A 57,671-nucleotide genomic window follows, 5' to 3' on the forward strand; every position below is an offset into this window, starting at 1 on the left:
TTCACGTCGAGCCACCCCAGGGAGGGCGCCCCGGCGAGCCGCAGCAGGCCGAACCCGGCGGCGACAGCCGTGCGGTCGCGGCGTACCAGCCGGTTGTAGAGGCGGGACGACTCGCCGCCGCCGATGACCGTCAGCGCGAGGTCCGCCGCGTCGCACGCGCGCGTGCCGTCCTCCGGGAGGCGGTAGGCGGCCATCAGCGCACGCGCCGGGACCTCCTCCTCGAGGACTTCGCGCAGCTGCTCCCCGATGACCTCCGGCAGGGAGCCGTCGCGCGGCGCGGGCTTGCCGTCGTGTCCGGCGATGGAGCCGAAGTACTTCTCGATCCAGACGAGGGTCTGCTCCGGGTCGATGTCCCCGACGACCGACAGGACCGCGTTGTTGGGCGCGTAGTAGGTGCGGAAGAACGCGCGGGCGTCCTCCAGGGTGGCCGCGTCCAGATCCGCCATGGATCCGATCGGGGTGTGGTGGTACGGGTGGCCCTCCGGGTAGGCGAGGGCGGTCAGCTTCTCGAAGGCCGTGCCGTAGGGGACGTTGTCGTAGCGCTGCCTGCGCTCGTTCTTGACGACGTCCCGCTGGTTCTCCATCGACTCCTCGTCGAGCGCGGTGAGGAGCGAGCCCATGCGGTCGGCCTCCAACCAGAGCGCGAGCTCCAGCTGGTGGGTGGGCATGGTCTCGAAGTAGTTCGTGCGCTCGAAGCTGGTCGTGCCGTTCAGCGAGCCGCCGGCGCCCTGGACGAGCTCGAAGTGGCCGTTGCCCTTCACCTGGCCCGAGCCCTGGAACATCAGGTGCTCGAAGAGGTGGGCGAGTCCCGTACGCCCCTTGACCTCGTGGCGCGAGCCGACGTCGTACCAGAGGCACACCGCTGCGACCGGGGTCAGGTGGTCCTCGGAGAGCACCACGCGCAGGCCGTTGGCCAGGCGGTGCTCGGTCGCTGTCAGGCCTCCGGAGCCTGCCTCAGCTGTGGCCGTGTGACCCATGGGCATGTACGTCCCTTCGATCGCGGAAACTGCAGAATTCCTGCCGGTCCTGCCACTGTATGCAAGCGCGCAGACGGCTGGCGAAGTTCCCGCACCTCGTACGCCGAGAGCGAGACTTCCGTACGCCGGGAGCGGGACGGCCGAAAGGGCCGGGAAGGAGCCGTCGGGTGACGGGATCCGGGGGTGCGGACGCGCCGTGACGACGTGCGCACGGCCCGGCCCGGAGCGTGAACGGACGGGTCGTGGTCCGCGTTGTCAGTGGAGCGGTCCACAATGGTGCGCGTCAGATCCCGTTCATGTTGGTGAAGGAGCCGCAGCAGCGATGGCCCGCCGCAGCACGAAGACCCCGCCGCCCGACGACTTCGAGGAGCGGATCCTCGACATCGACGTCGTCGACGAGATGCAGGGCTCCTTCCTCGAGTACGCGTACTCGGTCATCTACTCCCGGGCCCTGCCGGACGCCCGCGACGGGCTCAAGCCCGTACACCGCCGCATCGTCTACCAGATGAACGAGATGGGCCTGCGCCCCGACCGCGGCTATGTGAAGTGTGCCCGCGTCGTCGGCGAGGTCATGGGCAAGCTCCACCCGCACGGCGACGCGTCGATCTACGACGCCCTGGTGCGCCTGGCGCAGCCCTTCTCGATGCGGCTGCCCCTGGTCGACGGGCACGGCAACTTCGGCTCGCTGGGCAACGACGACCCGCCCGCCGCCATGCGGTACACCGAGTGCCGGATGGCCGACGCGACGTCCCTGATGACGGAGTCGATCGAAGAGAACACGGTCGACTTCGCGCCGAACTACGACGGCCAGGAGCAGGAGCCGGGCGTCCTGCCGGCCGCGTATCCGAACCTCCTGGTCAACGGCTCTTCCGGCATCGCCGTCGGCATGGCCACCAACATGCCGCCGCACAACCTCGGCGAGATCATCGCGGCCGCCCGCCACCTGATCCGCTACCCGGGCGCCGACCTGGACACGCTGATGAAGTACGTCCCCGGCCCCGACCTGCCCACCGGCGGCCGCATCGTCGGTCTCTCCGGGATCAGGGACGCGTACGAGTCGGGCCGCGGCACCTTCAAGATCCGCGCCACGGTGGCGGTGGACAACGTGACGGCGCGCCGCAAGGGCCTGATCGTCACCGAACTGCCCTTCGCCGTCGGCCCGGAGAAGGTGATCGCCAAGATCAAGGACCTGGTCGGCGCGAAGAAGCTGCAGGGTATCGCCGACGTCAAGGACCTCACCGACCGTTCGCACGGGCTGCGCCTGGTCATCGAGATCAAGAACGGCTTCGTGCCGGAAGCGGTCCTGGAGCAGCTCTACAAGCTGACGCCGATGGAGGAGTCCTTCGGTATCAACAACGTGGCTCTGGTGGACGGTCAGCCGCTCACCCTGGGCCTCAAGGAGCTGCTGGAGGTCTATCTCGACCACCGCTTCGAGGTCGTGCGCCGCCGCAGCGAGTTCCGCCGCAGCAAGAAGCGCGACCGGCTGCATCTCGTCGAGGGCCTCCTGGTCGCCCTCATCGACATCGACGAGGTCATCCGGCTGATCCGGTCCAGCGAGAACTCCGCGCAGGCGAAGGAGCGCCTGATCGAGCGCTTCTCGCTCAGCGACGTGCAGACGCAGTACATCCTGGACACGCCGCTGCGCCGGCTGACCAGGTTCGACCGCATCGAGCTGGAGTCGGAGCGCGACCGGCTGAACGGCGAGATCGACGAGCTGACCGGCATCCTGGACTCGGACGCCGAGCTGCGCAAGATGGTCTCCGGCGAACTGGCCGCGGTGGCCAAGAAGTTCGGCACCGACCGGCGCACGGTGCTGCTGCAGTCCGCCGGTGCCCCCGCGGCGACCGTTCCGCTCCAGGTCGCGGACGACCCGTGCCGCGTCCTGCTGTCCTCGACGGGTCTGCTCGCCCGTACGGCGAACGGCGACCCCTTCGGGGAGGACGCGGACGACCGGCGCGCCAAGCACGACGTGATCGTCTCCGCGGTGCCGGCGACGGCCCGCGGCGAGATCGGCGCGGTCATCTCCTCCGGCCGCCTGTTGCGGCTGAACGTGATCGACCTCCCGCAGCTGCCGGAGACGGCCTCGGTGCCGAACCTCTCCGGGGGCGCGCCGATTTCGGAGTTCCTGTCCTCGCTGGAGGCCGGCGAGACGGTGATCGGTCTGACGACGCTCGACGAGTCCTCGCCGGGCCTCGCGATCGGCACGGAGCAGGGCGTCGTCAAGCGGGTGGTCCCCGACTATCCCTCCAACAAGGAGGAGCTGGAGGTCATCACGCTCAAGGACGGCGACCGCATCGTCGGCGCCGTCGAGCTGAGGACCGGCGAGGAGGACCTGGTCTTCATCACCGACGACGCGCAACTGCTGCGCTACCAGGCCTCGCAGGTCCGACCGCAGGGTCGCCCCGCCGGCGGTATGGCGGGCATCAAGCTCACCGACGGCGCGAAGGTGATCTCGTTCACGGCGGTCGACCCGGCGGTGGACGCCGTCGTGTTCACGGTGGCGGGCTCGCGCGGCACCCTGGACGACTCGGTCCAGACGACCGCCAAGCTGACCCCCTTCGACCAGTATCCGCGGAAGGGCCGCGCCACGGGTGGCGTGCGCTGCCAGCGGTTCCTGAAGGGCGAGGACTGCCTGTCGCTGGGCTGGGCCGGCCCCACCCCGGCGCGTGCCGCGCAGAAGAACGGCACGCCGGCCGAGCTGCCGGAGATGGACCCGCGCCGCGACGGATCGGGCGTGTCGCTGGCGAAGACCGTGTCGGTGGTGGCGGGACCGGCGTAGGTCAGCCGGCGTCCAGGTCCTCGGGACCGGGCTTCTCGGTCAGGTCCGGCTCGTAGGTCAGTCGATGTCCAGGTCCTCGGGATCCGGTTCCGCGGTCGGGTCCGGCTCCTCGACAGCTTCCGGATCCCGCTCCTCGACGGCTTCCGGATCCGGCTGTTGTACGTAGCGGAGGACGCCCCACATGCTGTGCTCGTCGGCATGTGGGGCGTCCTCTTTGCACGCCTCCAGCTCCTTGCCGAGGGCCCCGGTGTCGATGCCGGAGCCGATGAGGACGAGCTGGGTGAGGCGTTCGCCGGCACCGCCCCAGGGCTCCGGGCGGAAACGCAGGAACCGTCCGACGGCGTGCACGGCGTACCGGTTGCCGCTGTCGTGGGCGCCGAAGTCGACGTACCCCTTGATGCGGTACAGCCCCTCGGGCCTGCTGTCGAGGAAGGCCATCAACCGCCGCGGGTCGAGAGGGACCTGAGAGGTGAAGGAGAGCGACTCGTAGGCGGAGTGCAGATGCCCGCGGTGGTCCACGTGCTCCTCGGCATCGCCTCCATGATCATGCAGATCGTCGAAGGACAGCTGCCCGACGCGCTCCTCGCTCGGCCTGCGGTCGAAGAGGAACTCGGGGTCGATACGGCCGTAGGCGGCGGGCACGACGGCCGCGCCGTCGGCGAGGTCCCGGACGACGCCGAGCACGCGCTCGCCGTCGTCGGCCCGGTCGATCTTGTTGACGACGACGAGATCGGCGAGGGCCAGATGCCGGTCGATCTCGGGGTGCTTGTCGCGCGTGCCGTCGAACTCGGCGGCGTCCACGACCTCGACGAGCCCGCCGTAGACGATCCGCGGCTGCTCACTCGCGAGCACCATCCGCACGAGCTCCTGCGGCTCGGCGAGCCCGCTCGCCTCGATGACGATGACGTCGATACGGGCGGAGGGCCGGGCGAGCCGCTCCAGATAGACGTCGAGCTCACTCGCGTCGACGGCGCAGCACAGACACCCGTTGCCGAGCGAGACGGTCGAGTCCCCGAGCGCCCCCGCCACGGCCATCGCGTCGATCTCGATGGCCCCGAAGTCGTTGACGATCGCCCCGATCCGACTGCCTCCGCCGCGGTGCAGCAGATGGTTGAGGAGGGTGGTCTTGCCGGAGCCCAGGAAGCCGGCGAGGACGATGACCGGGATGTTCTCGAGCGGTGTCCGCTCGGCCGGGATCCGGTGCGGGCTGGGCTGGCTCAACATGCGCCCTTTCTGAACCTGTGCGTACACCGGCGCGTGGACCGGCTCTCGTACGAGGAATGAATGCCGACCCAGGATACGAGTGGGAGGAATCGCCGCGAAGTGAACGATTCTCAGCAGCGCTCGCGGGGCACACGTTTGGCATGGCGCCGGAACGCGCGACCCGCACTTCCCTCCGTGCGCCTCCTCTCCGCCTCCCTGCCGGTCAGAGCCGCTCGGCACCCTGGGAGACGGCAAGCGCGCCGCCCATCGCTCGCCGGTCCCCTCCTGCCCACCCGCACCGCCGACCGGCGGACGGTCGCCTGATTCGGGGGTTGACATGGCCACACGGAAAATCGGGGTACGGGGACTGGGCTCCGCTGCCGCGACAGGGATCGGTCTGGTGGCGGGCGCCCTCGTCACTCTGGCCGCCCAGCGGCACGCACACGACTCACTGCGCGTACGGATCGAGCGCATGGAGCAGAACAACCGCGCACAACGCCATGCCAACCTCACGCATCAGCAGCGTCTGCACTGGGAGCTGCTGAGCAAGGCCATGGACGATCCCGAGCTGGCCGAGGTGTTGAACACCTACGAGGAGGCCGTCCCGCTCAACCGGCAGCGCCAGTTCCTCTTCGCCAATGCCCTGTACACCAATGCCCTCTGCTACTACCGGATCGGCAACATCAGCCGTGAGGAGTTCTTCGGGTTCGTCCGGGGCATCCTGCAGAACCCCGTCTTCCGGGAGTACTGGTATGCCACCCGGCCCCATCGGGCGACGCTGATCGACACCTCCGAAGAGGCCGAGCTCGGACGGATGGTCGAAGATCTGCTCCGCCAACTGGAGGAGACGGACATCGACGAGTGGTGGGTGGTGGGTGAGCCGCCGAGCGAGTAGGGCCCAGGCCCACCGGCGGTGCCGGGCGTGAACGCTCGCATGCCGCCCCACCCTCCCGAGGGATCACACCGTCGGGCCATAACGAACAGGTAAATCCACGCGTTTCCCCTGATGCCAACAGGGTTGACTGCTCCGCGATCGCGTTAAGAGTCGACCCCCACCGAACCGTCGCTCCGTGCCGCTCGGTCGTCGAGGTAGCAGCCCCACAGGGCCGCATCGCACCGCGCAGCGACAGCGCGCAGGCACTCAGCCTCGAGACCAAGGGAAACGTGAACAGTGAGTCAGATCAGCCGTCGGCTTGGCCTTCCTCCGAGAGCTCGAGGAAGCGTATCCGGGCAAAACTGCCCGGATATCTTCGAGTTGTCCGACGGGAACTTCGCGGTCATCGGCACGGATGCCACCGAGACGCTGGGCACTCGGCTCCCCGCCGACGCGACCCGCGCCGAGCATGAACGCATCGTGGTGATCACTCGCGAAACCCTGATTCACGCCAAGGCCGATATCCCGCTGGCCTCCGAAAGCCCTGGGACCTCCCGCGCGCTGGTCGGCGCGGGACGCTCAGGGACCGTCATCACCAGGCCTGTGCCCACACCCGCCCTCAGGGAAGGTCAACACCAGGTGGAAGTGAACATCGTCCGGCGCATCGGTGTGCCGCCTCAGCTACGAGGCAGCCTCAACGCAGGAACCTGCCCCGACATCTTCGAGCTCAGCGACGGCAACTTCGCCGTCATCGGCACGGAGGCCACGGCAGAACTCGACGCGAAACTGCCCGAGGACGCGGCTCGCGCGGATTACGAGCGCATCGTCATCATCAGCCGCGAAACGCTGATCCGAGCCAAGGGAGACATCCCTCCCGTCTAGGACCTGTCCGGCGATCAAGCCGGTTGGCGGCATCCGTCCCGCGGTCCGTACGACGGATCGGACTCCGGGCAGCACCCGTCCCGCGGGCTGTACGACGGATCGGGCTCTGGGCGACACCGTTCCGCGGTCCGTACGACGGATCGGACTCCGGCAACATCCACCCCGCCGGGGCGGCACGCATCCAGAAGCTGATGCGACACTCCGGGGCTCGGCACCAGACTCGGTGCCGAGCCCACCGGGTCTCTGCCCGCGCGGAGTTCAGGCCACCGCGGGCACCGCCGCGGGCGCAACAGGTCCGACATACCGCGCCGCGGGCCGGATGATCTTCGAATCCTGTGCCTGCTCAAGGATGTTGGCGCTCCAGCCGACCACGCGGGCCGCCGCGAAGGTCGGCGTGAACATCTCACGGGGCAGGCCGCAGAGTTCCATGACGACCCCCGCGTAGAACTCGACGTTCGTGTGGAGTTCGCGGCCGGGCTTGAGCTCGGCGAGGATCGCTTCCACCCGGCTTTCGACCTCGACCGCCAGGTCGACCAGCGGGCCGCCGAACTGCTCGGCGATGTCGCGGAGCATCCGGGAGCGGGGATCCTCGGTGCGGTAGACGGGGTGGCCGAACCCCATGATGCGATCGCCGGCGAGCACGCGCTCGCGGATCCAGGGCTCGATGCGGTCACGCGTACCGATCGCGTCCAGGGTGTCGAGGGCGCGACTCGGGGCGCCTCCGTGCAGCGGACCCGACAGAGCGCCCACCGCACCCACGAGGCCCGCCGCCACGTCGGCTCCCGTCGACGCGATCACCCGCGCCGTGAAGGTTGACGCATTGAATCCATGGTCAATCGTTGAGATGAGGTACTGCTCGATCGCCCTGGCCCGCGCCTGCTCCGGCTCCGAACCCGTCAGCATGTAGAGGTAGTTCGCCGCGTACGACAGGTCGTCGCGCGGCTCGACCGGGTCGAGCCCCTGCCCGAGCCGGTACAGCGCGGTGAGCAGCGTCGGTACGGCGGCGGACGCGGCGAGGGTGTCGGCGCGGCGCCGGTCGGCGCTGACGTCGTAGACGGGCCGGAACCCCAGAGCAGCACCGAGCAGCGACAACGCCGTGCGCATCCCCGCGAGGGGCCCGCTCCGGCCACTCGCGGCGGCGATCCCGGGCAATGCTGCCCGTACCTCGTCGGGCAGCCTGCGCAGCGCCGCCGTCCGCGCCGTGAACGCCGTCCGCTGCGCCGCGTCCGGCAGTTCGCCATGCACGAACAGGTGCCAGACGTCCTCGAATCCTCGGCTCTGCGCGAGCTCGACGGCCGAGTACTGGCGGTAGTGGTAGAAGCCCTCCAAACCCCTCACGTCACCCAGCGCGGTGTCGGTGACGACGACACCGGCGAGACCTCGCGGGACTTCGACAGGAGCGAGGGACGCGGTGGCGGTGGCGGCCCGGTTGTTCGACATGTTTCCTCCCTGGACTTGATTCGACTGTCCATGCTTGACTCGATCTCTGTCAATATTGATTGAATCAATGTGAATCAATGCCCCGCTACACGGATACGGTGACGCCATGAGGGATCAAGAACCGGCGACCCACGCCCACGACGCGGGCCGGCGGCTCACCACGAAAGAGACCGCCGAACTGCTCGGCGTGAAGCCCGAGACCGTCTACGCGTACGTCAGCCGCGGCCAGCTCAGCAGCCAGCGCGACCCGGGCGGGCGCGGCAGCACCTTCGGCGCCGCGGAGGTGGAGGCACTCGCTCGACGCAACAAGCGCGAGCCGAGCGGGAGTTCGACGGCGGGAGGCGAGCTCTCCGTCCGCACCCGCATCACACTGATCGACACGGACCGGTACTACTTCCGCGGCGTCGACGCGACCGAACTCGCCGCGCGTCACTCCTACGAAGAGATCGCCGAGTGGCTGTGGACCGGGCACCTGCGCCACGGAATCACGTTCACCGCCCCCGAGGCTTCCGTCACTGTGGCGCGCCGTGCCGTCGACGCGCTGCCGGAGCACAGCAGCCCGACCGACCGGCTACGGGTCGCCGCGATCGCCGCCGCGGCCGCGGACCCGCTGCGTTTCGACCTGTCGGAGAGCGCGGTACTCGGCACCGCACGCACCCTGATCCCCACCCTGGTCGCCGCGCTCCCGCCCCTGCGGTACGACCATCGCGACGAGGGCCCGCTGGCCCGGCGACTTTGGGGACGGCTCACCGGACGCGTACCCGACGAGGCATCACTGCGCGCCCTGGACACGGCACTCGGCCTGCTCGTCGATCACGACCTGGCCGCCTCGACCCTCGCGGTCCGGGTCGCCGCCTCGGCTCGGGCGCACGCCTACGCGGCCGTGTCGGCGGGCCTCGGCGTACTCGAGGGTCCCCTGCACGGGGCGGCCAGCGGCCTCGCGCACCGGCTGCTCCTGGACGTCCTGGACCGTGGCACCGCGGTCCCGGTGATCGCCGACGAACTGCGCGCGGGCCGCCGTATCCCCGGGCTCGGCCACCGGCTCTACCCGGGCGAGGACCCCCGCGCGCGTGCCCTGTTCGCCCTCCTGGAGGACGTACCGCACGCCGCGCCCGCCCTGGCCGCGGCCCAGGACATCGTGGCCACCACAGCCCGCCACACCCCCCTGCACGCCAATGTCGACCTCGCCCTGGCCGTGCTCACCGTCGCCTCCGGTATGCCCGCCACCGCCGGGGAGACCGTCTTCGCCGTCGCTCGCACGGCAGGCTGGATCGCACACACTCTGGAGGAGTACGGGGAGCGGCCGTTGCGGATGCGGCCGAGCGGGCTGTACGTGGGGGCGCGGCCGCCTCAGCGCCTTCCCGAGTGAGTGCTGGGCGCTCCGGCGCTCGGGGCACTGTGTACGCCCGGCGCACGGGGCGCCATGTACGCCCGGCGTACGGTGCGCACGCCCTGCGTGCGCTGAGCACGCGGGCGCTTTCCTCTCGCGTCGCGCGCCCCACTCACGATCGGCACGCTCGGCGCGTCAGCGGACGCACCGGCGTGCCGAACGCTGTGCACGCCGGCGCTCTCAGACTCCACCGCACGCCAGTGCGCGCCGCGCACGCCCCGCACCCTGCGCCCCCGCCGCCCATGCCCCGCACAGAGCACCCGAACGCGCCCCGACCCCGCGGCCGGAAGTCGCCCTGGGCGAAGTCAGGTTAGGCTCACCTCTGTGAGTACGTGCACGACCGCGTCCCGGGGGCTCGACGAGCCCCTCGCTGGGACCGCGGCCACCGCGAGGACATGGCTGTTGCTCGAGCAGCCCGGGCCCTGGGGTGCCAAGGCGCTCACTTCGAGCCACCTGGACCCCGTGCTCGGCCGTGCCCTCGAAGCCGCCGCGAAGGGCACCGACGTACGTATCGCCCTCATCCGGCGCCCCGGCCGCCACGCGGACTTCGGTATGCCTGCCGAGCGGCAGGTGTACGCGGCCCACACCGTTCCTGGAAACGTATGGCTGCACAGCGCCACGTCGTCCGACCCGGAAGAGCTGCTGCGCCTCGACTTCGCGGCGCTCGGCCGGGGCGACCACCGCTCCTTCGGAACGGTTCTCCAGGGCCGGCCCCACACGGGTGATCCGCTCGCCCTCGTCTGCACCAACGGCAAGCGCGACCGCTGCTGCGCCCTGCTGGGCCGCCCACTCGCGGACGAGCTCGCCGCATCGGGCGTACAGGGCGCGTGGGAGGTCACGCATCTCGGCGGTCACCGTTTCTCGCCCACGCTGCTCGTCCTGCCGTTCGGATACGCGTACGGCCGCGCGGAGGCCCATCACGTCAAGGAGGTCCTCCAGGGGGTGCAGGAGGGGCGGGTCGTCGTCGACGGGTGTCGGGGAGGCTCCGCCTGGGAGCGCCCTGGTCAGGCGGCCGAGCTGGCGGTGCGCACGGCGACGGGAGAGTACGCGGCGGACGCGCTCTCGGTGACCGGCACGGACGGAACGGCGCCGCGCTGGGAGGTGACCGTCGCCCACACCGACGGCCGGCTGTGGCGTGTCATCGTCGCCCAGGGCGCCTCCCTGCCGCCCCGCCAGGAGAGCTGCGGCTCGGCACTCGGCTCCCCGGCCCGGATGGACGTGGTGGCCGTACGTGAGCTGTCCCCGGCGGTCCTCGCCCCTCGCTGACGTCACTGGCACCGCCACCCACTCCGCTGCCACCAAGCCCCACAGTCCGTCGGCACCCATCGCCCCCGCCCGGGCCGAGTAGGCCACGCCCACCACTCCACCGGCCCAGGTCGCCCGACGATCAAGACCGGCGTACGCATCTCCAAGAGATCCATGCCACACCCCCTACGGAGTCGCCCCGTCGCCGCCGTACCGTCGTAGGCATGAGTCCCACTCCCCCTGCACGACGACTGCGCCTCGGTCTGCCCCGGCGGATGTTCTCGCAGGTGCTGTTGATGCAGGTGGCGATCGCGGCCGGGGTCGCCGTGCTGGCGACCGGGCTGTTCCTCGCGCCGCTCAGTGATCAGCTGGACGACCAGGCGATGCGCCGGGCGCTCGCGATCGCGCAGACCACCGCGGCCCAGCCGCAGCTCGCCGAGGACCTGCAGTCGACCCGGCCGTCGGTCGACGGGCCCGTGCAGCGGGAGGCCGAGCGGATCCGGCAGGCCAGCGGCGCCGAGTACGTCGTGGTGATGAACATGAAGGGCGTGCGCTGGTCGCACACCGACCCGACGCAGATCGGTGAGATCGTCTCGACCGACCCCCGCCAGGCCCTGGCCGGCAAGGACGTCATGGAGATCGACACGGGCACACTGGGCCGCTCGGCCCGCGGCAAGGTGCCGCTGCGTGATGCCGACGGCGACATTGTGGGCGCGGTCTCGGTCGGGATCGAGTACGACAGCGTGCGTGCCCGGCTGATCCACGCGATCCCCGGGCTCTTCGCGTACGCGGGCGGGGCCCTGGCGGTCGGCGCGCTGGCCGCGTATCTGATCTCCCGCAGGGTGCAACGGCAGACCCGTGACCTGGCCTTTTCCGATATCTCGGCGCTCCTCGCGGAGCGGGAGGCCATGCTGCACGGCATCCGGGAGGGCGTCGTCGCGCTGGACCGCGTCGGCCGGGTGCGGCTGCTGAACGACGAGGCGCAGCGCCTGCTGGGGCTCGACGCGGAGGCCATCGGGCAGCCGCTCGACGACGCTCTGGGACCGGGCCGTACGACGGATGTGCTGGCGGGCCGCGTCACCGGCACCGATCTGCTGACCGTCCGCGGCCAGCGGGTCCTGATCGCCAACCGGATGCCCACCGACGACGGCGGCGCGGTCGCCACCCTGCGCGACCGGACCGAGCTGGAGCAGCTCGGCCGCGAGCTCGACTCCACGCGCGGCCTGATCGACGCGCTGCGCGCCCAGGACCACGAGCACGCCAACCGTATGCACACGCTCCTGGGTCTGCTGGAACTGGAGATGTACGACGACGCCGTGGAGTTCGTCGGCGAAGTGGTGGGCGACCACAGGGCCACGGCGGAACAGGTCACGGAGAAGATCCACGATCCGCTGCTCGCCGCCCTGCTTGTCGGCAAGGCCACTGTCGCGGCGGAGCGCGGAGTCGCTCTGTGGATCGCGGACCGGACTCTGCTGCCGGACCGGCTGATCGACCCCCGGGGGCTGGTCACGGTGGTCGGGAATCTCGTCGACAACGCGCTGGACGCCGTCGCGGGCACTCCCCACGCACGCGTGGAGGTCGAATTGCGGTCCGAGGGGCGGACCGCCGTGCTGCGGGTGCGGGACACGGGGCCCGGAATCCCGGCGGAACGACGGGAGTTGATCTTCACGGACGGCTGGTCCACCAAGAAGCCCCCGGCACACGGCAAGCGCGGCATCGGTCTCTCCTTGGTGCGACGGCTCGCCGAACGCCAAGGGGGCTGCGCGCGGGTGGCCGAGGCGGCCGGCGGAGGCGCGGAGTTCACCGTCGTACTGCCCGAGGCCCTGACGGATCCGCATGCCTTGGCAGATCCGAATGCGCTGACCGCTCCACACGGTCTGGCGGGTCCGAGTGGTCTGGCCGATCCAATCGGCCTGACGGGCCCGAGTGGCCTGGCGGACCCAATCGGTCTGGCGGGTCCGAGTGGTCTGACGGGTCCGAGTGGCCTGTCAGACCCGGATCCTGCTTCCTCCGAGCCCGGTGTGCCGGCTCCGTCCCGGCCGAGCGCGCCGCCCGCCGCGCACACCCCCGGCACAGCGCCCGCGCCCATCCCGTCCGCCACGCACACCCGAGCCGCCCAGGAGGAGTCGCGATGATCGAGGTCCTGGTCGTGGACGACGACACCCGGGTCGCGCGGGTCAACGCGGCCTATGTGGAGAAGGTGGCCGGCTTCCATGTCGCGGGCGAGGCGCACACCGCCGCCGAGGCATTGCACCGGATGGAGACGCTGCCGCATCTCGACCTGGTCCTCATGGACCACTACCTGCCGGACGAGACGGGTCTCGCGGTCGTCCAGGAAATGCGCCGCCGCGGCCACCAGACCGACGTCATCATGGTGACCGCGGCACGGGACATCGCGACCGTCCAGGCGGCCATGCGGCAGGGCGCGCTCCAGTACCTGGTCAAGCCGTTCGCCTTCGCGGGGCTGCGGGCCAAACTGGAGGCGTACGCGGCACTGCGCCGTACCCTCGACGGCGGTGGCGAGGCCGAACAGGCCGAGGTGGACCGGATCTTCGGCGCCCTCTCGGCAGGCGGGGAGACGGACCTGCCCAAGGGGCACTCCCCCACCACCGCCGAACTCGTCCGCCGTGCCCTGGTGCACGCCGAGGGCCCGTTGTCGGCCCAGGAGATCGCGGACCGGACCGGGCTGAGCCGGCAGACGGCCCAGCGCTATCTGAAACTGCTGGAGCGCACGGGACGCGCCAGGCTGACCCTCAAGTACGGCGACGCGGGCCGCCCGGAGCACCGTTACATCTGGGCGACCCGCGCCTGAGGGCATGGCCACGGAAGCGGGGAAGTGACCGCGCCCCACCGCGCGTACGGCTGTCAGGGGAGAACAGCCGTACGCGCGGTCGTCACTCAGCCGACGAGTGCCCGCGAGGACCGTCCGCCGTACGCGCGAACGCCCAGCTCACCGCCCGGCCCACCGCTCAACCCACGGCCTTCGCGGCTTCGTCCACGAACTGCGTGGTGTACGTCTTGCTCAGATCCACCTCGGTGTTCTTGATGTTGGGGTTGAAGGCCTTGAGCACCTTCTCGACGGTCTCGGGACCGTCCACGGGCATCACGCCGTCCTTGGTGAACATCGGCATCGTGCTCTTGATCGCCCCGGCGTACAGCGTCCTGTTGCCCTGCGAGTAGTCGGCGGGCATCGTGTCGGCGATCTGGGACGCGCTGTGCGTGGCCATCCACTTGAGGGTCTTCACGAAGGCGTTGGCAAGCTTCTGGACCGTCTCCTTGTGGCTGTTCACCCAGTCCGTCTGCATGTAGAGGCTGGACGACGGGTACGGACCGCCCAGCGCGTCCTGGGAGCCCTTGGGCGTCCGCATGTCGAGGATGACCCTGCCGAGGTTCTTCTCCACGATCGTGGCGACGGTCGGGTCCGTCGTCATGCCGCCGTCGATGGCGCCCTGCTGGAGCGCGGAGATGAAGGTCGGTCCCGCGCCCACCGCGACCGGGGTGAACTCACTGACGTCGACGCCGTTCTTGACCGCCAGGTACTTGGTGAGGAAGTCGGTCGACGAGCCGAGGCCGGTGATGCCGAGCTTGCGGCCCTTGAAGTCCTTGGGCGAAGTGATGTCGTCGGCACGCTTGTTGGAGACGACCTCGACCTCTCCGGGCGCCCGCGAGAACTGCACCACGGACTCCACGTGCTTGCCCTTCGTCTGCAGGTCGAGCGTGTGGTCGTAGAAGCCGACGGCTCCTTGGACCTGACCGGAGACGAGAGCTGTCTCCGCCTGCACACCGGCCGGCTCACTGAGGAGTTCGACATCCAAACCCTCGTCGGAGAAGTAGCCGAGCCGCTGGGTGAGCATCGCGGGCAGGTAGATGACCTTGTCGAGCCCGCCGACCATGATCTTGACGTCTTCGCCCTTGCCGCCACCCCCGTTGTTGCCGGAGTTGGCCGTCGAACTGGCCGCGTCATTGGCGCAGGCGGTGAGGGAGGAAACGGCCAGCAGTCCGGCGGCTGCCAACGCGGTGTATCTGGCGGTCTTACGCATGGTCGTTCACGTCCTTGTGAGAGATGCGGGAGATATGTACGCCCGGTTCAGAGCGGACGGAGCCAGCGGTCGAAGTCAACGGCCGGAGCCATCGGTCGGAGCCATCGGTCGGAGCCATCGACCGAGGTCAGCGATCGAGGCCAGCAATCGAGGTGGTCGTCGACCGGCGTCAACGTTTCAACGTCACGATCAACGTCATCAACCGACGTCAGCGATCGACGTCAGCGATCGACGTCAGCGATCGCTTTCCGAAGGCTTCCACCGGAAGATGCGCCGCTCGGCGAAAGTGAGCAGCCCCTCGGCCAACAGCGCGACGACGGCGAGGATGACCATCGCGGCGTACACACCGGCCGCGTTGAAGGTGCCCTGCGACTGGGCGACGAGCAGGCCGATGCCCTTGGTGGCCCCGATGTACTCGCCGACGATGGCGCCGATGAGCGCGAAGCCGAAGCTGACGTGGAGGCTGGTGAAGATCCACGCAGTGGCGGACGGGATGACCACCTGAAGGGTCACCCGGCGGTCGCTGGCGCCGAGGATCCGGGCGTTGGCGACGAGGTTGCGGTCGACTTCGCGGGCGCCCTGGAAGGCGTTGAAGAAGACCGGGAAGAAGACGAGCACCACGGCCGACGCCACCTTGGAGGCGGGGCCGAGCCCGAACCAGATCACGAAGATCGGCGCGAGGACGATCCGCGGTATGGAGTTGAGCACCTTGATGTATGGACCAAGGACATCGGCGAGGAAGGTGATACGCCCCAGGGCGATGCCGAAGACGACACCGGCGATCACCCCTATGACCCAGCCGAGCAGTGCCTCGTGGAGCGTGAACCAGATCTGCTCACCCAGTGAGCCGAGCGCCGTTCCGTGGGTCACCCAGGTGTGGATCTGGTCCCAGATCTTCGACGGCATGGAGAAGTTGAAGGGGTCGATGACCTCGGCCCGCGAGAGCACCTCCCACAGGCCGAGCACGGCGATCAGAAGGAATGCGCGGGCGGCTGCGACGATCACCTTGCGTCTGCGGGCCGCCTTAGCACGGGAGTACGCCCGACCGGTCTTCGCGGGTTCGGTGCGCTTCAGGGGCACGGCGGCCTCGGACACGGTCTCAGGCAACATGGGCGGCACTCCGCTCACGGGTGATGCGGACCTCTTCACCGAGCGACTCCCAGATCTCGCGGTAGATCTCGATGAACCGCGGCTCCAGACGCACCGATTCCACCTTGCGCGGCCGCGGCAGATCGATGTCGAAGACGTGCTTCACGGTGGCGGGGCCCGCCGTCATCACGACGACCTTGTCGGCGAGCGCGATGGACTCCTCGAGGTCGTGGGTGACGAAGACGACGGAGGCGCGCGTGCCCTCCCACAGTTCGAGCAGTTCGTCCGACATGAGGGCCCTGGTCTGCACGTCGAGCGCCGAGAAGGGCTCGTCCATCAGCAGGATCTCGGGGTCGTTGACGAAGGTCGCGGCGAGCGCGACGCGTTTGCGCTGGCCGCCGGAGAGCTGGTGCGGGTAGCGGTCCTCGAAGGCCGTGAGCCCGACCCGGGCGAGCCATTCGCGGGCCTTCCGCCTGGCCTCCGCCTTCGGTACGCCGCGGAAACGCGGGCCCGCCATCACATTCGACAGGACCGTACGCCACGGGAAGGTGGCGTCCTGCTGGAAGACGAAGCCGACCTTGTCACCGACGCCGGCGACCGGCTCACCGGCCACCAGGACCTCGCCCTCGGTCGGCTCCTCCAGGCCGCTGACCAGGGTCAGGGTGGTCGACTTCCCGCAACCCGTGGGGCCCACGACGGCCACGAACTCACCCCGGCCGACGGTCAGATCCAGTCCGCTGACAGCCGTGTGCAGTCCCCCGGACGGGGTCCTGAAGATCTTGCTCGCGCCCCGCAGCTCGATGGCGGGGCTGGTGTCTGCGCTCATGGCGGGGACCGTAGATGTGGCGCACGCCACAGCATCAGTCTTCTGGTCGCAAGGCCTTCTTCTGCTTGCAAGAGTCTGTTGTGCTCGTTTTGCTCGCGCTACAACAGCGGAGCCGAAACACGGGCTTGACGCCCGACTGGCCTTGACAGAAAGAGGCCCGATGATTGACGTCCTGGTCGTGGACGACGACTTCCGCGTCGCTGAGATCAACGCCAAGTACGTAGGGAAGGTTCCCGGATTCCGGGTGGCCGCCCGCGCACACAGTGCTGCCCAGGCCCTCGCCGCCGTGGAACGCGCCCCCATCGACCTGGTCCTTCTCGACCACTACTTGCCCGACCAGACGGGTCTCGAACTGGTCCACCGGATGCGGGAACACGGCCACGGCACCGACGTCATCATGATCACGGCAGCCAGCGATGTGACGACCGTGCAAGCTGCGATGCGGCTGGGCGCCCTGCACTATCTGGTCAAGCCGTTCACCTTCGCGGCCCTGCGTACCCGCCTCGATTCGTACGCCGCACTGCGCCGCACCGTCGACCGCGTGGGCGGCCGGGGCCTGGCCGGGCAGGAGCAGGTCGACCGGATCTTCGGCGCCCTGCGCACCACGCCCGCACCCCCGGCCCCCGGGCTCCCGAGCGGCCACTCGGAACCGACCACGGACCTCATCTGCGACGTCCTGCACCGCGCGGACCACCCGCTGTCGGCCCACGAGGTGGCCGCCGAGACCGGCCTCAGCCGCTCCACCGCCCAGCGCTATCTCCGCCACCTGGAACAGGCGGGACGCCTGCATCTCTCCCTCAAGTACGGCGACACCGGGCGCCCGGAGCACCGGTACGCGTGGGTGACGCCCTAGCCCCTTCACGCACGCCGTCCTCGTTCGCGTCGCGGGCGCCCTACGTCGTCGAAGGCGAGCAATGCCTGCCTCGTACGGCCTTGTAGGCGTCGGCCGCGGAATCCGAACCCGCTGCTACGGCCCTGAGCCCCGCTGTACGCCCCTGGAAGGGCCCTCAGACCGCTCCCGCCCCGGTGAGGGAGCGGACCTCGGTCTCCGCGTGCTTGGCCTCGTCAGGGGGCTCGGCAGAGGTGACCGTGCCGAGCCAGCCCGCCAGGAAGCCCAGCGGGATCGAAACCAGTCCGGGATTCTCCAGCGGGAAGTACTGGAAGTCGACGCCCGGGAACAGCGATTGGGGACTCCCCGAAACCACCGGAGACAGCACCACGAGTAACAGCGCGGGCACCAGGCCGCCGTACACGGCCCACACCGCGCCGCGCGTCGTGAAGCCCCGCCAGAAGAGCGAATACAGCAGCACCGGCAGATTCGCGGACGCGGCGACAGCGAAGGCGAGGCCCACCAGGAAGGCCACGTTGAGGTCGCGGGCCAGCAGCCCGAGCGCGATGGCGACCGCACCGATACCGACCGCGGCCAGCCGAGCCACCGCGACCTCGCTGCGCGGCTTCGCATGGCGGCGCCGCAGTGACGCATAGAGGTCGTGGGCGACGGACGCGGAGGAGGCCAGCGTGATGCCGGCGACCACGGCGAGGATCGTGGCAAACGCGATCGCGGCGACGATCGCGAAGAGAACCGTTCCGCCCGTGGAAGCCGCTCCGCCGCCGAGATCGAGCGCGAGCAGCGGAACCGCGGTGTTGCCGGCCGCGTTCGACCCTCGCACCGCGTCCGGGCCGACGATCGCCGCCGCACCGAAGCCCAGCACGATCGTCATCAGGTAGAAGCCGCCGATGAGCCCGATCGCCCAGACCACCGATCGGCGCGCGGCCCGCGCGGTCGGCACGGTGTAGAAGCGGGACAGAATGTGCGGCAGCCCCGCCGTACCGAGCACCAGAGCCAGCCCAAGACTGATGAAATCGAAACGCGCGGTCCACGTCCCGCCGTACTTGAGGCCGGGGGCGAGAAACGAGTCCCCGTGCCCGCTGCGCGCCGCCGCCGCACGCAGCAACTGGTTGAAGTCCCCGTGGAATCGCACAAGAACGAGCACCGTCAGCACGATCGTGCCACCCAGCAGCAGGACCGCCTTGACGATCTGGATCCAGGTGGTGGCCCGCATGCCTCCCATCGACACATAGATCACCATGAGCGCGCCTACGCCGATCACGGTCCAGTTCCGCGCCGCCTCGCTCGTGCCTCCCAGCAGCAGCGCGACCAGACTGCCCGCACCCACCATCTGCGCCACCAGATACAGAACGGACACGGTCACCGAGGACGTTCCCGCCGCGATCCGCACCGGCCGCTCGCTCATCCGGGCCGCCACCACATCGGCCAGCGTGAACCGCCCGCAGTTGCGCACCAGTTCCGCCACCAGGAACAGCACCACGAGCCAGGCGACGAGGAACCCCACCACATACAGCAGACCGTCGTACCCGAAGAGCGCGATGAGCCCCGTGACACCGAGGAAGGACGCGGCGGACATGTAGTCGCCCGAGATGGCAAAACCATTCTCCATGGGCGAGAAAAGCCGTCCTCCCGCGTAGAACTCCTCCGCGGAACCATGCCGGTTACGGCTCACCCATGTCGTGATCGCCAGCGTCACCGCGACGAACACGCTGAACAGCAGAAGCGCCAGCGTCTGATGGTGTCCGGTCACCGCTGCCCACCCCCCGCACTACGCGTCAGTTCCTGCGTGTCCCAGCGCAGGTCGAGCGCGGCCCGGTCCCTGCGCAGCCGCGCATGCCGGGCATACGCCCAGGTGAAGAGGAAGGTGGTGAGGAACTGTCCGAGGCCCGCGAGCATCCCCACGTTCACCGCGCCTGCCACCGGACGGGCCATCAGCCCGGGTGCGGTCGTCGCGGTCACCACATAGCCCACGTACCAGGTGAGGAAGACGGCGACGCCCGGGATCACGAACCGCCGGTACCTGCCGCGCACTTCCTGGAAGGCCGCACTGCGCTGCACCTCCAGATAGACCTCGGCCGCACCGCCGACCCGGCCCTCGTCCTCGTGGCGCGCCGGCGGTACGACGGGAGCGGGTGCTCCCGTGCCGTCCAACTCGCCCCACCCGGAGGCAAGGGCGTCGTACCAGGGGTCGTCGAATCCCACGCTGGTCTCCCCCGTCAGAACGGGGACACCATCACGCCTTTCGTGGTCCTCTGCCGGGCTCTCAGGTCCCTCTCCGCGCAGGCGGGGACGACCGTTCCTTGACTGCATGCCCCAGGATGGGCAGATCGCGGAGATCCCGGACTCTTCAATCCGTGCTCTTCACTCCATCAGGTGACGCACTCTCATGATGGCCGCACCAGGCCCTTCCCATAGGCGTAACGCACCGCCTGTGCGCGGTCCTTGAGCCCGGTCTTGGCGAACAGGTTGTTGATGTGGGTCTTTACGGTGGCGGTGGAGACATGCAGCTTGCGGGCGATCTCCTGGTTGGTGAGGCCTTCGGCGATCAGCACGAGCACTTCCGTCTCCCGCGTGGTGAGCCCGTCCGGCGCCGGCGCGGGCTCCGCCGGCTCCCGCTTCGCCTGCGGCTGCGGCTCCGACAACCGCTCCAGCAGCCGTCGTTGGACACTGGGCGACAGACCCGCGTCACCGGACAGCACGCTCTCCACCGCCCGTACGATCTCCTCGCCGCCCGCGTCCTTGGTCAGATAGCCCCGGGCCCCGGCTCTGAGCGCGGGGAACAGCGACTCGTCGTCCGCGAACGTCGTGAGCACGACCACCTGGGTGCCGGGATACTCGGCCCTGATGCGCCGGGTCGCCTCGACCCCGTCGCAGCGCGGCATCCGCAGGTCCATCAGGACGACGTCAGGGGCGAGTTCCGCCACGAGGGCCACGGCTTCGTCCCCGTCGCCGGCCGCACCCACGACCTCGATCCCGGGCAACAGTCCCAGCAGCATCACGATGCCCTCGCGCACCACGGTCTGGTCGTCCGCCACCACCACGCGCGCCGGCTTTCGACCCGCCTCCTCCGTCATACGGGCACCTTCAGCGTCACCACGAACCCCTCCTCGTCCGGCCCGGCCTCCAACGAGCCACCCAGCAACTCGGCTCGCTCCCGCATGCCCAGCAGACCGTACCCGGCGCCGGTGCCGGTCAGCACTCCCGGCGGTCCTCCCGAGTCCCGTACCTCCAGCCGCACTTGGTGCTCGGTGTAGTCGAGCCGGATGTGGACCTTGGCGCCCGGGGCGTGCTTGCGGACGTTCGTCAGGGCCTCCTGGGCGACCCGGCGCACGGCCTGCGAAGCCTCCGCGGGAAGCAGCCGCCGCTCACCCGTGACGGTGATGTCGGCTCCGTCGGCCGTGGCGACTATCTCGCTCAGAAAGTCCTCCAGCGGAGACATCTCACCGCGGAGCGCGGAGAGCGCCTGCCGCGTCTCGGCGAGGCCCTCCCGGGCCATTCCCCGGGCCGCCACCACCCGTTCGAGAATCTGGTCCTGGCCGGCGCCCCGCTCGATGAGGAGCCGGGCCGCCTCCAGGTGCACCATCTGCGCCGAGAGGCTGTGGGCCAGCACATCGTGGATCTCCCGGGCGATCCTGGCCCGCTCCGCGAGCGCGGCCGACTCCGCCTCGGCCACCCGCGCCGCCCGCTCCTGGGCGAGCAGCCGCTGGGCGTTGCCGCGCGCCTCGGCGTCGAGACGCAGGACATAGCCGGCCAGGGCGAGCCCGGCTGTGGTCGCCGCGGTGGTCAGCCAGGCATCGTTGTTGGCCGCCGCGTAGGCACCCAGCGCCACCGAGGTTGCGGGCAGGGCGGCCGCGAGGGGCAACCGTTCGATGGCACTGACGGCGCACCCGCACCACAGGACGATGGCCGGAATCCGGAAGTCCCCCGTCAGCGCCACCGTCGCGATCGCCCCCAGCACGGCGAGCAGCACCAGCGAGGGCAGCAGACGGTGTTCCAGCGTGGTCCGGAAGAAGGCCCAGGCGGTGAGCCCGCTCAGCAGGACTCCTGCCACCGCCGCGACGCCGGTGCCCCAGCCGTGGATCTCACCGTCCGAGAAGGTCGACCACAGGAGGATGGCGAGGACGATGAGGCGCGATGTCCAGGCGAGCGCGCGGCGCGCCCTGGGCACCCCTGCCCGGGACAGGGCTTCGCGGGACGGCCAGCGCGTCCAGACGTTCTCCGTCACACAGGCTCCTTCCACGAGGCCTGGGCCACGCCGCCACCGTACGCCGGGCTCCGATCGGCCGCCGGGGTCAGCGACTGCGACCGCCAGAACAGGACGCCGGAGCGGACGAGCAGAGTGACCGCGAGCCCCAGCAGCAGGGCCGAACTGTCCTGGTGCACACCGAGCAGCACGCCGCAGCCGAACAGCCCGCCTCGCAGGCCTATGCCCAGACCCCAGACGACGACGCTGGCCTTGGTGCTCCTGCTCCACAGGGTCCCGTCCGCCTCGGTCCACAACCGCGTGGTCCATGCCCAGCCGGCTCCGGTGGCCAGGCCGATGAGCAGCTCTGTGCCCAGCAGGAGTATCGCCTCGACCTCGTGGTGGGGGTCGATCAGGCCGGGCTCCCGCAGGGCGAGGAAGGCGAGGATGGCGGGCACGAGCCACCAGCGTCTGTCCGCGTTGATCCTGCGCGTACGGAATTGGCGCGCGATCACAAGGACAGCGACGGCGAGGATCGCCAAGGCGTTGACCAGCCCGGACATCAGAGCCTCCGTGGACGAAGAGCGGCTGACGACAGCGAGTGCTGCCGACGCCTTCGACGCTACGGAAATCGCCAGGCAGGCAGATCGGACCCGGGGTGGATCGTGGGTGGATCCCTCCGCACCCCGCCCTCCACCCCCAGGTGGAGACCCGACGCACCTGCCGCGCGCCGCCGCCTCCCCCGCGCACCAGGCCCGCCCTCCGTCGGGACCGACCGAGCAGCACAACAGCTCACACCCGAGGCGTCCCACCGATGGGAAGGCACACCCCACCCGTACCGAGGGCCAAGGCTTCGCACCCGGGACGCCAAGGCCCCGGGCCGCCCAACAACCCCCAACCACCCACAGCCGCCCTCCGACGGAAGGGACCGTGCCGGTACATCACATGCCCGTCGCTCACGTCATCGCAGGCCGGGCAAGCCACGACAACAAAGCGAACCACCCATCAGGCGACGGACGGATGTGCCGGCAGGGACCCGGCCGGCGGTGTGCCGGCAGGCTCACCGCCGGTCGGCACTCCCGCACAAGGCGACCCCGCCGGCAAAGGCGCCCACCAGCCCCACCGACGAGGCGCTACGCGTCGATCCGCGACCGATCCAACGTAGCCGCCGAGCTGGAGATGAACTCCTTGCGCGGCGCCACATCGTTCCCCATCAGCAGGTCGAACACCTGCTCGGACGCCTCCAGGTCGGAGATGTTGATCCGGCGCAGGGTGCGGTACCGCGGGTCCATCGTCGTCTCGGCCAGCTGGTCGGCATCCATTTCGCCCAGACCCTTGTAGCGCTGGATCGAGTCCTTGTACCGCACGTTCTTGCGCTGCAGCTCCAGCAGCGTCTCCCGCAGCTCACGGTCCGAGTACGTGTAGACGTACTTGTCCTGCCCCTTCTTGGGCTGGCTGAGCTCGATGCGGTGGAGCGGCGGCACCGCGGCGAACACCCGCCCCGCCTCGACCATCGGCCGCATGTACCGCTGGAACAGCGTCAACAGCAGAATCCGGATGTGCGCGCCGTCGACATCGGCGTCGACGAGAAGAATGATCTTCCCGTAGCGCGCCGCGTCGATGTCGAAGGTCCGGCCGGACCCAGCTCCTATGACCTGGATGATCGCGCCGCACTCGGCGTTCTTCAGCATGTCCGTCACGGACGCCTTCTGAACGTTGAGGATCTTGCCGCGGATCGGCAGCAGCGCCTGGAACTCGGAGTTCCGGGCAAGCTTGGCCGTACCCAGCGCGGAGTCGCCCTCGACGATGAACAGCTCGCTGCGCTCGACGTCGTCACTGCGGCAGTCGGCGAGCTTGGCCGGCAGCGAGGAGGACTCAAGGGCCGTCTTCCGGCGCTGCGCGTCCTTGTGCTGACGGGCGGCGATACGGGTACGGGCGGCCGCGACGGTCTTCTCCAGGACGACCCGGGCCTGCGCGGCCGCGTCCCGCTTCGTGGAGGTCAGGAACGCCTTGAGCTCCTGGGAGACGACGTTCGTCACGATGCGGCGAGCGGCCGAGGTACCGAGCACCTCCTTGGTCTGGCCCTCGAACTGCGGCTCGGCGAGACGCACCGTGACGACGGCGGTGAGGCCTTCCAGGGCGTCGTCCTTGACGATGTCGTCCTCGGCGACACGCAACAGCTTCTTGGACCTGAGCACCTCGTTGACCGTCTTGGCGATGGCCTGTTCGAAGCCCGCGACGTGGGTGCCGCCCTTGGGGGTGGCGATGATGTTCACGTACGACCTGAGCGTCGTGTCGTAGCCGGTGCCCCAGCGCAGGGCGACGTCGACGCCGAGCTCGCGGGTGACCTCCTTGGGAGTCATCTGGCCGCTGTCGTCGAGGACCGGGACCGTCTCCTTGAAGGTGCCCTGCCCGGAGAAGCGCTGGACGTCGCACACGGGCTTGTCGGTCGCCAGGTACTCGCAGAACTCGCTGATGCCGCCGTCGAAGCGGAAGGACTCCTCGCCCTTGCTGCCGCCGTCGCCGAGCCCGTACTCGTCGCGGACGACGATGGTCAGGCCGGGCACCAGGAAGGCGGTCTGGCGGGCGCGCTGGTGCAGGTTCTCCAGGGAGAGCTTGGCTTCCTTGAGGAAGATCTGCAGGTCGGCCCAGTAGCGCACGCGCGTGCCGACCCTGGCCCTGGGGACCTTCTTGGTCTTGCGCAGACCGCTGGTCGCCTCGAACTTCGCGTCCGGGCCGGCACCCGCGAAAGCACCCGGCACACCGCGCCGGAAGCTGATCGAGTGGGTGTGCCCGCTGCGGTCGACCTCGACGTCCAGACGCGCGGAGAGCGCGTTCACCACGGAGGCGCCCACGCCGTGCAGACCGCCGGAGGCCGCATACGAGCCGCCGCCGAACTTGCCGCCGGCGTGCAGCTTGGTCATGACGACCTCGACACCGGAGAGGCCGGTCTTGGGCTCCACGTCCACGGGGATGCCGCGGCCGTTGTCCCGCACCTCGACGGAGGCGTCGTCGTGCAGGATCACCTCGATGTGGTCGCAGTGGCCCCCAAGGGCCTCGTCCACGGAGTTGTCGATGATCTCCCAGAGGCAGTGCATCAGGCCACGGCTGTCGGTGGACCCGATGTACATGCCGGGGCGCTTGCGTACGGCTTCGAGCCCCTCAAGGACGAGCAGGTGCCGCGCGGTGTAGTTGGAACCGTCACGGTCTGCTCCGGTCAGCAGCGCTGTGGACGGCACGGACGTCTCGGCGGTCACGCGGTTCGCTCCTCGCTGAATTTCAGATGGGACCCTTTGGGGTAAGGGCCCGGCTTCGTTAGCCGCTCAGAGGGTACCGAGGCCTGGTAGAGCCGTTGTAACGCCACCCTCGTCCAAACTCAGACTAGTCCAGCGTCGTATAGGTGTTCGATCCCTCGATGGAGTGAAGTACATATCACGTTCCCTTCGGGGCATGAACCATTTAGGCTCCGGGCACGTCCTCATGAACAACCGGCAACCCAGCCGGGAGGACCGACACTGACAGACAACGCGAACCCGTAAGACGCGAACCACGTAATACGGCACATTCGCCGCCAACCGGCAGCAGCCAGCCACCGCGGAAAGATATTTTCGAGGAGAAGCCACGAGCGGGAACGTTTTCGGCCTGGTTGGATGTTGACCCTGGTACGACAGCTCGTCGAGCTAGAGAAGAGGCGACGTGACTACTGTTCTGACCCCCGCGAGCCCGCTGACGGCCGCTGACCGCTGCGACCGTTGCGGCGCCCAGGCATATCTGCGCGTCGTCCTCCTGAGCGGCGGAGAACTGCTCTTCTGCGCCCACCACGGTCGCAAGTTCGAGCCGGAACTCAAGAAGATCGCCGCTGAGATACAGGACGAGACGGAGCGGCTGACGTCCGTTCCTGCAAGCGTCAACGAAGAAGAACGCTGACACTTCGCGTCGACGACGAGCGAGTGCCGGCATCAGGCCGGTTCACGGGCGGCCACCCCCTGGATACAGGGAGTGGCCGCCCGTACTCGTACCGCTGGACGCTCCGCCCTCAGCGGCTCCTGCGGAGCTTCTGGACGACGTCCGAGACCCGCGTGTAGACACCAGGGCTCCCAGCGCGCCCGCAGCCGCTCCCCCAGGACACCAGGCCGATAAGCCGCCCGCGGGCCACCAGCGGCCCGCCAGAGTCTCCCTGACAGGCATCCCGGCCGCCGGCGAGCTGCCCGGCACAGAGCATCGAGGCGGGGTCGTACGTCCCGTCGGCATTGCCGGGATACGCCTCCCCGCAGGCGGCGTCCGGCAGCACCTTCACCCGGGCGGCCCGCAGACTGCGCGCATAGTCCGCGCCGCCCGTGGTGTCCCCCCAGCCGTAGACCAGGGCACCCGTCCCGGGCGCGTACGCCGGGTCGCCGGCCGCCGCTGTACGGATGACGTAGCTCTCCGGCAGCGGGGCCGCGAGCGTGAGTACGCCGAAGTCCCCCACGTTCGTATAGGCGTCGTACGCGGGGTTCACCCACGTGCCGCGCACCGCGATCTCCTTGCCCGCGCGCGACTGCAGGTCCCCACGGCCCGCGATGATCTTCAGGTCGCGGACCCGCCGCGGTGGCGCCCCCAGGACGTCCGCCGCCAGGCAGTGCGCCGCGGTGAGGACGGTGGTCCGGTCGATCACCACACCTCCGCAGAACTGACCGCCCCGCGTACCTCCGAATCGGTCACGGCTGGACAGCGCCACCGTCCAAGGGCTCTGGGAAATCTGCACCGGATAGCCACCGATGACAACGCTGTCGGCTGCCACCGGGGCAGGCGAGGCCAGCGGTATCACGGCCGCCGTGGCCGCCAGGGCCAGGGCTCGGGCGAAGGGACGACGCATACGCGCTCCTCACTCAGGGGTGGTCGTGGAAGACCCAGAGTGATCCAGCACCGTCTCGTCCGCACCCGCGCACATACGTCGAGGGCCCGGCTCCCCTGCGGGAGTCGGGCCCTCGATGACGTACGACCGGATGCGGTCGAGTGACCGGCCTAGTCGAGGTAGTCGCGCAGCACCTGCGAGCGCGACGGGTGACGCAGCTTCGACATCGTCTTCGACTCGATCTGGCGGATCCGCTCACGCGTCACGCCATACACCTTGCCGATCTCGTCGAGGGTCTTCGGCTGACCGTCGGTGAGACCGAAGCGCATCGAGACGACGCCCGCCTCGCGCTCGGACAGGGTGTCGAGAACGGAGTGCAGCTGCTCCTGCAGGAGCGTGAAGCTGACCGCGTCGGCCGGAACGACCGCCTCGGAGTCCTCGATGAGGTCACCGAACTCGCTGTCCCCGTCCTCACCCAGAGGCGTGTGCAGCGAGATGGGCTCACGGCCGTACTTCTGGACCTCGATGACCTTCTCAGGGGTCATGTCGAGCTCCTTGGCCAGCTCCTCCGGGGTGGGCTCACGGCCCAGGTCCTGGAGCATCTGGCGCTGCACGCGCGCGAGCTTGTTGATGACCTCGACCATGTGCACCGGAATACGGATGGTGCGGGCCTGGTCGGCCATGGCGCGAGTGATCGCCTGACGGATCCACCAGGTGGCGTACGTGGAGAACTTGTAGCCCTTGGTGTAGTCGAACTTCTCGACCGCGCGGATCAGACCGAGGTTGCCCTCCTGGATGAGGTCCAGGAAGAGCATGCCGCGGCCGGTGTAGCGCTTGGCCAGGGAGACCACCAGACGGAGGTTGGCCTCCAGGAGGTGGTTCTTGGCGCGGCGCCCGTCCTCGGCGATGATCTCCAGCTCGCGCTTGAGCTTGGGGGCGAGCTTGTCGGCGTTGGCCAGCTTGTCCTCGGCGAACAGACCGGCCTCGATGCGCTTGGCGAGCTCCACCTCCTGCTCGGCGTTGAGCAGCGGGACCTTGCCGATCTGCTTGAGGTAGTCCTTGACCGGGTCGGCGGTGGCTCCGGCCACGGCGACCTGCTGGGCCGGGGCGTCGTCCTCGTCGTCGTCGGAGAGGACGAAGCCCTTGTTCTCGGCGCCTTCCTCTTCCTCCTCGCCCGGCTTGGCGGCTCCCGGGGTCTCCTCGGCCGCCTCGTCGTCGACGAGCTCGGCGTCGTCCTTCTTGCCGGTGGCCTTCTTGGCCGCCGTCTTCTTGGCGACGGTCTTCTTCGCGACCGTCTTCTTGGCGGTCGCCTTCTTGGCGGCGACCTTGCCGGCGGAGGTGTCCTCAGCCGGTTCGTCGGCGGCGGGCACTGCCGGGGCAGCGGTGGCGGTGGCCTTCTTGGCGGTCACCGTCTTCGCCGCGACCGTCTTGGTGGCGGTGCGCTTGGCCGGACTCTTCGCTGCGACGCTCTTACGGGTGCGCTTGGGCTCCGCGGCACTGACCATCAGCGTCACACCCTCTTCCTCGAGGATCTGGTTGAGGCTGCGCAGTACGTTCTTCCACTGAGTGGCCGGAATCTGGTCAGCTTCGAAGGCCCGACGCACGTCATCGCCGGCGATCTGCCCCTCAGCCTTTCCCCGCTCGATGAGCGCCATGACAGAGACGGACTCGGCGATCTCCGGCGGGAGCGTACGGGATGTGCTGGCCGACACGAACAACCTCTCGGAACGTTGGAAAACGGCTTCCGGCCCCGTCCACTGTGGACGGGAGCCGACGACCGCCGACTTGGGGATGGGTCGACGGCGCGGGCAAGGGCCGGGAAGATGCACAGCGCCGTGAACGGCGTCCGTATTCCCTCCTCGGCTGTCACCTCTTAGGTCATCGCGCTGTTCCGAGGAGCGTTACGCCCAATCTGCGTGGCCCGAGTCACACCCCGTAAGCGGCCAAAAGCTGCCAGATGCGGTCAGACATGGTCAGCCTGGGGGGCTCTGGCCCTCATCGCACCGCCGGACCCCGTCGATCCCAGGGGATCCGACGGGGTCCGGCGGGAGATGTTGCGCCGGCCAAGCGATGCCACGCGAGGGCCCTCGCCCCCTCCGCGCCGCCCTCGGTACGCGGTCAGTGCTCGCGCGGCGCGGGCACCACGCGCTCCACCTCGGGGTGGATGGTCAGCAGTTGTCGCATGGCCGTCTCGGCAGCGGCTCCGTCGCCCGCGCCGAGGGCGTCGGCGATCCGGGCGTGGTGCGCCAGGGAGATCTCGGTCGGGCGGTCGCAGCCGGTGATGGGTCCGCCGGAGACCTGCAGGGCGGACGAGACGATGCCGGAGAGGTGCTCCAGCATTCGGTTGCTCGCGAGCTGGATGAGCAGGGAGTGGTACTCCGCGTCGGCGCGGGAGAAGGTCAGCGCGTCGCCCTGGCTCAGGGCATGCCCCATGATCTCGACCATGTCGCCGAGACGCTGCTGCACGTCCTCGCGCCCGTGGCCCGCGGCCAGACGCGCGGCGAGCGGTTCGATCGTCCAGCGCAGCTCGCTGAGCTCGCGGCGCTGGTCGTCGCGCTGCGGTCCGAATGCCCGCCATTCGATGATGTCCGGGTCGAGGAGATTCCAGTCACTGACAGGGCGCACGCGCGTGCCGACATTGGGCCGGGCGCTGACCAGGCCTTTCGCCTCCAGCACGCGGAGCGACTCGCGGACGACGGTACGGGACACCTCGAATCGCTGGCCGATCTCCTCGGGCACGAGGGGGCGGTCCGCACCCAGGTCGCCGGAGACGATCATCTGACCCAGCTGCTGAACGAGTTGGCCGTGGAGCCCGCGGCCGCGGCTGCCCGCGGCGCGACGGCCCACGCGGCCCAGCTCGGGGTCCCCGCTCTCCCAGGCGGGGATGCCGACGCGGTCCGCACCAGGTGCGTCGGCGAAGGGGTAGCGGTCGAGTTCGCCCGGGCCGGCCAGGCCGGAGTCTGCGGAGCGGGCGGCGGTCATCATGGTGTGCGCAAGGGTACTCACGGATCCTTTGTCGGCGCCCCGTTCAACTCCCTTGAGGTCTTTGGTGAAAAGCACACGAAAGGGTGATCGCTCACCCCGTCGCAATTGACGCCTTATCGGAAAGAAATGGCCGTTCTCCGGGGAGTTGTGCGCAGCTGCGGATCGGAAGGGTGCGGACGGTCGTCATCGGACCCTGCTACGCAGGGTCGTGAGCAGATATGCGCAGAGCAGAGCGGTCAGCGACAACGTCAGCGCGCCGCCCACAGGTTGGACGACGACCCGTGCCCCGGCGGCCAGATAGCGCCCCCCTCCGAACGGCCACTGCACCAGCAGAAGCTCGCGCAGCCGCAGGGAGAACCCGGCCGCAGTCCGCACAGACGGCCCCTCCACGGCTTTCTGTACGAGGGGTACGACGAGGATCGGGACCGCGAGCACGGCCGCGAGCCCGGCCGACGTGGACCTGAAGATGCCCGCGGCCAGCACGCCCGCCCAGGCACACCCCACGACGAGTCCGAGCCAACTCGCGCCCAGAGCAAGCCAGTCCTCGGGAACTTCCGTGAGCTCTCGTCCGTATACGAGATAGAGCATTTCCAGGTCGCAGCCCACGGTGAGGAAGGCCAGCAGCAGCCCGGTCGCGGCGGAGACCAGCAGCTTGGCCGCGAGCAGGCCCAGGCGACGGGGCACGGTGCCGCGATCCACAGCCAGGGCGGGATGCCGGAATTCGTCACCGAAGGCGATCGCGCCGAGCAGCCCCGCACCGAGCGCCGCGGGCGGCAGCGGAAACTCCCGCGGCCACGCGGCGAGGAGACGGGCCTGCGGCGTGTGTCCGATTCCGGCCAGCAGCACGGAGAGAAGTGCCGAGGCGACCAGCACGGCGGCCGCGGTGAGGTAGCCGGTGCCGACTCCTGCGGCGCGGCGCAGCTCATAGCGCAGTGGCCGCAGCGGGCTGGGGGCCGGCCGGACGCTGATGGGAGGCGGCAGGGGGGACAGGTCGTCCCCGGTCAACGTCTCGACCGGAGGCTGCTCGTCGCCCGCCCGCTCGCCATCCAGCGGCGCACTCCGGGGCCCCATGTCACCGGTTTCTTCGGCGAGTTGGTGTACGAGGATGCCGTGCCGGAAGGCCGTCTCGCCGACGTCGGCACAGGTGCTGCCGTACACGGACAGGCGGTTGCCGTCCTCGCGTACGACCTCCACGGAGCGCCGGCCGGTCCGGGCCTCCTTGGTGAGCAGGGCGCCGAGCCGGGCAGCGTAGGGGCTGCGTACGGCGACCCGGGGGCGCAGCCGGGTGCGGGCGAAGTCGGTGACCCCCTGGTCGGCGACGAGCCTGCCCTTCTCCAGCGTGACGACCCGGTCGGCGACCCCGGCCGCCTCCTTCGGGTCGTCGGTGGTGAACAGCACGGTGCCGCCCTGCCGGGCGTGTGCCCGCAGAATCCCGTGCAGCCACTGGCCTTCGCGCGCGGCGAGACCGCGGGTGGGGTCGTCCAGCACGAGGGTGTGCGGGTCGGACAGCAGCGCGCACGCGAGGCCCAGGCGACGGTCCATCCCGCGAGAGAGCGTGCCCAGGCGTTCGTCGCGCAGACTGACCAGTCCCACGACCTCTAGGACTTCGTCGGCGCGGCGCACGGGGACGCCGACGGCCGCGCACACCATGCGGAGTTGACCTCGGACGGTACGGGCCGGATGGCCGGGCACGTCGCCGAGCATGACGCCCACCTCGCGGGACGGGTGAGCGATGCGGTGCAGGGGGCGGCCGCGGAAGTAGGTGATTCCGCGGCCCTGTTGGAGTTCGAGCATGAGCTTCAGCGCCGTCGTCTTGCCCGCGCCCTGGGCTCCGAGGAGCGCCGTGACATGGCCCGCGTGCGCCTCGAACGACACGTCGTCGAGGGCGGGCGGTAGCTCCTTGCGAGAGTTGCTGGTCAGTCCGATGGCCTGGATCACTCGAAGCAAGATAGCGCGATATTCCCGTTTTTCCGGGCACCTTGAGGCATGCCTCGGGCCCGTCCTCGCCGTGCTCCCCGGTACGCCCGACGCTGTGCCGAACCTCCTCGGCTCCCCACCTCGCCGCCCGCCGCCCGTCCACGGCCAGGCAGGCCACCGCGGGCCGTGCCGGGACGCGGCGAGATCGTCGCCGTACTCCCGCGGCGGCTCCCGCGCCGCCCCGGAGTCAGACCTCGGGGCGCAGCATCGGCGGGTTCAGCAAGGTCGCGCCACCGGCCCGGAAGAGCTGCGCGGGCCGACCGCCCTGACGGGTCGTCGTACCCCCCGTGGGCACGAGGAAGCCCGGCGTGCCCGTCACCTTGCGGTGAAAGTTGCGCGGGTCCAGCGCCACGCCCCACACGGCCTCGTACACCCGGCGCAGCTCCCCGACGGTGAACTCGGTGGGGCAGAACGCCGTGGCAAGCGACGAGTACTCGATCTTGGACCTGGCGCGCTCCACACCGTCCGACAGGATCTGCGCATGGTCGAAGGCGAGCGGTGCCGCCTGCTCTCCGTCGCGGCCGTACCCGCCCTGTTGCAGCAGCTCCTCGACCGGCGCCCAGCGTGCGCTCTTGGCGTCCCCGCCCGCCCTGGGAGCCGGCAGGTCGGGGGCCAGCGCGAGATGAGCGACACTGACCACCCGCATCCGCGGGTCACGCTTGGGATCGCCGTAGGTCGCGAGCTGCTCCAGGTGCGCACCGTTGTCCTGCGTGGGGGCCGAGGGGTCATGGGCGCACAGGCCGGTCTCCTCGGCCAGCTCGCGCGCTGCCGCCTGCGACAGATCCTCGTCCTCCCGCACGAAGCCACCGGGCAGTGCCCACCGCCCCTGGAACGGCTGCTCGCCCCTCCTTACCGCCAGTGCGCACAGGGCATGGCGACGCACGGTCAGCACGACCAGGTCCACGGTCACGGCGAAGGGCGGAAAGGCCGACGGGTCGTAGGGCATGCCGCGATCATAGTCGTCTGCCTGACGATAAACACTCCCTTCGCCGACCGCATCCATGACTGATCCACTTGTTTCCGACCAGGCGCTCACGGCCGTCCGCCGGACCTCGGCCCGCGACCGTCACGCCTGGTCACACCCCCAGCTGAAGTCCGTCGGCCGCCTCCTCGACCATGGCGAGGCCGAGCCGGCCGACGCGTACGGAAAAGGGGGCGCCCGCGACCCGTAGTCCCGTGAGCCCGAGCTCGCCCAGCGGGGCGCTGCCAACGGGGCGCAGCGTCACCGTCCCGGCCGGGGCGTCGGGGCGGATCCCGGCGAGGGTGGTCAGGAGCAGCACTCCCGCGGCCGCGGCGGTGGCCGCCGGCCGGCAGGCGGCCGGGTGCGGCAGCGGGGCACTTCCTTCTGTGCGCTGCTCTCCCGCGTACATCTCGGGCAGCCGGTGATCGAAGGCCTCGGCCGCCGCCAGAACGCCTCGCAACAGTGAGGCCGCCTCCTTCTCGAAGCCGGATGCGGACAGTCCCGCGACGGCGACCGCCGTCTCCTGGATTCGTACGGCACCACCGCGATGCCCGAAGGGGTTGTACGCCGCCTCCTTCGCGCCCAGGCTTCGCAGCCCCCAGCCCGAGTCCATCCCAGGCCCACCGAACAGCCGGGCCAGCTGCTCGGTCTGCACCTTGTCGAGCAGCCCTGGTGCCAGCGATCCCGCGCCGAGCAGGCCGGTATCGAGGAGATGTGCCGCTCCTGCGCCGAGGTGAGGGAGGAGGCGTCCGTCGGGCGCTCGGGCGGCGGCGGGCCTGCCACCGCCCAGGTCCTCGACCCAGAAGTCCTCCTGGAAGGCGCCGCGCAGCTCCTGGGCCCATTGCCGCAGCTCGGGCCCGCCCGGTCTGCCGTACGCGTCGAGCAGGTCGGCGCCGAGGAGCGCGGCGCGGTGGGCGTGCGCCTGTGTCTCGCAGCGCACAGGCCCGCCGGGGTGGGGGTCGGGCAGATAGGTGCCGTCGCCGACGGCGGCCAGCAGCCATCGGAGGCAGCGCTCGGCCGCGGGCAGCAACTCCTCGGTTTCCTGTTCCGGAAGCCCCCAGCGCCTGGCCTCGGCGAGGAGGGCGGGGAAGAGGAGGGTCGCCTCGGTGGCCGTGCAGCCCGGTGGCAGATGCGGGCCCGCGTCGCGGCGCGGGCCCGGGATCAGGCCGAACTGCCCGCCGGGGCCGGTGAATTGGGTACGGGCAAGGGTTCGCAGGGTGCCGGCCGCGAGCCGGGTGCCGAGTGGCAACGTCATCCGCGCCGCTGCGAGCGCCTCGGCCGGGGCCATCCCGCAGCGCCACGGAGCCCCTGCCGCGAGGTGCGTGTCGGACGGGTGCCCGGGGTCGCGCAGCAGCAATGCCTGGAGGTCCTCGACGCATGTTTCCAACAGCGCCTGGACTCTCGTGTCGTCTCCTGTGGCCCGGGCCTGCGCCAGTGGGCTCACCGCCCCCCGCCCCACCGCTCTGCCGAGCCCCGCACCGTTCTGCCGTACGCGAAGTTCCACGCTTCGCGTGCCTCCGGGCGGCAGTTCGATCTCCCAGCGCAACAGGCCCGCGGAGGCCAGTGCGTCGGTGGGCGGCGGATCGGCGGTGACCGCCGAGTGGCCCGCGGCGCTGGACCAACGCAGACCGGAGGCGTGCACGCTGGCGGAGAGTTCGGGTCCCGCAGTGCCGGAGGCGACCGCTGCGAGTTCCGCGAGATCCGTACCGAGGGCCACCTCGACGGGTAGCCGCAGGGGACGAAGCGCTGCGCTGCGCAACGTGATCCGCTCCGTGCCGTCCGCGCATCTGGTCCGCTCGACTACGACGTCCGGATCCGGGCCACCGTCGGGCGACACCCGTACGGTCCCCACGAATCGGACCCGGTCGGCTGAAACCATCCTGGCCTGCAGGGCAAGCGGCTCCCGCCCTGCCACGCGCACTTGGCAACGGGAGAGCAGACGCCGTCCCCCGCGGTAGAACCCGTCCAGTCCCCGGCCGGTCAACTGCCCCTGATCCGTGGAGATCGCCAGCCCTGGAAGGGCGACACAGATCAGCGCGGTGTGCGCGGGCGGCAGGTCCACCGCCCTGCGGGGCATGGCAGGTGGTGGGTTCGCGGCGGCCGCACCGCTCGTGCCGGCCTGCCTAGCCAACGGACCGGGCCCGTCGGTGTGGTGAGCCGGGACACCGGCTCCGCCGGCCTGTTGAGCGGTCAGTCTGTCCGCACCTTGGAGAGGGCGTGGCGGATCGCTCGAGCGCGCGGAGGCGTGCACAGGCCCCTGCCAGGCTGAGCGGTCGTCGTCGGGGGCGGCGGAAGGTGTGGGCAGGGGCATGGGCGGCTTCTTCTGCGCTCGGTACGCCTTGGGTGCACTCGGCGCCGGATGGTGAGCTCCGGAGGGTCGTGGGCGGTACGGCGGATGGGCCCGCTCCCGGGTTCCGCCACTCAGGTGAACGGAACGGGCCTGCCGGGGGTCACGCCCCGGAGCGGGGAAGCCGACCGAATGGCGGGGGCGCGGCCTGGCCTGCGGGTGCAGTGGCGGCACGCCACACCGCTGCGCCGCAACCCCGGTCCTCATGTGCCCTCCCCCGTGCCAGGCCGAGGGCTCCGGCGACGAACCGGCGATCGCCCCTTCGGTCCCTCGTCCCCGCAGCCCGGGCCCTCCCCCACCGGCGATGTCCCGTCGACCGGTCGATGACGGCGGGCGGCCACAGTTCCCGGAGTGCGAGGACCGGCCGCACCTCCCGAAGTACGGCGGGCCGGACGGGTGCCTGCGCCCGCGGCACGGACCCGTCGGCGGCGACGGGAACCTGCGCCCGATGGCTGCGGCGCCACTGCGGCCCGGTCGGAGCTCGTCGGCTTGCAGGTGTCCCTTTCCGCCGGGCGGCAGGCCTCATCCGGCAGGTCAACGTGCTCGGCCGGACGGCGGGCCGCATCCGACAAGTCGACGTGTTCGGCCGGACGGCGGGCCGCATCCGACAGGTCAACGTATTCGGCCGGACGGCGGGCCACGTCCGAATGGTCGACGTGCGCCTCGGCACGGCCGATTCGCTCCGCTCGCAGGCAGCGGCGAATCGACTCGGGGTCCAGGCCCTCGTTGCACGCCTGGTGCAGAAGGCGGGCGAAGAGATAGCTGGAGTCCGCGCCCAGGGCCATGGCCAGCGCCTCTCGGGCTTCCAGTTCGTCGCCGGACGACCACGCGACCCATCCGGCGAGGGTCAGCGGCGCCGCCGCGTGCTCGCCGTACGGGCCGACGCAGCGGCGGGCCAGCGTGCGCCAAAGACGCAGTGCCGGTCCCGCGTCGTCGCCTTCCATCCACTCGGCCGCACGGTCGCGGGTGGTGCGGTCCTGGAGGGCGAGGACCAGGGTGGCCGCTTCGTCGTGGCCGAGCAGCTCGTCGTCGCGGAGGTCCGACTGAAGCGTGCCGGACACCGGAGGTGCGTCGCTGAGACGGCCCATGAGCCTCCGGGCCAGTCCGAGAGCGTCCGCTGCCACTTCCGCTCGGCTTTGCGCGTCCAGGATCCGGGGGACGAGGTCCATGCTCGCGGCGTCGAGTGCGGCTTCCTGCTCCAGGGCTGCGGCGGTCTCCCACGGAGCGAGCCTCGCCCTGAACTCGCGCAGGCTGCCCCGCACTTGCAGTCCCGCGTAGGTCGCGGCGGCGGCCAGGACGGAGGTGCCCGGCAGCCCCATCGACTCACCCTGCGGGGAACAGCAGTCCTCGCTCGGGCAGCAGTACGACCAGAATCGGCCCCCTGAAATACACAGGGCTTCGACCACGGGCACGTCGAGACTGCCGCAGGCTGTGCGCAGCAGATGCGCGAGTGGCCGCAGGCGCTCCATGACGTCCCACCCTGTCTCGCCGTTCCGCGGTTCCTGACACAGATAGGCGACCATGCTCTCCGGTCGGGCACCCCTGCGCTCGCTGCCTGTCACCAGTCCCCGCGCCAACTGCTGCGCCACGGAAGGCCAGTCGTCCGTCTGGGCCGGGATGCCGAGCCGCGCTCGCCCTCCGAACCGCCCGCGCCACTCCCGGTCGTGCAGCGCGACGAGGACAATGCTGTCCTCCGGGCGATAGCCGAGCAGATACGGCAGAGCGTCGGCCAGTTCGGCCGGCGTCCGCAGCGTCACCTGCTGGCCACCGGCCGGGCCCGCGACCGTCCCGTGCCCCATCAAGGTGAGGGGTTCCGGAGGGCTCACTTGCTCGGCGGACTCTCCGCGGTTGCGCAAAGCTCCCCCGGAGTCGCTGTCCGTCACTCCCCCGGGCTCGCGGCACACCGCGCTTCCCGGGTAGCCGTCGCGTCCCGGGCCTTCGAAGGACTCGTCGGACTGCTCGTACGCCTGTGACGGCACCTCCCGGGTGTCGCCGTCGAACTCCTCCGGGTCGGTAAGCCCCATGGCCTCCTCGTCCTCGGTGGAGTCAGGGGCCTCCGAATCGTCCGGGTATTCCGGACAACCCCGGTAGTCCGCGTACCTGTCTCCCCGGCCCCGCCCGCCGGCTCCGGAAGTTGGGGCGGAGATGCCGTCGGCGGTCCGACCGCCGGCGCTCGACCCCTGCATGCCTCGCTCGCTGATGTCACCGTCACCGGGCGTACCAGTCGTTTCGCTGTGATTCGTCATGCCGTGACCATCCCGCGGATCCGAAATTTCCGCTGAGGCCTGTGGATAAGCATGACCATGGGCACGACAGGACTTGTCCACAGGCCGACCTGCTCGTTCGCGCTATGTCCGACCCATCGGGTTGCATGGGGCCATGAGCAACGACGATCCACGCCCCACGGCCAACGAAGATCTCTGCACCGCGGCCGATGCCGTCCTCGCCCGGCTGGTCGGCGCACCGGCGGCCCGGCTCCGCGAGGATCAGTGGCGTGCCATCGAGGCGCTGGTCGCCGACAAGCGCAGGGCTCTGGTCGTCCAGCGCACCGGCTGGGGCAAGTCCGCGGTGTATTTCGTTGCCACAGCACTGCTGCGCGAGCAGGGGGCCGGCCCCACCGTCATCGTGTCGCCGCTCCTCGCGCTCATGCGCAACCAGGTGGAGGCGGCCGCCCGGGCCGGCATCCACGCGCGCACGATCAACTCGTCCAACACGGAGGAGTGGGACACCATCCAGGAGGAGGTGGCGGCGGGCAAGGTCGACGTGCTCCTGGTCAGCCCGGAGCGGCTCAACAATCCGGACTTCCGCGACCAGGTCCTGCCGAGACTCTCCGCCGCGACCGGCCTGCTCGTGGTCGACGAGGCGCACTGCATCTCCGACTGGGGCCATGACTTCCGGCCCGACTACCGCCGACTGCGCACCATGCTCGCCGACCTCCCCTCCGGCGTCCCCGTCCTGGCCACCACGGCGACGGCCAACGCGCGCGTGACGGCCGACGTGGCCGAGCAGTTGGGCACCGGCGGCAGCACGGACGCACTCGTCCTGCGCGGGCCGCTGGACCGGGAGAGCCTGAGTCTCGCGGTGCTGCAACTGCCGGACGCGGCGAACCGGATGGCCTGGCTGGCCGAGCACCTCAACGACCTGCCGGGGTCGGGCATCATCTACACGCTCACCGTGGCCGCCGCCGAGGAAGTCACCGCGTTCCTGCGGCAGAGCGGCCACACCGTCACCTCGTACACCGGAAAGACGGAGAACGCGGACCGGCAGCAGGCCGAGGAGGATCTGCTCGCCAACCGGGTCAAGGCCCTGGTCGCCACGTCCGCTCTGGGCATGGGTTTCGACAAGCCCGACCTCGGCTTCGTGGTGCACCTCGGCTCACCTGCCTCCCCCATCGCGTACTACCAGCAGGTGGGACGCGCGGGCCGCGGTGTGGAGCATGCCGAGGTGCTGCTGCTGCCGGGCAAGGAGGACCAGGCGATCTGGCAGTACTTCGCCTCGATCGCCTTCCCGCCCGAGGAGCAGGTCCGCCGCACCCTGGACGTACTGGGCGCGGCAGGCAGGCCCCTCTCGCTGCCGGCCCTCGAGCCGCTGGTGGAGCTGCGCCGCTCCCGGCTGGAGACGATGCTCAAGGTCCTGGACGTGGACGGTGCGGTGCAGCGCGTCAAGGGCGGCTGGATCTCGACGGGCACTCCCTGGACGTACGACAGCGAGCGCTATGCCTGGGTCGCCAAGCAGCGGTCGACGGAGCAGCAGGCGATGCGGGACTACGTCACGACGACGGGCTGTCGGATGGAGTTCCTGCGGCGGCAGTTGGACGACGAGGGCGCGGCGCCGTGCGGGCGCTGCGACAACTGCGCGGGGCCGCGCTTCACCGAAGCGGTCTCCAACACGGCACTGGAAGCCGCCCGGGGCGAGCTCGGACGTGCCGGCGTCGAGGTCGAGCCGCGGAAGATGTGGCCGACAGGCCTGCCCGCGGTCGGCGTGGACTTGAAAGGGCGCATCCCTGCCGGTGAGCAGTTCACTCCCGGGCGCGCCCTGGGGCGACTGTCGGACATCGGCTGGGGAAACCGGCTGCGGCCGATGCTCACCCCCCAGGCTCCGGACGGCCCGGTCCCGGACGATGTCGCCCAGGCCGTGGTCGGCGTACTGACCGACTGGGCGAAGGGTCCGGGCGGCTGGGCCTCGGGAGGGCCCGACGCGCAGCCGCGTCCGGTCGGTGTCGTGACCATGGCCTCGCGCACCCACCCGCAGTTGATCCAGTCGCTGGGCGCCCGGATCGCCGAGGTCGGCCGGCTGCCACTGCTGGGATCGTTGGAGTACACGGGTGAGGTCTCGCAGGTCTCCCGCAGCAACAGCGCGCAGCGGCTCAAGGCGCTCGACGGGGCTCTCGCCGTCCCGCCCGCGCTGGCCGCCGCGCTCCGGGACGCGGGCGGTCCCGTGCTGCTCGTGGACGATGCGACGGAGACCGGATGGACGTTGGCGATGGCCGCCCGTGTCCTCCGTCGGGCCGGCGCACAGGGGGTGTTGCCGCTGGTCCTCGCCGTGCAAGCGTGACCCAGGGGTCGCCGACGCGAGCACTGGGCAGGGATAGAGCAGGGATATAGGCGGCCTATCGCCGCAAACCAGTCGGCGGCCCCAATTGCTCGTTGCCGCAACCAAGTTCGCCAGGAAGAATTGAACTCCGCTCCCCGCACGGCTCGTCCTTGGTCCGGTAGGGCTTCGCTGCGGTGTGCGCCCCCCAAGTCCGACCCCCGCCCGAAGTGTGGGCGCGTAGCCGAAGGGAGGACCGTGACCTTCGGATTCGCTCCGTCCTCGGCGGCATCCATGTCGACGTCTGCCGACCTGTCCGCCGCTTCCGCCAACCAGCTGACCCGGATGCTCGAACCCGCGGAGTGGGCCGCCGCGGGGATCCCGCTGCTGCGTGATCCCCGGGAGGTCGTCAGCGGGCTGCACACCCGGCATCAGCCCCAGCCCGCGACAGCGATCGTTGCCGTCCTCGACCCGGACGAGCGCCTGCGGGCGAGCGCCTCGTTCACCCGGCGCCCGGCTCCGGCCGACGGCTGGATGTTCCGGAACGTGCTGCTCGCGCAGCTTCGCAAAGTCATCCCGCACGACCTGCGGCGCCGCACCCCGATCCGAACGGCGGTGTTGCTCTACTGCCGTGAGGGCGACGCGCGTTGGACCGAGGAGGACGGCGCCTGGATGTGGGGGCTGCGCGACGCCTGCACGCTGCACGGGCTGCGCTGCGGGGCGTACATCACGCTGACGCATGACGGCTGGCAGGTCCTCGGCGAGGGCCGCGGCGGGCGCCGCCCCAACGCGGACTCGGCGCCCGAAGCCTTCGCCACGGGCGGGGCACAGCCTCCGCCGCCGCGCACCGGGGGTGCCGCTTCCGAGCTACTGCGCCGGGCAGCGGCACGCTGAGACGAGGTACGGGGCGCCGAGCTCGCTTGAGACCAATCCCCGGAGAGCGGCCCACCGAGACGGCGTGCGGGACGCCGCACTCGGTAGAGCCCAAAGCTCCGGACGGCAGCACGCTGGGACGGGGTACGGGACGCCGCAGCCCGGCTGAGCCCAAAGCCCGGAACAGCTGCCCCAAGGGACTGGGGTGCCGGACAACGGCCCTGAGACAGAGGTGCCGGACAACAGCTCCCTGAGGCCAATCCCCGGACGGCAGCCCGCCGCAGCCCGGTTGAGCCCAAAGCCCGGAACGGCGACCCCATGAGACTGAGGTGCCGGACAACGGCCCTGAGACAGAGGTGCTGGGCAACAGCTCCCGCAGACCCACCCCCAGGCAGCCGCCCTCTGAGGGGCGGCGCCGGCACAAGCCGCAGGCGCATCAGCCGAGTCACACGCCAGGAACCCCGAAGCTCGGTGGCAGCAGCGTGCCGCGGCGACAAACAGCCGCAGTGACGTCACCAGACGGCAGGCACGCAGCACGTCTGCATACCCACCGCCCGACCCCGTCCACCCCGACGGGCACCTGAAGTGGCCGCCGTACAGCCCTGCTCGCCCTGATGGGCGCCCTGAAGTGGCGGCCGTACAGCCCCGCCAGCCCCAACGCGCACCCTGAAGTGCCCGCCGTACAGGTGCCGTAGCGGCGGCACGGTCATCGTGCCGTCACGCCGACACCTTCATCGTCCCCGGACGGCCACGGACGTACTCCGGGGCGCGCCCCGGAGTACGCGAACGGAACACTCCGGAGTCTCCGATCGAACAACACCTCAGGGCTCCAGGGCTCCGACCGCGTCCCGGACCAGGTCCGGAACCCGCTCAGACCCCCGCGCCCAGCACCGAGTTGATCTGCTGCGGGTCGCCGCAGACGATCAGCAGGGCGCCGGCCCGGCCCAGGGCCAGCGGCAGGCCGGTGGCGGCGGCAGTGTCGGGACCGCCGTTGACGGCGACCACGACCACGGGACGGGACGCTGCCCGGCCCGCGACGGAGGCGTCGGCGTAGAAGACGTCGTCGCCGGCGTCGTGCTGTGCCCAGTAGGCGGTGTCGCCGAAGGAGAGTTCGTGCGCGGCCCACGGGTGCGGTTCGCCGGTGGTGATCACCAGCACCTCCCCCGGGGCGCGGCCCGACTCCAGAAGCAGATCGACCGCTTCTTCGGCGGCGTCCAGCGCACCCTCGGCCGAGGCCGGGATCAGCTGGATCTGCGGGGCCGCGACAGCGGCCGGGGCAGCAGGCGCCGCCGCGGCCACGGCCGGTTCGTGCGGCGCGCGTTGGACCGGTATCGGCCGGACAGGACCCGGACGGCCGGGACGCGGCGGAGCCGCGGGACGGGGGCCGGGTACGGGACGGGGGGTCGGCGTACGGCCGCTGGCCGGCGTAACGCGGGGACCCTGGACGCTCTCGTGAATCTGAGGCTCCTCGGGAATGAGAGGCATGAGCTGATTTTTATCAAACGCCGGTGCGGTTCGTCCCGGCGGGTGGCACATGAGTGCGAACGGAATCGTCAGAAATCGAAGCCGAGCTGGCCCTCGATCGCCGGAACGCTTCCGTCCGCCCAGTTGCGGGCCTTCTTGAGGTGCCGCCACTGGGGCAGCGCATCAAGATACGCCCACGACATCCGGTGGTGGGGGGTGGGCCCCCGCTCCGCAAGTGCGGCCTTGTGCACCGGTGACGGATACCCGGCGTTGGCCGCAAAACCGAAGTCTGCATGGTCGATGCCCAGTTCGGCCATCATTTTGTCGCGCTGGACCTTGGCGAGCACCGAGGCCGCGGCGACGGCCACACAGGACTGGTCGCCCTTGATCACCGTACGGACGTGCCAGGGCGAGCCGAGATAGTCGTGATTCCCGTCGAGGATGACCGCGTCGGGACGGACCGGCAGGGCTTCCAGTGCGCGGCCCGCCGCGAGCCGCAGCGCGGCCGTCATCCCCAGGTCGTCGATCTCCTCCGGAGAGGAATGACCGAGGGCGTACGACGTCACCCAGGTGCTCAGCGTCTCAGCGAGCGCGGTCCGGCGCTTGAGGGTGAGGAGCTTGGAGTCGGTGAGGCCTTCGGGCGGTCGGCGCAGTCCGGTGATCGCGGCGCAGACGGTGACGGGGCCGGCCCACGCTCCCCGCCCCACCTCGTCGACACCGGCAATGACCTTCGCTCCGGTCGTGGCGCGGAGAGAGCGCTCGACGGTGTGAGTGGGTGGTTCGTACGGCATGGCGTTCTTAGCCTACGCCGCCCGGAACCCGCCGCGACACCCGGTTCCCCCAGTGGCCCAGCGGCTCGCAGCGCTCGGTCCGATCACGGGGGCCACCCGTACCGATCACGTGCACCACTCGCCGGGCCAAAGATCCGGCACCCGCCGGATCCCGCCCCACCGAGCGCACGCCACACCCGCCCAATCCCGCCCCACCGGGCGCACGCCACACCCCGCCGGATCACACCCCCACCGGGCGCACGCCCCACACAGCGGATCCCGCCCACACCGGGCCCCACACCCCGCGGATCACACCCCCCACCGAGCGCCACACCCCGCCCGTCAGGCCCTCGTCGGCCGCAGCAACGGGACCATCAACTGATCGATCATCCCCTCCAGCTCCGTCTCACTCCATTCGCTGGCGCACACCTTCGAGCGGTACATCATCATCGCCGGAATGGCGTCGAAGACATAGCTGTTGGCGGCGTCGGGGCGCACGTCTCCCCGCTCGATACCACGGCGAACGACCTCTCGAAGCAGCTCCAGGGTCGGTTCGATGACTCCGCCGAAGATCACGGCCTGGAAGCGCTCCGCCTGAGCTGCATCGCATTCGTGAAGGACCGAACGGAGCGCGAACCCGGGCCGCGAGAACATCGCCGCACGCACCCGTCGGCACAGCTCCAGCAGATCGGCTCGGACGCTCCCGAGGTCGGGCGCCTCCGTCAGCCGGGGCAGTGCGGCCTGGAGCGCGTCGGCGACGAGGTCCTCCTTGGAGGCCCAGCGGCGGTAGACCGCGGCCTTGCCGGTCTGGGCGCCGGCGGCGATGCCTTCCATGGTGAGGCCGTTCCAGCCGACCGTACTGAGCTGATCCAGTGCGGCATCGAGGATCGCGCGTTCGAGTACGGCGCCGCGCCGACGCAGGGAGACCGTCCGAGCGGGGGCGGCCGTCCAGCGCGAAGTAACCATGTGAGTGTCTCCGTTGAGCATGGGGAGGGAAGCGGGGATTCCGATGGAGAGCGGGCCGATCCATCAGGTCACGCGTGCGGCAGCGACTTGAGTGAACGCTTGCGTTCACTGTTGGGGACTCACTACCGTTGACGCGACAGTGAACGCGAGCGTTCACTAATGCACCTATGGGGGAACCATAGTGACAACCTCTCAGTTGATTCCAGATCAGAAGCCGGGAGCCGCCCGTCGGGAGGGGCATCCCGGCATCGCACTCACCGTGATCGCGGCCTGTCAACTCATGGTGGTCCTCGACGCGACGATTGTGAACATCGCGCTCCCGCACATTCAGGACGCGCTCAAGTTCAGCACGACGGACCTGACGTGGGTGGTCAGCGCCTACACGCTCACCTTCGGCGGCCTGCTGCTCCTCGGCGGCCGGGCCGCTGACATCCTCGGCCGGCGCCGCGTCTTCATGACCGGCATCCTGCTGTTCACCGCCGCTTCGCTGCTCGGCGGTCTCGCCCAGGAACCCTGGCAACTGCTGGCCGCACGCGCCCTGCAGGGCGTCGGCGGCGCGATCGCGTCGCCCACTTCGCTGGCGCTGATCACCACCACTTTCCCCGAAGGCCCGGCGCGCAACCGGGCCTTCGGTGTCTTCGCCGCGGTCTCCGCGGGCGGCGGAGCCATCGGGCTGCTCACCGGCGGGATGCTCACGGAGTGGCTCGACTGGCGCTGGGTGCTCTTCGTGAACGTCCCCATCGGCGTCCTGATCGCCGTGGTGGCACCGCTGTACATCAACGAGTCCGAACGTCATCCGGGGCGCTTCGACATCGCCGGCGCGCTCACCTCGACCCTCGGCATGGCCTCGCTGGTGTACGGCTTCATCCGGGCCGCGGAGGAGGGCTGGCGGGACAATCTCACCATCGGGTCCTTCACCGCGGCAGTGCTCCTGCTGCTGACCTTCGGGCTCGTCGAGATGCGGGCCAAGGAGCCGATCACTCCGCTGAGGATGTTCGCCGACCGCAACCGCTCGGGCACGTATCTGATCATGCTGAGCCTGGCCGCGGCGATGTTCGGCATGTTCTTCTACATCGTTCTCTTCGCGCAGAACGTGCTCGGGTACAGCCCGATCTCGGCGGGTGTGGCCTTCCTGCCGGTGACCGTGGCGATCGTGACCGGCGCAGGCCTGTCGCAGCGCTTCCTGCCCGTGCTCGGGCCGAAGCCGTTCATGGTCGTGGGCTCGGCCCTCGTCGCCACCGGGCTCGGCTGGCTGACCTTCATCGGCCCCGGCAGCTCGTACGCCGGCGGAATCCTCGGCCCCATGCTGCTGTTCGGCTTCGGCATGGGTCTCAACTTCGTGACCCTCACCCTCACCGCGGTCTCCGGTGTCGCAACGCACGAAGCGGGCGCGGCGTCGGGCCTGCTCAACGTGACACAGCAGGTCGGTGGCGCGCTCGGCCTCTCCATCCTGACCACCGTCTTCGGCACGGCCAGCCGGAACGAGGCGGAGAAGCAGGTGCCCCAGTTCATGAGCGACGCCTCGGCCGAGCAGAAGGCGGAGTTCGCCAAGACCCATCAGCTGCCCGGTTCCTGGGGGCACGAGGTGCTTTCCGAGGGCATCGCGACCGCCTTCGTCCCGGCCGTGGCCATGGCCGTACTGGCCCTGCTCGTCGCCACATTGGTGGTCCGGGTCCGCAAGAGCGACCTGGATGCCCTGGCGGGTACGGCGGGACCCGCAGCGGGCTGACGGGAGTGCCATGGAGGCCGGGCCACATCCGGACGGATCACCACCGCGGACGACGGCCCGGCCTGCCCCGTACGCCCCCGGAGCACTGCCAAGTACACCCTCGGAGCACAGCCTGCCGGCGGAGAAGGCGCTGCCCAGGCCCCTCTCAGCGGTACATGACCTCGTTGCCCAGGCGGTTGCACGCACTCCAGTCCGCGTCGTCCGTCAGCGGCCGCTCGTCGAGGATGCGCCGGGCGCGCGCTTCTCCCCAACTGGTGGCGTACCAGGGCTCGTCGCGGTCTGCCAGGCCGTCGGCCAGAGTCCGCAGCGCGCAGCTCCGCAGCGGCTCCTCCAGCTTGTCGAGCGCGGGTACGGCGTCGGCGGAGAGGCCCTGCGCGTAGTCGAGGTCGAACGTGCCCGTGTCCGCGTACCGCTGGACGTTGCGCTCGGCGATCAGCGCATCCGGTGAGGCCAGTCCGAACGCGAGCACTCCGGCGGCGGCGCTGGCGGCGACAGCGCGCGGCAGCCAGCGGGCACCCCACACCCCGGCCGCCATGATGAACGCGATGACCAGCCCGAGCCACAGCTCACCGGCCACCACCGAGACCCTCAGTCGCGTCAGTCCATACGCCTCCACGTACATGTCCATGCGTCGCACGGCGGATGCCACGACAACGAGCGCGAGCGCGCACAGAGTTCCCAGCACTCCGCGCACCAGCGTCCGGTCGCGTGATCCGTCGCGCGGCGCCCAGCGCAGGGCGAGGACGATGACGAGCAGCGTCAGGACGGTGACCAGCAACAGCTGCCAGAAGCCCTGTCGCGCGTACTGGGCGTAGGTCTGGCCGGTCTGTTCCAGTACGGCGTCGTATCCGCCGAAGAGCACGGCGAGCTGGACGGCGTTGAACGCCGCGAAGAGCACCGCGAGCACGACCAGCGGCAGCGCCCACTCGAGGCGTCCGCGGGCACGGCCCGCAGGGATCTCCGCCCGGTCCCAGTGCACGGGCGCGGCCGCCGTGTGCGCCGCTGCGAGCGCACAGACCAGGCCGAGCGCCAGGAGTACGACGTGCCAGGGGCCGCCGGATACGGAGGCGTCCGGCAGCAGGCCACCGAGCAGGTCGGCGAAGGCCGCGTCGGCTCCCGCGAACAGTGCGCCGAAGACCAGCAGCAGGACGGCGGTCACGGCGAGGGCGCGCAGCATCGGACCGACGCTCCCGCGTGCGCCGCCCGATCGTTCGCGCAGCCCTCGCCAGCCCCAGACGGGGCCGGTGACGATCGAGTTGAACACCCCGATCGGGCTGAGCAGTACGGAGGTCCAGCTGCGGCCGCCGTTCAGGGCCAGCGAGCCCAGGGCGATCGCGGCGGCCACGGCCAGGAAGGACGGCCAGTCCGCGTCACGCAGTGCGGGCACCGCCAGCAGAGCCAGTCCGCCGACGCCCCAGACGAGCGTCCACGCGCGCGGGCGGCGGCCGGCGGCCTCAGCGGCGAAATAGGCCGCGAGCGCGGCCGGGATCGCGACGAGGAAGAGGTTGAGCGCCAGGCCGTCACCCAGGAGCAGCATGCTCAGGACCCCGGTGGCGAGCACCGCCCACAGAGTGGCCGTGCGGATGGGAGCGGGTGACTCGACGCGGAGATCGGCGAGCCACGGCACCGGGACGGCCGACGGGGCGGCCCAGTAGTCGCCCTCGTAGTCCTCCTCGTCCGCCTCCTGCTCGCCCGGCCCGCCCGGCTCGCCCCGCTGGTCCTGCTCGTCCTGCTCGTCCTGCTCGTCCTGCGGGCCGGATGCCTCAGTGGCGTCCTCGGGCTCGCCGTTCTTGGCCAGTCCGACGCTTCCGGGCGTTTCCGGCCCCGGATCACTCGGCTCGGGCGTGGACGGTCTTTCGGACACGGGACCCCCTCCCAACCGGCCGTGGCACGCCCGTGGCACGCCACGGCGGCGGAGCGCGCCGCTGCGGCGGAAGGCTGATGACCGGTGTCTCTTCGGCGCTCGCCCGGCATGATCAACAGGCGGCGTGGGCGGCAAGGCTATCCACGGGCGCCGCAGCCCCGGACGGCAGGGGCGATGCTGTTGCCAGGCTGTGACAGATGGGGCCCATGTGACGCCTGTGGCACACAGGGCGCAACCCAGCCACCGAATCGGCCGTCCGGACGCCGCGCGCCCAGCCGGCCGCCGAACCAGCCGAAGCGCCCGCAACCGCCACCGGCCGGGGCGACGCCCCCGCAACCGCCACGGACCGAGTCAAGGCCCCGCCACCGCCACCGGCCGAGCCAAGGCCCCGCGACGCACACCACCGCGCCACCTACACCGAGCCGGGCATCCACTCCGGCAGCGGCTCCGTCAGCTCCACCCACGCACTCGGCGGCGCCCCCGCCTTGCCCGAGCCGACCACTCCGCCCACGATGGCGCAGGTCGTGTCCATGTCGCCGCCGACCTGGGCGGTCGACCAGAACGACTCCTCGTAGTCGCCGAGGGCACGGGCCGCCGACCACAGCGCGAAGGGCACCGTGTCGTGTGCCGTCGTACGCCGTCCGCAGCCCAGTACGGCGGCGACCGTCGCGGTGTCGCCGTAGTCGAGCATGTCGCGGGCGCGACGCAGTCCCGCTCCGACCGCGCTGCGTGGCACGAGCGCGATCACGCCGTCGAGCAGCGTCCCGGGACTGGGCGGTCCGGCCGGATCGGCGGCCAGCGCGGCCGCCGCGGCGACGGCCATGGCGCCGACCACGGCCTCACGGTGCTGATGCGTGGGGTACGCCGAGATCTCCGCCTGGTGTGTCGCCTGCTCCGGGTCGTCGGCGTACCAGGCCCCGAGCGGGGCGATCCGCATCGCGGCGCCGTTCCCCCAGGAACCCTGTCCCTTGAAGAGGGCGGAGGCCAGCTCGCGCCAGTCGCCGCCTTCCCTGACCAGCCGCAACAGCCGGTTGACCGCGGGTCCGTAACCCCGGTCGAAGTCGTGGTGCTCCGCGAACGAGTGAGCCAGGGCGTCCTGGTCGATGCGGTGGTGGGTGGCCAGAACGGCCACTACGGAGGAGGCCATTTCCGTGTCGTCGGTCCACTGCCAGGGACCGGGCGGCAGCTCGCGTCGCTTCAGCAGCGGGTAGTTCGCGGGCACGAAGAACTGTGAGCCCAGCGCGTCTCCCACCGCGAGTCCGCGCAGGCTGGAGAGGGCGCGGTCCAGGCGCCCGTCGGGAGAGGAGTCAGCGGTCATCGCCCTGCCACTCTATCCGGTGACTCCGTACGGTTCCGGATCACGCCAGCGTTCGAAAGGACGGTCAAGCGTGTACCTGCCGTCGTCCCCGAGAACGAGCATCCGCACCTCCGCGTTCCCCGGATTCGACAGTGACTCGAAATCCGCGACGGTCCAGTGGAACCACCGCATACAGAAGAGCCGCATCGCCAGACCGTGGGTCACCAGGAGAACGTTCGGCGGATGGTCGGGCGCCTCGAAACTCCGGTACAGACTCTCCAGGAACCCGCCGACCCGGTCGTAGACGTCGGCGCCCGACTCGCCCTGCGCGAAGCGGTAGAAGAAGTGCCCGTACGCGTCGCGGTACGCCTTCTGGAGGCGCACGTCGTCGCGGTCCTGCCAGTTTCCCCAGTCCTGTTCCCGCAGCCGCGGCTCCTCGCGCACCCGCACCAGGTCGGGGTCGAGGTGGAAGGCGCGGAACGTCTCGTGCGTACGGCGGTAGGGGGAGACGTAAACGCTTACGCGCTCGCGGCCGAAGAGCTCCCGCAGCTGTTTGCCCGTCTCCTCCGCCTGCTGCCACCCCTTCTCGGTGAGGGCCAGTGCGTGGTCGGGCTCGCGTTCGTAAACGGTGTCATCGGCGTTGCCCGCTGACTCGCCGTGCCGGACAAGAACGATGCGCCGTGGTCGTGCCATGCCAAAACCCTAGATCGGGTGACGGCCGATCGAGCACTCGTACGGGCTCCATACGGCGTAGGTCACACAAAAACACACTCCCGTGCAAACGGGCTGCGTCCACCGTACGGCCCTCTGCGGGGGCGCGCCCGCCCCTCCGGCCTCGGTTCACTCCCGGGGCCTCAGGTGGCGGCCGTGCACCCGTCTCGGGCCTCCAGCGATCCTGCCTCGGGCCGGCCAGCAAATGGTTCCGTCCCGGTCACTCCCTGGGAGGACACCCCCGTGGCGGCCGTGTTCCCGCCTCGGACCTCCCATTGCGCCGCCCCGGCCCCTGCGTGGAGTCCCGCCCCGGACTCAGACCGTCCAGCCCGGCTCCAGCTGGACTATGTCGCCGGCCAGAGCGGCGACGTCCGCCTCCGTCTGGGCCCGCAGAGTGAGGCGCTCAACCCGCTCGGCCCGGTACTTGCCGTGTTCCGCGGCCGACTTCCACATGGAAAGGATCAGGAACTCTGGCCCCGGCGCCTCGCCGAACAGTCCGCGGATCATGCCCGGGGAACCCGCCATCGCGGGGTTCCAGACCTTCTCCTGCATCAGCGCGAAGTGCTCGGCGCGCTCTTCGTGGACCCGGCAGTGCGCCACCCGCACCAGATCGGCGTCCGTGAAGCGCGGCTCGAAACCGGTCTTCACGTCGAAACGGTGATCGAACAGCTTCGCCTGGGAGTCCTTGAACGTGCCCGACTGCGCGGTGGCCAGCCGGTCATGGGAACGGGCCATGAAGGAGTCGTAGAAGGCGCGGCTCTCCCAGAAGGCGAAGATGTGCGCCACTCCGGGCCTGCCCCGGCTCCAGCCCCCGCCCTGCCCCCGGAAACCCGGCTCCCCCAGAAGCCCCGCCCACTTTCGCTGCCCCCGCTCGAAACCGCGGCGGTCCACCACGGTGCAGCGAATCCACTTGACCAGCACGGCGCCATCGTAAGGCCACGAGGCGTGGCGCCGGTCACGCTCCGGCGGAGTGCACCCGCGCGAGCGCCGGGGTACGCGTGGCACGATGGGCAACCTGCTTTGACTGCACCGCAGTTGGGGCAGAAGGCAGTGGATATGGGCAGGGGGAGATCTGGTGAGCGGTTTCAACAAGGGCATTCGCAAGGTCGAGTTGGCGGTGAAGTGGGACCCGAGTCCCGCCGGCGAGCCGGACACCGATCTCGACATCGTCGCGGCGACCTATCTGTCGGACGACCTGTACGGCGACCCCTCCTATGTGGTGCATTTCGACAGCCGTTCCCCGGACGGAACCATCTATCTCAACCGTGACAGCAAGGACGGCAAGGGCTTCGGCTGGGACGAGGTCATGACGCTCGAACTGCAGCGCCTCGACAGCCGCTACACGCGCGTGGTCGTCGGTGTCGTCATCCAGCAGCGCTCCGGCCACAAGGCGTTCGTCGGCGTACTCAACCCCGGCCTGCGGATGCGCGAGGGCTACACCGTGCTGGCCGAGGACGACTTCAGCGAGGTCCTGGGGGCCACGGCGGCCACCGTCGGGGAGTTCGTACGCGACGACTCCGGAGAATGGACGTTCCACCCGGGGATCCAGGGCTACGACACGGACCCGGCATCCTTCACCAGGATCATGGGCCGCCCTCAGGACTCCTGAAGCCGCCTTCGGGACTGCCGAAGAAACCGACCGACCGCCTGCGACGGATGACTCGTCCACAGGCGGTCCTGCCGAGGCGGACGCGACTGCTCAGCCGGCCGTCCACCCCGGAACCGTCGGCAGCACCTGCTCGGCGACACGGAACAGCGCCGCGTCGTCCGGCGGCACGGCGTCCTGGCGCCAGATGACGACCTCGAAGGAGCCGCCGCCGTCCTTCGCGCTCCTGGCGACCAGCAGACGTCGGGCGATGCCACCGGGACCGGCTTCGGCCGTGGCGCCGCCGATCAGGGAGATGGAGATGGTCCGGTCCGAGTAGAGGACCGCCGGGTGCCCGAGAACCGTCTGCCGCTCGGCGGAGTCCCCGAGGAGGGCGGCCGTCCGGGCGACCGAGAGACGGTCGTACGAGGCCGAGAGCTGCACGGAGTACGTCTTCAGCGTGACGTCCGCCTCGGGGTTGGTGATCTTGGTGCCGCCGGCGGGCGTGAACGAGCTCTCGCTGCCATCGGCCGTCTCCGCCTGCTCCTCCGGGGTTCCCAGGAGCGCCGGAAGGTCCGGGCGGTTCAGCGCCGTGCACAACTGCGCTCCGGAAACACGCTTCGACGGCTTGGCGGTGTGCGTGCTGGAGCAGACCGCCGGCTTGCTGTTGTAAGGGGCCTGCTGTGTGTCCTTCAGTTCCCACAGGACAGCCGCGAGGCCACCTACCAGCACCACCGCCGCAACGGCCTGGGCCCCCGCACTCATGCCCTTTTGGGATACGGCCTCGTCCTCGCCCATTGCCCCCACTTTTCCCCCACCCTCCCGCTGCGCGACCGATGTGCGCTGAGGGAGATTAACCGGTGATCGTTTCGTGAAGAAATGAGTTCTGCCATGGCCCACCCTGTGCGCCACATGGCCGAGCGCTGCCGGGCCGCGTCCCGGCGCCGGCGCCGGGACGCGGCAGACACGACGGCCGCGCGTCGACAAACGCCGAGGGCGGCGCAGCCGGATACCGGCTGCACCGCCCTGACCTGCTACTTCGTGATCAGCAGACGACCGACATCAGCTGCAACCGCTGGTCGAACCGCAGCCCTCGCAGATGTAGCAGGAACCGGCCCGCTGCATCTTCGTACCGCAGGAGAAGCACAGTGGGGCGTCCGCCTGGATGCCCAGCTGCATCTCCACCAGTTCGGCGCTGGTGTGCACCTGCAGCGGGGCGGGCGCGGCCGCCTCGACTTCGGCCTTGGGCGTGACGACGGCCTTCAACTCCTGCGCCCGAGGCGCCGACTGGGCCAGACCCTCGACGTCGACCTCGTCGTCGGACGGCTCGTACGAACCGGTCTCGAGATGACGCTGACGCTCTTCGGCGGAGTGGATGCCGAGCGCGGAGCGCGTCTCGAAGGGCAGGAAGTCGAGTGCCAGGCGGCGGAAGATGTAGTCGACGATCGACTGGGCCATCCGCACGTCCGGGTCGTCCGTCATGCCGGCCGGCTCGAAGCGCATGTTCGTGAACTTCGAGACGTACGTCTCCAGGGGCACGCCGTACTGCAGGCCGACCGAGACGGCGATGGAGAAGGCGTCCATCATGCCGGCGAGGGTGGAGCCCTGCTTCGACATCTTCAGGAAGACCTCGCCGAGACCGTCGTCCGGGTAGGAGTTGGCGGTCATGTAGCCCTCGGCGCCACCCACGGTGAAGGAGGTGGTGATGCCGGGACGGCCCTTGGGGAGGCGCTTGCGGACCGGGCGGTACTCGACGACCTTCTCGACCGCGGTACGGATGGTCTCCTCGGCCTTGGCCGTGACCTCGACCTTCTCCTTCTCCTTGGTCTTCGCGGAGAGGGGCTGGCCGACCTTGCAGTTGTCGCGGTAGATCGCGAGCGCCTTGACGCCCATCTTCCACGCCTCGAAGTAGACCTCTTCGACGTCCTCGACGGTCGCCGTCTCCGGCAGGTTGACCGTCTTGGAGAGCGCGCCGGAGATCCAGGGCTGGATCGCGGCCATCATGCGGACGTGGCCCATCGCGGAGATGGAACGCTCGCCCATGGCGCAGTCGAAGACCTCGTAGTGCTCCTGCCTGAGGCCCGGGGCGTCGATCACATTGCCGTTCTCGGCGATGTGGGCGACGATCGCCTCGATCTGCTCCTCCTGGTATCCCAGGCGGCGCAGGGCCTGCGGCACGGTGCCGTTGACGATCTGCATCGAGCCACCGCCGACCAGCTTCTTGAACTTGACCAGCGCGAGGTCGGGCTCAAGACCGGTGGTGTCGCAGGACATCGCGAGACCGATGGTGCCGGTCGGGGCGATGACCGAGGCCTGCGCGTTGCGGAAGCCGTTCTTCTCACCGAGGTGGAGCACGTCCTGCCAGGACTCCGTGGCGGCGGCCCAGATCGGGCTGTCCAGGTCGTCCACACGAGGGGCCACGGCGTTGGCGTCGGAGTGCTGCTTCATGACGCGAAGGTGCGGCTGCGCGTTGCGGGCGTAGCCGTCGTACGGGCCGACGACCGCGGCGAGTTCAGCCGAGCGCTTGTACGAGGTGCCGGTCATCAGGGAGGTGATGGCACCGGCGAGCGAGCGGCCGCCGTCGGAGTCGTACGCGTGACCGGTCGCCATCAGCAGGGCGCCGAGGTTGGCGTAACCGATGCCCAGCTGACGGAAGGCGCGGGTGTTCTCGCCGATCTTCTGGGTCGGGAAGTCCGCGAAGCAGATGGAGATGTCCATCGCGGTGATGACCAGCTCGACGACCTTCGAGAAGCGCTCGACGTCGAAGGACTGGTGGCCCTTGCCGTCGTCCTTGAGGAACTTCATCAGGTTCAGCGAGGCGAGGTTGCAGGACGTGTTGTCCAGGTGCATGTACTCGCTGCACGGGTTCGAGCCGTTGATCCGGCCGGACTCCGGGCACGTGTGCCAGGCGTTGATGGTGTCGTCGTACTGGATGCCGGGGTCCGCACAGGCCCAGGCCGCCTCGGCCATCTTGCGGAAGAGCGACTTGGCGTCGACCTCCTCGATGACCTCACCGGTCATGCGGGACGTCAGGCCGAACTTGCCGCCCGCCTCGACCGCCTTCATGAACGTGTCGTTCACACGGACCGAGTTGTTGGCGTTCTGGTACTGGACGGACGTGATGTCGTCGCCGCCCAGGTCCATGTCGAAGCCCGCGTCACGCAGCGCGCGGATCTTCTCCTCTTCCTTCACCTTGGTCTCGATGAAACCCTCGATGTCGGGGTGGTCGACGTCGAGGATGACCATCTTGGCGGCGCGGCGCGTGGCGCCGCCCGACTTGATCGTTCCTGCGGAGGCGTCGGCACCGCGCATGAAGGAGACGGGACCCGAGGCGTTGCCGCCCGAGGAGAGGAGCTCCTTGGAGGAGCGGATGCGGGAGAGGTTCAGGCCGGCGCCGGAGCCGCCCTTGAAGATCATGCCCTCTTCCTTGTACCAGTCGAGGATCGACTCCATGGAGTCGTCGACGGACAGGATGAAGCAGGCGGAGACCTGCTGGGGCTGGGGCGTCCCGACGTTGAACCAGACGGGGCTGTTGAAGCTGAAGATCTGGTGCAGGAGGGCGTACGCCAGCTCGTGCTCGAAGATCTCGGCGTCGGCGGGCGAGGCGAAGTACTTGTAGTCCTCGCCGGCCTTCCGGTACGTCTTCACGATGCGGTCGATGAGCTGCCGGAGGCTCACCTCACGCTGCGGGGTGCCGACAGCACCTCGGAAGTACTTGCTGGTGACGATGTTGACCGCGTTCACCGACCAGAAGCCGGGGAACTCGACGCCACGCTGCTCGAAATTGACCGAGCCGTCGCGCCAATTGGTCATGACGACGTCACGGCGCTCCCACTCCACCTCGTCGTACGGGTGCACGCCCGGAGTGGTGTGGATGCGCTCGATGCGCAGTCCCTTGCTGGCCTTGGTGCCCTTGGTGCGGGAACCCCGTGCCGGACCGCTCGCCGTCTCTGTCATGCCGCCTCCCTGTATCGGGCTAAAACGCCCTGAAGTGCCTCGTTCTTCCCGTGGCACGGTGTGTGTCTGGTACTGCGCGCGCCGTATGCACGGCCGCTCGCAGCAGGTCTTGGTTCGCCGCCGGGCGATCCGGGGCCGGACGGTCCGTCCGGGCCGGCCTCCGGTCAGTCGGCGGCGCTGGCGGGCACGGGGACCTGAGCAGTCCCTCCGGACCCGCGGTCGCTTTCCTGGCGCTCCGCGGAGGCGTCTTCGTCGTCCGCCTCGTCCGCAGCGGGGCGCCGTGTCTGTTCTCTGAGTTCCGCGATGTTGGCCTCGAAGTCCTCGAGCGAGTCGAACGCCCGGTACACGGACGCGAACCGCAGATAGGCGACGAGGTCGAGCTCCTGCAACGGGCCGAGTATGGCCAGCCCCACGTCGTGGGTGGTCAGTTCGGCGCTTCCGGTGGCGCGCACCGCCTCCTCGACCCGCTGGCCGAGCTGGGCTAGCGCGTCCTCGGTGACCGGTCGTCCCTGGCATGCCTTGCGGACACCATTGATGACCTTGGTACGACTGAAGGGCTCGGTGACGCCGGACCGCTTGACGACCATCAGCGAGCACGTCTCCACCGTCGTGAAACGACGGGAGCAGTCGGGGCACTGGCGGCGCCTGCGGATCGACGTGCCGTCATCGGTCGTACGACTGTCGACGACGCGGCTGTCGGGGTGCCTGCAGAAGGGGCAGTGCATGGCTCCAACCCTCCTTACACAGCACGACTCATAGACCTCAAGGGCCCCTTGGGCCCCTCGAAGCAGCCTCCAGCATAGGCGATGACCGGTGACCTGGAGACCCGGGGGACCACAACTTCTGGGCTGCTGCCGCAATCCAACCACTACATGTGGTGCCAGGCAGGTAAATTCACTCACGGCGCGCGTGTCGCACATGAATTGGCACGTGCCGCACGGTCATACCGGCTCGGGGCGCGCGGGGATACGGTGGGCGGCGCACCGATGGGGGCCGGTACCCGGCCGAAGGGGTGCCGGATGGCACACTGGGCCTCGACCTGCGAGGTCGCCGTCCCGGCGGTGAGAGTACAGCAGTCAGGCACTTTGTCCGTGAGTCACGGCGTTGGCCATACACCTAGACACATGATCGCGGCGGGTAATCCACGATTTTTCACTCGAACGTGTGTTTGGCGCAACCTTTCGAAAGCAACTACCGTTGTCCAGCAGGGAGACCATCGAGAGGGGCCGACGTGACCACCACCGCAGACAGCGCCACCATCACTGCCCAGGACCGCTCCCAGGGCCGACTCGAGCCGGTGCATGCGATGAACGAAGCCATGAATCATGAGGGGCCCAAGCGCTCCCTGCCCGGCCGACCTCCTGGCATCCGGGCCGACAGCTCCGGGCTCACCGACCGGCAGCGCCGGGTGATCGAGGTCATCAGGGACTCCGTGCAGCGGCGCGGTTACCCGCCGTCGATGCGCGAGATCGGCCAGGCGGTCGGCCTGTCCAGCACGTCATCGGTCGCCCACCAGCTGATGGCACTGGAGCGCAAGGGCTTCCTGCGCCGGGACCCGCACCGCCCGCGCGCGTACGAGGTGCGGGGGTCCGACCAGTCCTCCGCGCAGCCCACGGACACCGCGGGCAAGCCCGCCGCGTCGTACGTCCCGCTCGTGGGCCGCATCGCCGCCGGTGGCCCCATCCTCGCCGAGGAATCGGTGGAGGACGTCTTCCCTCTCCCCCGGCAGCTGGTCGGTGACGGCGAGCTGTTCGTCCTGAAGGTCGTCGGTGACTCGATGATCGAGGCGGCCATCTGTGACGGCGACTGGGTGACGGTCCGCCGCCAGCCGGTTGCGGAGAACGGCGACATCGTGGCCGCCATGCTCGACGGCGAGGCCACGGTGAAGCGCTTCAAGCGCGAGGACGGCCATGTGTGGCTGCTGCCGCACAACTCGGCCTACCAGCCGATCGCCGGTGACGAGGCGACCATCCTGGGCAAGGTGGTGGCGGTGCTGCGGCGGGTGTGACAACCCGCGGCGGGCGAAGACACCACGCGCCCGCCCCTGACCGGGCCCCGGGACCACCTGCGCCGGTTCCGGGGCCCTGTGCTGTCCGCACGCCCGGTGACCGGCACGGCGGTCTGCGGCTCTGCCGACCGGTCGCAGGTACGGCGGCGACCCGCGGCTCTGCTGCCCGCGGGCCGATCACCCCTACGTCCTGCTGTCCGGCTGTCCGGCGACTCGGTGCCCGGCGGCCCTGCTGTCCGGCGACTCGCCGACTGGTCGACCGCTACGCGCTCTCGGTCTTCCGCGCCGCCTCGTCGATCGCGGCCAGCGACCTGCGCACCTGATTACGGTCCGTCGTGTACCAGAAGTCGGGCAGTGAAGCCTTCAAGTAGCTGCCGTAGCGGGCCGTCGCGAGGCGCTGATCCAGCACGGCCACGACGCCGCGGTCTCCCGAGGCGCGGACGAGGCGGCCGGCGCCCTGGGCCATCAGCAGGGCCGCGTGCGTGGCGGCCACGGCCATGAAGCCGTTGCCCCCCGCGTCCTCGACCGCCTTCTGACGGGCGCTCATCAGTGGATCGTCGGGGCGCGGGAAGGGGATCTTGTCCATGACGACGAGCTGGCAGCTGGGGCCCGGGACGTCGACGCCCTGCCAGAGCGACAGCGTGCCGAACAGACAGGTCTTGGGGTCGGCCGCGAAGTTCTTGATCAGCTCGCCGAGCGTCTCCTCGCCCTGCAGCAGGATGGGGAACTCGGGGATGCGGGTGCGCAGTTCCTCGGCGGCCAGCTGCGCGGCACGCATCGAGGAGAACAGGCCCAGGGTGCGTCCGCCGGCCGACTGGATCAGTTCGGTGAGCTCGTCCAGCATGTCGGCGCGGTCCCCGTCGCGAGCGGGGCGCGCGAGGTGCTTGGCGACGTAGAGGATGCCCTGCTTGGGGTAGTCGAACGGCGAGCCGACGTCGACGCCCTTCCACTGCGGGAGGTCCTCGCCCTCCGTGCCCTCCGGGGCGAGGCCGAGGGACGCGCCGACTCCGTTGAAGTCACCGCCCAGCTTCAGTG

44 protein-coding genes and 1 pseudogene (2 of these 45 only partly in view) are annotated in these 57,671 nt (G+C 70.2%); 15 read left to right on the top strand and 30 right to left on the bottom strand.

The window, feature by feature from the left end; all coding sequences use genetic code 11:
- On the bottom strand, positions 1 to 983 hold the 5' portion of the coding sequence (locus ACFWM2_RS35630; protein WP_383288821.1) for a M16 family metallopeptidase. 385 nt of this gene lie to the left of the window's left edge; the window shows 983 of its 1,368 coding nt (coding positions 1-983); it begins with the start codon at positions 981 to 983; its stop codon lies off the left edge, out of view.
- A gap of 316 nt (positions 984 to 1,299) precedes the next feature.
- On the opposite strand from ACFWM2_RS35630, the gene ACFWM2_RS35635 reads away from it, so the two are divergent.
- Entirely contained in the window at positions 1,300 to 3,756 is a 2,457-nt protein-coding gene (locus ACFWM2_RS35635; protein WP_383288824.1) for a DNA topoisomerase (ATP-hydrolyzing) subunit A, read from the top strand.
- Positions 3,757 to 3,813: 57 nt separating this feature from the next.
- Here the strand turns inward: ACFWM2_RS35635 and ACFWM2_RS35640 are convergent, their stop codons facing one another.
- A complete protein-coding gene (locus ACFWM2_RS35640) occupies positions 3,814 to 4,980 on the bottom strand; it encodes a CobW family GTP-binding protein (protein WP_383288827.1) in 1,167 nt (388 codons plus the stop codon).
- 316 nt (positions 4,981 to 5,296) lie between these two features.
- Here ACFWM2_RS35640 and ACFWM2_RS35645 point away from each other — a divergent pair, with 316 nt between their 5' ends.
- The 3 genes and pseudogenes from ACFWM2_RS35645 to ACFWM2_RS35655 all read left to right on the top strand — a co-directional run bounded on the left by ACFWM2_RS35645 (position 5,297) and on the right by ACFWM2_RS35655 (position 6,715).
- Positions 5,297 to 5,854 (top strand): DUF6082 family protein, encoded by a 558-nt coding sequence (locus tag ACFWM2_RS35645; RefSeq protein ID WP_383288830.1) that lies wholly within the window; start codon positions 5,297 to 5,299, stop codon positions 5,852 to 5,854.
- Positions 5,855 to 6,130: 276 nt separating this feature from the next.
- Positions 6,131 to 6,361: pseudogene (locus ACFWM2_RS35650) on the top strand (hypothetical protein); the annotation flags it as partial.
- 117 nt (positions 6,362 to 6,478) lie between these two features.
- Positions 6,479 to 6,715 carry a hypothetical protein gene (locus tag ACFWM2_RS35655; protein WP_383289086.1) on the top strand — a complete coding sequence of 79 codons (237 nt, stop codon included), beginning with the start codon at positions 6,479 to 6,481 and terminating at the stop codon, positions 6,713 to 6,715.
- A gap of 258 nt (positions 6,716 to 6,973) precedes the next feature.
- Here ACFWM2_RS35655 and ACFWM2_RS35660 read toward each other — a convergent pair whose 3' ends face one another.
- On the bottom strand, positions 6,974 to 8,155 hold the full coding sequence (locus tag ACFWM2_RS35660) for a citrate synthase (RefSeq protein WP_383288832.1): 1,182 nt from the start codon (positions 8,153 to 8,155) through the stop codon (positions 6,974 to 6,976).
- 106 nt (positions 8,156 to 8,261) lie between these two features.
- On the opposite strand from ACFWM2_RS35660, the gene ACFWM2_RS35665 reads away from it, so the two are divergent.
- From ACFWM2_RS35665 to ACFWM2_RS35680, 4 genes are all read left to right on the top strand, one after another.
- Positions 8,262 to 9,524 (top strand): citrate synthase, encoded by a 1,263-nt coding sequence (locus ACFWM2_RS35665; RefSeq protein WP_383288835.1) that lies wholly within the window; start codon positions 8,262 to 8,264, stop codon positions 9,522 to 9,524.
- A 345-nt stretch (positions 9,525 to 9,869) separates the two neighbouring features.
- Positions 9,870 to 10,811, top strand: a complete 942-nt coding sequence (locus ACFWM2_RS35670; RefSeq protein WP_383288838.1) for a sucrase ferredoxin — start codon at positions 9,870 to 9,872, stop codon at positions 10,809 to 10,811.
- A gap of 203 nt (positions 10,812 to 11,014) precedes the next feature.
- Entirely contained in the window at positions 11,015 to 12,925 is a 1,911-nt protein-coding gene (locus tag ACFWM2_RS35675) for an ATP-binding protein (RefSeq protein ID WP_383288841.1), read from the top strand.
- Complete coding sequence (locus tag ACFWM2_RS35680) at positions 12,922 to 13,602, top strand: response regulator (RefSeq protein ID WP_383288844.1); 681 nt, start codon at positions 12,922 to 12,924, stop codon at positions 13,600 to 13,602. Before ACFWM2_RS35675 ends, ACFWM2_RS35680 begins: the two co-directional genes overlap by 4 nt.
- Before the next feature lie 157 nt (positions 13,603 to 13,759).
- Here ACFWM2_RS35680 and ACFWM2_RS35685 read toward each other — a convergent pair whose 3' ends face one another.
- The 3 genes from ACFWM2_RS35685 to ACFWM2_RS35695 form a co-directional block, all read right to left on the bottom strand.
- Positions 13,760 to 14,830 carry an ABC transporter substrate-binding protein gene (locus ACFWM2_RS35685; RefSeq protein ID WP_383288847.1) on the bottom strand — a complete coding sequence of 357 codons (1,071 nt, stop codon included), beginning with the start codon at positions 14,828 to 14,830 and terminating at the stop codon, positions 13,760 to 13,762.
- Between the two features lie 234 nt (positions 14,831 to 15,064).
- The gene (locus ACFWM2_RS35690; RefSeq protein ID WP_383288850.1) at positions 15,065 to 15,940 is read right to left on the bottom strand and encodes an ABC transporter permease; all 876 of its coding nucleotides are present in this window, start codon (positions 15,938 to 15,940) and stop codon (positions 15,065 to 15,067) included.
- Positions 15,930 to 16,745 carry an ABC transporter ATP-binding protein gene (locus tag ACFWM2_RS35695; RefSeq protein ID WP_383288852.1) on the bottom strand — a complete coding sequence of 272 codons (816 nt, stop codon included), beginning with the start codon at positions 16,743 to 16,745 and terminating at the stop codon, positions 15,930 to 15,932. The genes ACFWM2_RS35690 and ACFWM2_RS35695 overlap by 11 nt, the downstream gene beginning before the upstream one ends.
- Positions 16,746 to 16,905: 160 nt before the next feature.
- Here ACFWM2_RS35695 and ACFWM2_RS35700 point away from each other — a divergent pair, with 160 nt between their 5' ends.
- Positions 16,906 to 17,598, top strand: a complete 693-nt coding sequence (locus ACFWM2_RS35700) for a response regulator (protein WP_383288855.1) — start codon at positions 16,906 to 16,908, stop codon at positions 17,596 to 17,598.
- Positions 17,599 to 17,752: 154 nt separating this feature from the next.
- Here the strand turns inward: ACFWM2_RS35700 and ACFWM2_RS35705 are convergent, their stop codons facing one another.
- The 6 genes from ACFWM2_RS35705 to ACFWM2_RS35730 all read right to left on the bottom strand — a co-directional run bounded on the left by ACFWM2_RS35705 (position 17,753) and on the right by ACFWM2_RS35730 (position 25,035).
- Positions 17,753 to 19,345 carry a cation acetate symporter gene (locus tag ACFWM2_RS35705; protein WP_383288858.1) on the bottom strand — a complete coding sequence of 531 codons (1,593 nt, stop codon included), beginning with the start codon at positions 19,343 to 19,345 and terminating at the stop codon, positions 17,753 to 17,755.
- Positions 19,342 to 19,905 (bottom strand): DUF485 domain-containing protein, encoded by a 564-nt coding sequence (locus tag ACFWM2_RS35710; RefSeq protein ID WP_383288861.1) that lies wholly within the window; start codon positions 19,903 to 19,905, stop codon positions 19,342 to 19,344. Before ACFWM2_RS35710 ends, ACFWM2_RS35705 begins: the two co-directional genes overlap by 4 nt.
- A gap of 74 nt (positions 19,906 to 19,979) precedes the next feature.
- Complete coding sequence (locus tag ACFWM2_RS35715) at positions 19,980 to 20,669, bottom strand: response regulator (protein ID WP_383288864.1); 690 nt, start codon at positions 20,667 to 20,669, stop codon at positions 19,980 to 19,982.
- A complete protein-coding gene (locus ACFWM2_RS35720) occupies positions 20,666 to 21,820 on the bottom strand; it encodes a sensor histidine kinase (protein WP_383288867.1) in 1,155 nt (384 codons plus the stop codon). Before ACFWM2_RS35720 ends, ACFWM2_RS35715 begins: the two co-directional genes overlap by 4 nt.
- Positions 21,817 to 22,341 (bottom strand): DUF1453 domain-containing protein, encoded by a 525-nt coding sequence (locus tag ACFWM2_RS35725; protein ID WP_383288870.1) that lies wholly within the window; start codon positions 22,339 to 22,341, stop codon positions 21,817 to 21,819. Before ACFWM2_RS35725 ends, ACFWM2_RS35720 begins: the two co-directional genes overlap by 4 nt.
- A gap of 570 nt (positions 22,342 to 22,911) precedes the next feature.
- On the bottom strand, positions 22,912 to 25,035 hold the full coding sequence (locus ACFWM2_RS35730; RefSeq protein ID WP_383288872.1) for a type IIA DNA topoisomerase subunit B: 2,124 nt from the start codon (positions 25,033 to 25,035) through the stop codon (positions 22,912 to 22,914).
- Positions 25,036 to 25,474: 439 nt separating this feature from the next.
- Here ACFWM2_RS35730 and ACFWM2_RS35735 point away from each other — a divergent pair, with 439 nt between their 5' ends.
- On the top strand, positions 25,475 to 25,705 hold the full coding sequence (locus ACFWM2_RS35735) for a hypothetical protein (RefSeq protein WP_369262824.1): 231 nt from the start codon (positions 25,475 to 25,477) through the stop codon (positions 25,703 to 25,705).
- Positions 25,706 to 25,814: 109 nt separating this feature from the next.
- Here the strand turns inward: ACFWM2_RS35735 and ACFWM2_RS35740 are convergent, their stop codons facing one another.
- The 7 genes from ACFWM2_RS35740 to ACFWM2_RS35770 all read right to left on the bottom strand — a co-directional run bounded on the left by ACFWM2_RS35740 (position 25,815) and on the right by ACFWM2_RS35770 (position 36,681).
- Positions 25,815 to 26,633, bottom strand: coding sequence for a serine protease (locus tag ACFWM2_RS35740; RefSeq protein ID WP_383288876.1), 819 nt, complete (start codon positions 26,631 to 26,633; stop codon positions 25,815 to 25,817).
- Positions 26,634 to 26,782: 149 nt separating this feature from the next.
- On the bottom strand, positions 26,783 to 28,324 hold the full coding sequence (locus ACFWM2_RS35745) for an RNA polymerase sigma factor (protein ID WP_383288880.1): 1,542 nt from the start codon (positions 28,322 to 28,324) through the stop codon (positions 26,783 to 26,785).
- 406 nt (positions 28,325 to 28,730) lie between these two features.
- Entirely contained in the window at positions 28,731 to 29,618 is an 888-nt protein-coding gene (locus ACFWM2_RS35750) for a FadR/GntR family transcriptional regulator (RefSeq protein ID WP_383288883.1), read from the bottom strand.
- Between the two features lie 162 nt (positions 29,619 to 29,780).
- Positions 29,781 to 31,535, bottom strand: a complete 1,755-nt coding sequence (locus tag ACFWM2_RS35755) for an ATP-binding cassette domain-containing protein (RefSeq protein ID WP_383288886.1) — start codon at positions 31,533 to 31,535, stop codon at positions 29,781 to 29,783.
- A 226-nt stretch (positions 31,536 to 31,761) separates the two neighbouring features.
- Positions 31,762 to 32,520, bottom strand: coding sequence for an NUDIX domain-containing protein (locus ACFWM2_RS35760; RefSeq protein WP_383288889.1), 759 nt, complete (start codon positions 32,518 to 32,520; stop codon positions 31,762 to 31,764).
- 130 nt (positions 32,521 to 32,650) lie between these two features.
- Positions 32,651 to 34,612 carry a glycogen debranching N-terminal domain-containing protein gene (locus tag ACFWM2_RS35765; protein ID WP_383288892.1) on the bottom strand — a complete coding sequence of 654 codons (1,962 nt, stop codon included), beginning with the start codon at positions 34,610 to 34,612 and terminating at the stop codon, positions 32,651 to 32,653.
- Positions 34,613 to 35,085: 473 nt separating this feature from the next.
- The gene (locus ACFWM2_RS35770) at positions 35,086 to 36,681 is read right to left on the bottom strand and encodes a DUF4192 domain-containing protein (protein WP_383289089.1); all 1,596 of its coding nucleotides are present in this window, start codon (positions 36,679 to 36,681) and stop codon (positions 35,086 to 35,088) included.
- Positions 36,682 to 37,261: 580 nt separating this feature from the next.
- Here ACFWM2_RS35770 and ACFWM2_RS35775 point away from each other — a divergent pair.
- Positions 37,262 to 39,436: a RecQ family ATP-dependent DNA helicase gene (locus ACFWM2_RS35775; protein ID WP_383288895.1), complete on the top strand. Its 2,175-nt coding sequence runs from the start codon at positions 37,262 to 37,264 to the stop codon at positions 39,434 to 39,436.
- 234 nt (positions 39,437 to 39,670) lie between these two features.
- Entirely contained in the window at positions 39,671 to 40,306 is a 636-nt protein-coding gene (locus ACFWM2_RS35780) for a hypothetical protein (protein ID WP_383288898.1), read from the top strand.
- Positions 40,307 to 41,155: 849 nt separating this feature from the next.
- On the opposite strand, the gene ACFWM2_RS35785 is transcribed toward ACFWM2_RS35780, so the two are convergent.
- From ACFWM2_RS35785 to ACFWM2_RS35795, 3 genes are all read right to left on the bottom strand, one after another.
- Complete coding sequence (locus tag ACFWM2_RS35785; RefSeq protein ID WP_383288901.1) at positions 41,156 to 41,770, bottom strand: hypothetical protein; 615 nt, start codon at positions 41,768 to 41,770, stop codon at positions 41,156 to 41,158.
- Positions 41,771 to 41,838: 68 nt separating this feature from the next.
- Positions 41,839 to 42,540: a ribonuclease HII gene (locus ACFWM2_RS35790; protein ID WP_383288904.1), complete on the bottom strand. Its 702-nt coding sequence runs from the start codon at positions 42,538 to 42,540 to the stop codon at positions 41,839 to 41,841.
- A 321-nt stretch (positions 42,541 to 42,861) separates the two neighbouring features.
- Positions 42,862 to 43,485, bottom strand: a complete 624-nt coding sequence (locus ACFWM2_RS35795; protein WP_383288907.1) for a TetR/AcrR family transcriptional regulator — start codon at positions 43,483 to 43,485, stop codon at positions 42,862 to 42,864.
- Positions 43,486 to 43,666: 181 nt separating this feature from the next.
- Here ACFWM2_RS35795 and ACFWM2_RS35800 point away from each other — a divergent pair, with 181 nt between their 5' ends.
- Positions 43,667 to 45,214, top strand: coding sequence for an MFS transporter (locus ACFWM2_RS35800; protein ID WP_383288910.1), 1,548 nt, complete (start codon positions 43,667 to 43,669; stop codon positions 45,212 to 45,214).
- 145 nt (positions 45,215 to 45,359) lie between these two features.
- Here ACFWM2_RS35800 and ACFWM2_RS35805 read toward each other — a convergent pair whose 3' ends face one another.
- From ACFWM2_RS35805 to ACFWM2_RS35820, 4 genes are all read right to left on the bottom strand, one after another.
- Entirely contained in the window at positions 45,360 to 47,078 is a 1,719-nt protein-coding gene (locus ACFWM2_RS35805) for a DUF4153 domain-containing protein (protein ID WP_383288913.1), read from the bottom strand.
- A gap of 412 nt (positions 47,079 to 47,490) precedes the next feature.
- On the bottom strand, positions 47,491 to 48,396 hold the full coding sequence (locus tag ACFWM2_RS35810; RefSeq protein ID WP_383288916.1) for an ADP-ribosylglycohydrolase family protein: 906 nt from the start codon (positions 48,394 to 48,396) through the stop codon (positions 47,491 to 47,493).
- Positions 48,397 to 48,408: 12 nt separating this feature from the next.
- Positions 48,409 to 49,068, bottom strand: a complete 660-nt coding sequence (locus ACFWM2_RS35815; protein ID WP_383288919.1) for a histidine phosphatase family protein — start codon at positions 49,066 to 49,068, stop codon at positions 48,409 to 48,411.
- Positions 49,069 to 49,401: 333 nt separating this feature from the next.
- Positions 49,402 to 50,007, bottom strand: a complete 606-nt coding sequence (locus ACFWM2_RS35820; RefSeq protein WP_383288922.1) for a YdbC family protein — start codon at positions 50,005 to 50,007, stop codon at positions 49,402 to 49,404.
- 154 nt (positions 50,008 to 50,161) lie between these two features.
- On the opposite strand from ACFWM2_RS35820, the gene ACFWM2_RS35825 reads away from it, so the two are divergent.
- The gene (locus ACFWM2_RS35825; protein WP_383288925.1) at positions 50,162 to 50,695 is read left to right on the top strand and encodes a TerD family protein; all 534 of its coding nucleotides are present in this window, start codon (positions 50,162 to 50,164) and stop codon (positions 50,693 to 50,695) included.
- Between the two features lie 90 nt (positions 50,696 to 50,785).
- On the opposite strand, the gene ACFWM2_RS35830 is transcribed toward ACFWM2_RS35825, so the two are convergent.
- From ACFWM2_RS35830 to nrdR, 3 genes are all read right to left on the bottom strand, one after another.
- Entirely contained in the window at positions 50,786 to 51,469 is a 684-nt protein-coding gene (locus tag ACFWM2_RS35830; protein ID WP_383288929.1) for a DUF6215 domain-containing protein, read from the bottom strand.
- Positions 51,470 to 51,733: 264 nt separating this feature from the next.
- Entirely contained in the window at positions 51,734 to 54,628 is a 2,895-nt protein-coding gene (locus ACFWM2_RS35835; protein ID WP_383288932.1) for a vitamin B12-dependent ribonucleotide reductase, read from the bottom strand.
- Between the two features lie 164 nt (positions 54,629 to 54,792).
- Positions 54,793 to 55,353 carry a transcriptional regulator NrdR gene (gene nrdR, locus ACFWM2_RS35840; protein WP_383288935.1) on the bottom strand — a complete coding sequence of 187 codons (561 nt, stop codon included), beginning with the start codon at positions 55,351 to 55,353 and terminating at the stop codon, positions 54,793 to 54,795.
- Positions 55,354 to 55,859: 506 nt separating this feature from the next.
- On the opposite strand from nrdR, the gene lexA reads away from it, so the two are divergent.
- On the top strand, positions 55,860 to 56,636 hold the full coding sequence (lexA, locus tag ACFWM2_RS35845; protein WP_383288939.1) for a transcriptional repressor LexA: 777 nt from the start codon (positions 55,860 to 55,862) through the stop codon (positions 56,634 to 56,636).
- Between the two features lie 262 nt (positions 56,637 to 56,898).
- On the opposite strand, the gene ACFWM2_RS35850 is transcribed toward lexA, so the two are convergent.
- Positions 56,899 to 57,671, bottom strand: the final stretch of a protein-coding gene (locus ACFWM2_RS35850) for an ATP-dependent DNA helicase (RefSeq protein ID WP_383288942.1). The gene runs 1,204 nt beyond the window's last position; 773 of the gene's 1,977 nt are visible here — the last part of the coding sequence; its start codon lies beyond the right edge, outside the window — the gene reads right to left on this strand; it ends in the stop codon at positions 56,899 to 56,901.

The sequence above is a fragment of the Streptomyces sp. NPDC058371 genome, assembly GCF_042723265.1.
Lineage (GTDB): Bacteria > Actinomycetota > Actinomycetes > Streptomycetales > Streptomycetaceae > Streptomyces.

Coding starts and splice junctions, on each gene's coding strand:
- ACFWM2_RS35635 (WP_383288824.1), top strand. CDS start 1,300: ATGGCCCGCCGCAGCACGAAGACCCCGCCGCCCGACGACTTCGAGGAG.
- ACFWM2_RS35640 (WP_383288827.1), bottom strand. CDS start 4,980: ATGTTGAGCCAGCCCAGCCCGCACCGGATCCCGGCCGAGCGGACACCG.
- ACFWM2_RS35645 (WP_383288830.1), top strand. CDS start 5,297: ATGGCCACACGGAAAATCGGGGTACGGGGACTGGGCTCCGCTGCCGCG.
- ACFWM2_RS35660 (WP_383288832.1), bottom strand. CDS start 8,155: ATGTCGAACAACCGGGCCGCCACCGCCACCGCGTCCCTCGCTCCTGTC.
- ACFWM2_RS35665 (WP_383288835.1), top strand. CDS start 8,262: ATGAGGGATCAAGAACCGGCGACCCACGCCCACGACGCGGGCCGGCGG.
- ACFWM2_RS35675 (WP_383288841.1), top strand. CDS start 11,015: ATGAGTCCCACTCCCCCTGCACGACGACTGCGCCTCGGTCTGCCCCGG.
- ACFWM2_RS35680 (WP_383288844.1), top strand. CDS start 12,922: ATGATCGAGGTCCTGGTCGTGGACGACGACACCCGGGTCGCGCGGGTC.
- ACFWM2_RS35685 (WP_383288847.1), bottom strand. CDS start 14,830: ATGCGTAAGACCGCCAGATACACCGCGTTGGCAGCCGCCGGACTGCTG.
- ACFWM2_RS35690 (WP_383288850.1), bottom strand. CDS start 15,940: ATGTTGCCTGAGACCGTGTCCGAGGCCGCCGTGCCCCTGAAGCGCACC.
- ACFWM2_RS35695 (WP_383288852.1), bottom strand. CDS start 16,745: ATGAGCGCAGACACCAGCCCCGCCATCGAGCTGCGGGGCGCGAGCAAG.
- ACFWM2_RS35700 (WP_383288855.1), top strand. CDS start 16,906: ATGATTGACGTCCTGGTCGTGGACGACGACTTCCGCGTCGCTGAGATC.
- ACFWM2_RS35710 (WP_383288861.1), bottom strand. CDS start 19,905: ATGCAGTCAAGGAACGGTCGTCCCCGCCTGCGCGGAGAGGGACCTGAG.
- ACFWM2_RS35715 (WP_383288864.1), bottom strand. CDS start 20,669: ATGACGGAGGAGGCGGGTCGAAAGCCGGCGCGCGTGGTGGTGGCGGAC.
- ACFWM2_RS35725 (WP_383288870.1), bottom strand. CDS start 22,341: ATGTCCGGGCTGGTCAACGCCTTGGCGATCCTCGCCGTCGCTGTCCTT.
- ACFWM2_RS35740 (WP_383288876.1), bottom strand. CDS start 26,633: ATGCGTCGTCCCTTCGCCCGAGCCCTGGCCCTGGCGGCCACGGCGGCC.
- ACFWM2_RS35760 (WP_383288889.1), bottom strand. CDS start 32,520: ATGCCCTACGACCCGTCGGCCTTTCCGCCCTTCGCCGTGACCGTGGAC.
- ACFWM2_RS35765 (WP_383288892.1), bottom strand. CDS start 34,612: ATGCCCCGCAGGGCGGTGGACCTGCCGCCCGCGCACACCGCGCTGATC.
- ACFWM2_RS35770 (WP_383289089.1), bottom strand. CDS start 36,681: ATGGGGCACGGGACGGTCGCGGGCCCGGCCGGTGGCCAGCAGGTGACG.
- ACFWM2_RS35775 (WP_383288895.1), top strand. CDS start 37,262: ATGAGCAACGACGATCCACGCCCCACGGCCAACGAAGATCTCTGCACC.
- ACFWM2_RS35785 (WP_383288901.1), bottom strand. CDS start 41,770: ATGCCTCTCATTCCCGAGGAGCCTCAGATTCACGAGAGCGTCCAGGGT.
- ACFWM2_RS35790 (WP_383288904.1), bottom strand. CDS start 42,540: ATGCCGTACGAACCACCCACTCACACCGTCGAGCGCTCTCTCCGCGCC.
- ACFWM2_RS35795 (WP_383288907.1), bottom strand. CDS start 43,485: ATGGTTACTTCGCGCTGGACGGCCGCCCCCGCTCGGACGGTCTCCCTG.
- ACFWM2_RS35810 (WP_383288916.1), bottom strand. CDS start 48,396: ATGACCGCTGACTCCTCTCCCGACGGGCGCCTGGACCGCGCCCTCTCC.
- ACFWM2_RS35815 (WP_383288919.1), bottom strand. CDS start 49,068: ATGGCACGACCACGGCGCATCGTTCTTGTCCGGCACGGCGAGTCAGCG.
- ACFWM2_RS35830 (WP_383288929.1), bottom strand. CDS start 51,469: ATGGGCGAGGACGAGGCCGTATCCCAAAAGGGCATGAGTGCGGGGGCC.
- ACFWM2_RS35835 (WP_383288932.1), bottom strand. CDS start 54,628: ATGACAGAGACGGCGAGCGGTCCGGCACGGGGTTCCCGCACCAAGGGC.
- nrdR (WP_383288935.1), bottom strand. CDS start 55,353: ATGCACTGCCCCTTCTGCAGGCACCCCGACAGCCGCGTCGTCGACAGT.